This window comes from Halocynthiibacter sp. C4 (assembly GCF_028823805.1).
In the GTDB taxonomy this organism is placed as follows: Bacteria; Pseudomonadota; Alphaproteobacteria; order Rhodobacterales; family Rhodobacteraceae; genus Falsihalocynthiibacter; species Falsihalocynthiibacter halioticoli.
Map to the genome: position 1 here is coordinate 339335 of NZ_JAPEIE010000001.1, position 56477 is coordinate 395811.

Genomic DNA, 56477 nt, shown 5'->3' on the forward strand with positions numbered 1-56477 from the left:
TCAATTTTGCCAATAAAACATACTTCTATGTTTGGTTCAGGCGCAAGGGATAAAGCTGTTGACGAATCCTGACTAAAAAACTAAGAAATGAGGAGCATCAGGAGAATTGATATGAACGCCAGAGTTGAAATTGATCAAAATATTGAAGCCACAAAAGTTGAACTTGATATACCTGCTTACGATGTTCGCAGCCTCACGCGTACACACGGGCAGGCTAACCTCGTTCTTGATGGAGCGGTTTACCATTTGCGGATTACGCGCGCGGGAAAACTGATCCTAACAAAGTAATTTTGCTGGACTTGCGAGTGGCTCTGATTACCGTAGGGTAAATCATAGCAAAGGTTCGCAAATGCTCAGAAATCTAAATCCGATCCTCTCGCCCGATCTGTTGTATATCTTGGCCAGTATGGGCCACGGCGATGAAATTGTGATCGCTGATGCCAACTTTCCAAGTGACTCCAGCACTGATCGGCTTGTGCGACTTGATGGCGTTGCGGCGCCGGATGTCGTCGAGGCTGTCTTGAGCATTATGCCTCTTGATAATTTCGTTGATGATCCAGCGCGCTCCATGCAAATTGTGGGCAAGCCAGATGAGATTCCGCCTGTGGTTCAGGAGTATCAAGAGATCATCAATAAGACAGCAGACTTCCCGGCCCAGATAGAAAGTGTAGAGCGGTTTGCCTTTTATGAGGAAGCCAAGAAAGCTTACGCAATCGTCCAAACGGGCGAGCTTCGGATTTATGGGAATCTAATACTTAAGAAAGGTGTTGTCGCGCCGAGCTAGCGCCAGAAGCTTTGGGCGGCCAGATACGACTAAACACCGCGTTGATCGCGTAAGAGATCAACAGGACCATCAATATCGCGAAGATCGTGTCTGATAGAAAATGCCTGCCCATGATGACGCGAAAGCTTGACGCGACGACCGCAAATGCAATCGCAAAAACACGCGTAGCTTTGGCGAGAATTTCATTTTTGAAGCAGTAAGACAGCGCGAACAGCGAAATCGCAACCGCTGTTGCACCTGATGCCTCGCCAGAAACGAATGAACAGTTGTGGCTGCATTGATCAGTTATCTGAAAAGGCGGCGTGAACTCGGCGCTGCCACCGAAAAACTGCGTTTTCTCTGGACGGGCACGCCCCCAATATTCTTTGAGTATACCATTAACCAAAAGGCCCGGCCCTAATAGAAAGAGCGTTAGGATTTTACCCCAAACGATTGCCGGAATGCCGCCAAACCCACGCTTCCAGATGTTCACAACCAGCATCACGAGCGCGATAATCGGGAGTAAAAGCATAAAGCGCATCATGAGAAAGCGGAGTTGAACAACAAACTCGTTTTGCGCAGCAGGAAATCCGACGCCTTCGACGTAGAATAATCCGGTTGCCCAGAGATCAAGCTTTGGTACCGTCGTAAACACCATCAATGTGAAGAGGAAAGCGAGGACCAGTTTCTGAAGATAGGGCTGCATAAAATGGCTTCCGGATTGGTATTGGGTTTGCCTAGCACGGTAAAGTTATCCCGTCCAAGCGTCTTTGCCGATATGGCCCTCGCAATGCTCGCTGCGTTGCGCAATTTGCCGACAAATTTTTTGATTAAACCGTTGAATGACATCCGCCTGTTACAATTGCCAAGCATGAGCGGGGCAAGCCTTCTGAAAGCTTTTTTCCGAGGCCGTTCATTCTGAACAAATCCATTCTTTACTGAATGGTCTAAAATAGCCTAGGCTCGATTCACAACCGACAAGGAGAGAACAAAATGACAATCACTAAAGGAATCGCTGCGATTACTTTGATTGCAGCATCAACAACGGTAGCAAATGCCGAAACGCTGCGCCTTTTGACTTGGGGCGGATACGCACCAGACGCTGTGGTGGAAAAGTTCACCGCTGAAACTGGCATCGAAGTTGAAGTCACGAAATCCAATAACGAAGAAATGGTCGCAAAGCTCCGCGCAACAGGCGGCGGCGGTTTTGACCTCGCACAACCTTCGCAGGACCGGATCGCCGGTGCTCAGGAAGAATTCGAAATTTATAAGCCAATCGATTTGTCCAAGATTGACACGTCGCTCTTTATTACGTCCATGCTTGAAGCGACTAAATCCAACACAATGCTTGGCGAAGATGTTTATGGCGTGCCGCATGTATGGGGTACATCGGGCCTTGTCGTGAATACCGCAATGGCAGGCGACGTGAAGGATTACACTGATCTGTGTAACGAAGCTTACGCGGGCAAGGTATCTTACCGTCTGAAACGTCCAACACTGATTGGATTTGCGTTCTCCATGGGCCTTGACCCGTTTGCTGCTTATAGCGACGCAGAAGAATACAAGAAAATCATCGACGCCGTCGAAGAGAAGCTGATCTCTTGTAAGGGCAACGTCAAAGCGTATTGGAGCGGTGGCGACGAGTTGATGGGGCTTCTGCGCTCTGGCGAGGTTGTGGCGTCTATGGCTTGGGATACAGGCGGATGGAAGCTGAACTCCGAAGACGAGAACATCACTTTTGTTGCGCCAACATCCGGTGCGCTGGGCTGGATTGATACATTCGCCCTTCCACGCAAGACCAAAGCCGAGGATGCGGCCTACAAGTGGATCAACTTTGTGATGCAGCCGGAAATCGCTGCGATGATTACTGCCGAAGCGGGCAACTTTACAGCTTCTCTCGGTGCGGACGCCTACGCAGACGACGCTCTTAAAGCGCGTTTCCAAGCCAGCTTCCCACCAGAAGCCATCGACAACATCAACTGGTATCCAACAGTGCCGGCTGGTCTTGAAGAAATGGAAGGCGCCGCGCTTGATCGCGTAAAAGCATCTAACTAATCGCAAATAATATTGCGGCGCGCAGGGTAATCCTGCGCGCCGTTTTCTCTTTTCTGGAATATTCGAATGACTGCTGTAAACGACCTTGATTGCATCAACCTCACGAAGCGTTTTGATGAGACTCTTGCTGTGGATGATGTTTCATTCTCGGTGCCGCGAGGGTCGTTCTTTTCGATCCTCGGCCCATCGGGATGCGGCAAAACCACGATCATGCGGATGATCGCCGGCTTCCTTGATCCCACATCCGGTGACATCCAGATCAAAGGCAAATCTGTTTTGGATACCGTGCCGAACAAACGACCTGTAAATATGGTGTTCCAACATCTTGCGTTGTTCCCAATGATGAACATCGCCGACAACATCGGGTATGGATTGCGGCGGCAAGGGTTGGACAAAAAACTGATCGATGCAAAGGTTGCCGATGCGTTGGAACGTGTCGGGCTCCCGGGTATTGGGAATCGCCGTGTGGAGCAGCTTTCTGGTGGGCAGAAGCAACGTGTGGCAATTGCGCGGTGTATGGTGCTGGAGCCGGACGTTCTTTTGCTGGATGAGCCGCTAGGTGCGCTTGATCTCAAGCTGCGGGAGCATATGAAAGTTGAACTCAAGTCGCTTCAGGCCGCGTTTGATACGACATTCGTTTACATCACCCATGACCAGTCCGAAGCCCTTGTAATGAGTGATCAGGTGGCAGTGATGAATGCAGGCCGTTTCGAGCAACTCGACACCGCCGCAAATCTCTATTACGCGCCACAAACGCCGTTCGTTGCTGGGTTTGTTGGGGATAGCAACCGATGGAAGGGTCGGGTCGAGAGCGTGTCCGGCGATCAGGTTAAACTGGTAACGGAAACAGGCGTTTCGATCATCGGCACCGCTAGGGGCACCGTACAAAGCGGCGCCACAGTCGAGGCATTCGTGCGACCAGAGGCAATTCGGGTGGCGCACTCGGTAAATGGCATTGGTGAACACGCAAACAGCTTCGTCGGAAATGTTGAAAACGTGCTGTTCAATGGTGCGAACTCTCGCGTGCTTCTCAGAGTCGAGGGCGGTGGAACGATTGACGTTGCCTTGCCGCAGTCAGGAGAGTTCAACGGGCTTCAGCGGGGCGATGCGCTTGCTATCGGCTGGGGCGCATCCCAATCCTTGTGCTTTGAGGCAAACTGATGGGCGCGCACGGAAAACTCGGGTTTATCCTTCTGGCGAGTCCGCTTGTGCTTTGGCTAAGCTTGCTGATCATCATCCCGCATATTGATCTCTTTATCCTGTCACTTCAGGAAAAAATTGGCGTGCGTCAGTATCAAACCAGCTTCGCCAATTACATGACGTTCTTTAGCGAACCTCTCTATTTGCGCACTTTCCTACGGACGGCATTCATGTCGATCGTTGCAACGGTATTGACGCTATTGATCGCATTCCCGATCAGCTATTACATCGCAAAAATCGCGCGTGGGCGGCTTCAGTCTGTTCTGTTCCTGATGTGTTTGGTGCCGTTCTGGGTTTCGGAACTGGTGCGGACCTTCGGGTGGATGATCTTGCTGCGCGAAACGGGGATATTTTCAAACTTCCTTCAATGGTCGGGGATTGTAAGCGGGCCTGTTGAGTTCCTTTACAATGATGCGGCGATGATGGTCGGATTGATTTATACGTCCATGCTGTTCATGGTTGTTCCGCTTGTGACGACGCTCGAAAGTCTCGACGATTCCATGATAGAAGCGGGCTATGACCTTGGCGGAAACGGCTATAACGTCCTGCGCGAAATCATAATACCTCACGCAATGCCCGGAATTGTTTCCGGCTCTATCGTGGTCTTCATGCTCTCGCTTGGGAATTACCTGACGCCGATTATGCTTGGGGGCAAAGATAGCCTTTGGTTCACTGAAATGATCTATAGCCAGTTTATCGTCCGCTTTAATTGGGAGCTGGGGGCGGCCTTTGGCTTCCTGCTTCTAGGGCTTTCATCTCTGATTGTCTGGGGCGCTCTCAAGCTCTCCGGCCAGACGCTTGAAAAGACGATGGGGTAAACGATGATACCAACAATCAAACAACCCCGCGCATTCTCGCTGATTTACGGCGCCTATGTTGCGCTGTTTTTCGTTTATCTCGCGCTGCCGCTGCTTGTTGTGTCGCTTTTTGCGTTCAATGACAGCTTGTTCCCCTCTTTGCCGTGGAATGGTTTCACTCTCGATTGGTTCTTTTCGCCTGAACAACCGCAGCGCGGAGTTTTCTATGAAAAGTCGATCCTCGAATCTATCGGCACGTCTGCACTCGTTGCGGTGTCGGTTGCTGCGCTCTCCGTCGGCGTTGGAACCTGCAATGCGTTCCTGTTCAACCGTTATGAATTCCAGTTCAAATCGGTGCTCTATGTTCTGATGCTATTGCCGCTGGTTATACCTGGCATCGTTCTGGGTATCTCGATCTTGGTATTCTCCTCGACCGTCGCAAACGGCGTCGAGGATAGCCTGAACTATGATATCGAAGCGCTTCGGCCCGGCTTGGTGCTGGTGATACTCGGGCAGTTCAGTTTCATCACAACGATTGCAACACTGGTGATTGCCGCGCGGCTCAAGAAGTTTGACACGTCTCTCGAAGAGGCCGCGCTAAATCTTGGGGCAACAAGGCTTACAGCGGTGCGGACAATCACGCTGCCCTATCTTCGTCCAGCGATTTTGGGTGCTGTATTGGTCGCGTTTTTGATGAGCTTTGAAAACTTTAACACGACCCTGATGCTTGTCGGTTCTGACGCGCCGCTCACGATCGAGATGTTTGATCGGTTGAAAGAGGGCTCCACTCCGGTGCTCAACGCGGTGTCGCTTTTGCTTATGCTTGGCTCAAGCCTCTTGGCGCTGACTATGATTGCGTTTCAACGAAAATCCTAAGCAGAAGATAGCGCGGGGAGATATAATTCCAGCCGCGCTCCTTCCTCGCCAGGGTTCGCAAGGATAATTGCACCACCCGCGCGCTCGGCGAAACTTCGAACCATGCTTAACCCAAGGCCGCTTCCGTGGCCTTCGGGCTTTGTTGAATAAAATGGATCAAACATACGCGCGGCATCCTTGAGTGACACACCTTTGCCCGTGTCTTCGACAACAATGCGGAGATATTGCCCTGCATTGAGGTGGCCGGGTAAGTTTTCAAGGGTGTCAGGATCGAGGGTAACAATCTGGGTCTCGATTGTAATTTCACCACCACCGACCACAGCGTCCCGCGCATTGCCGACAAGATTAAAGATAACGTCTTCAAGCTCGGAGCGGTTGATCTCGGCGAGTTTTTGGCCTTCTCCGATCTTAGTGTTCAGTTTGATATCGGTTGGCAAAACACGGAACAAAATCGGCGCGAACTCTTGGATAATAACATCGATGTCGTGCGGTTCTGTATCATAGGTGGTTTTGATGGAAATCTGGTGAAGGCGTGTGGAGAGTTGTGACGCTTTGGCGCTTGCGCGTTGCGCGAGATCGACGAGGTTCTTGAGGTCTTTGTTGTCTTCGACATAGGGTTCCATTGATGACAAGCATCCTGAAATCACACCGAGATTGTTGTTAAAATCATGTGAAATTCCTGCCGCCATCAGCCCTGACGCCGCAACCTTTCGACTATGGTAAATCGCTTTCTGAGCGGCGCGGCGTTCCGTAATATCAACGAGAACGCCTTCAACTCCCAGCGTCTGCTCGTTTGGCCCGCGCCAAGGCTGCGCACGCATTACAATCGTTCGGAGCGTGTCGTCATTTCGGCGAAGTGTAATCTCCATTTCCGACTTACCAACGGTGTCCAATACCGACTGGAGAAATTGGCCAATCCCGTCAGGATCAGGAGAAAAGTTTCCGAGTGGTTGTCCGATTATTTGTTGAGGCGGAATGTTAAGAAGTTTCTCGATTGACGGAGAAACCTTAACCAACACGCCGCGTGTATCAACGCGAAAAAAGGGTTCGACAAGTTGGTCGAGTATCGAACGGGTTTCACGCTCGGAATTGGCTACTTTCTCGGATTCAGCAGCCTGTTGTTCTAGCGCTTCAGTGAAGAACTTATTCAATACATGGACAGTGGCAAGCATTGCTGAGGACGAAGCGATGAATATCGCAACGTAGTTCGCCCAGCTTGCCGGCTCCACGATATAGGCCGCAGGATCGCCAAATCGGATCAATCCCGTCTTCACGGTAAAAATTGCGAACCCGATCACGAAACTACTGGTTAAGACAAGAAGAACGAGAGCCGACCAGAAACCGTAGCACACCAACAGCAATGTCGGCGCAATCAACAGAAAATAAAAGCCAGCTGCCGTCATGCCGAAATAGGAAACCCCATAGGCCGATAGCGGAACAAGCAGCATAATCGGAGCAACAGCCCGTACCCAAAGTGGTAGTTTGCTTCGGAAAAACGTTATCCCAAGCATAAGAGCCAATGCGCAAACCGTCAGGAGAGTAGAGGTTCGTAGCCCATCGGTAACCGTAACGTCTCTGTAAATAATGATGGGTGACACAATGACCGTAAGGAATGCCGCGGTCAGAAGCCATCGATTACAAATATCCGACTTCTTCTGGGCGATCCGTTCACGAACCGAGTTTTGAAAATCTGCGGTCATCACAGCCTGCTAAAAAGATAAACTAATGAATTTCTATCTACCCTTTTAGGCGAATTTTCGACGTTAATGAAATAATACCGCTGCCAGAACTGATCGTTATTCTGCCGCGACGCTCGTTTTTGGCTGTGTCGCGGCGAACAAAATCATCGCTGCGGCCATCAGAACGGCCGCGAAAAGAAAAGGTGCGCCGGGAAAATATGGCGATGCACCTTCGTGACTGAAAAAGAAAAATGTCTGCGTCATGACAATCGGTGACATGAGCATACCAAGTGCAGCGAGTGAGGTGGTCAGACCTTGGAGCTCGCCTTGTTGATCGTCTGATGCGGCGCGGCTCATGATCCCCATGATTGCGGGACTTGCGATAATGCCGAGCGAAGAGAGTGGCGTCAGGGCAATTATCATCCACCCGCTTGGCGCTATTGCGAGAAGAAGGAACGACAAAACATTAAGCCCCATGCCTAGCATTGTCGTTTTCGCTTCGCCGAGTTTCCTAAGAATGGGGCGGATCGCTACGCCCTGCATGAACGCCATAGACAGGCCGAAAACCGTCAGAGAAAGGCCGACCATGCGCTCATCCCATGCGAACTTCTCAAGGGTGAAATACGCCCAGATGGAAGGGTAAACGAAGAAGGAAATTTCATAGATCAAAAACACTACCATGAGCCCTTGCAGGCCTGGTAACTTCCCGATTGCCTTGAAGGCACCCAGAGGGTTTGCGCGACGCCATTCGAACGGACGGCGGATTTTGTCTGTAACCGTTTCTGGCAATACAAACAGGCCAAAGAAAAAGTTAGCCCCTGCAAGTGCGGCGGCAACGTAGAACGGCACGCGAGGGCCAAAGGTTGAAAGCAACCCACCCAAAGATGGGCCAAACACAAACCCAAACCCGAATGCTGCGCCAACCATGCCGAAGTTTGCGGCCTTGTCTTCCGGCGCGGATATATCGGCGACATAGGCATTGGCCGTGGAATGCGAGGCCGATGTGATCCCTCCGATTATTCGACCAAGAAACAAGAGCCAGATGCTGCCCGCGACCGCCATAATGAGGTAATCGACAGCGAGGATCGCAAGCGATGTGAGCAACACAACTTTGCGCCCGAACCTGTCAGAAAGGTTCCCTAAAAGCGGGGAGAACAAGAATTGCATAAGGCCAAAAACCGTGGCCAGCACGCCGCCCCAAATCGCAGCATGGGCAAGATCGGCGCCACTTACGTCGCGGATCAACGCGGGCATCATTGGCATGATCAACCCAAAGCCGATCGCGTCGATCACGAGCGTGACCAGAATAAAAAAGATCGGCAATCTGGATTTCACTGTGAGCGTACTTTCTGAAATGCGTTGTTTTTAGTGGCCCGTGCAATCATCGTCGCAGGAGCAGCTACCGTGCCCTATCTTTTTAAGAAAGTCAGTAAGTCGTTCCCCGAAATCCACGGGTTGTTCAATCATGGACAGATGGGCTGCACGTGGCATGATCTGAAAATCCGCACCGTGAATGAGTTCAACAGTATCGCGCATAAGGTCGGGCGGAATGAGCGTGTCGTTGTAGGCCGATAGCCCAAGCGTAGAAAGTCGAAGCCCAGATACTGGTGTGAAGAAATCTGTGCCACTCATTGCATGGCAGCAACCGATGTATCCATCGAGCGAGTTCTGGAGCAATACTGTTCGCCAATGCTCCGCTTCAGGTGGGTTTTGATTGGCGCGGCTAAACCAACGTTTGGCCGCACTCTCTGCTGCTTGCATTCCGTTTTTCTGGAGCGCTTCAAGTTGAGCATCCCACTTGGTTTTAATGCCGATCTTGGCAGCCGTGTTGACAAGAACCAAAGCGCGGATCTGGTCGAGGCGTTTTACAGCAAGGCCCTGAGCAATTTGCCCTCCAAGATGCGCGCCTACAAATACACAATCTTTTATTCCGAGGTGCTCGATAAGCGCTTCGGCCTCGCCGATCAAAGCCCCCATCGTGTAGGGCGGTGGCGGAGTGGAGCTTTTTCCGTGCCCTCGGATGTCATAGCGGATCAGACGATAGGCGCTGAGTTCGGGGCAGGCGGCGAAAACTGCGTCCCAAACCCGCAGATTGGTGCCTAAAGCGTGCGCAAATACTATGGGTTCACCGGTTGGCGAACCGTCCTCTTGCCAATGAACCTCAAGGCCCTGATGATCGAATATCGGCACTGTTTACCCCATTGATGATTGATCAAGGGCGAGCGCACGCTGGAAAACATCTGGGTCTGTGTTTCCACCAGAGGCAACGCAAATAACGGTCTCCGAGTTGATCTTATTCGCGTGGAACAGCGCAGCGGCTAGGGCTACGGCGCCGCCGGGCTCTATGACAATACGAAGCCGCTTGAAGGCCAGCGCCATTGCGTGAAGCGCGTCTTCGTCACTTACTACGATGCCGCTGCCGCAGAGCTTTTGTATGATCGGAAAGGTTAGATCGCCTGCGCACGGCGTCAGTATTGCATCGCATATCGACCCCGACGTTTTTTCGTTCGCCAAAAGTTTGCCGGTGGCTAGCGAGCGTGTCACATCATCAAACCCTTCTGGCTCCACTGGTCGCACTTTGAATTTAGGTTTGCGTGCTTCAAGCGCTGTCGCAACACCGGACATCAAACCGCCACCGCCACAGGGCACCAGAATCTCGGCGTCATTGATGCCAAACTCATCAGCTTGCTCTGCGATCTCAAGTCCAACCGTGCCTTGCCCACCGATCACTTTTGGATTGTTAAAGGGATGGATCAAGGTGTAGCCCTTCTCCTCGAGCATCTTCGCGGCGACTTCGTCGCGATCTCGGGTGGCACGGTCATATGTCACCACATTCGCACCCAGAAAACGCGTGTTTTCGATTTTCACCGTGGGCGCATCAGAGGGCATGAGAACGGTCGCCTTTACGCCGTGAGCCTTTGCTGCCGCCGCTATTCCTTGTGCATGGTTTCCGCTTGATAGGGCTAATACCTCACGCGCTTTTTCCTCGTCCGTGAGAGTGGAAATAGCATTCCATGCTCCGCGGAATTTGAATGAGCCGGTATGTTGCAAGCACTCTGCTTTTACAAAAACGCGACGGCCAGAAATCTCGTCGAGGAATGGGGAACTAAGAAGGGGAGTTTTCCGCGCGTGACCTTGTAGGCGTTTGTAGGCGTCTTCAATCATTGGAGCTCCTTTAGCCAAACTCGGAGCGCGGACAAACTTTCGGGCTCATCCAAAAACGGGACGTGGCCGCGATCTGTTACTTCGGCATATGACATGTCTGGGCGCTTGGCGTACATTTTTTCGGCGGTTTCTTTTGAGAGGATATTCGAATTTTCACCGCGCAATAGAGCAAGAGGAAGCCCTTCAAGCGCATCAAACAACGGCCAAAGGTCTGGCATCGGTGCGTCGCTCGCGGCGAGGAAAGCATCTCTGAGCTTGGGATCGTATCTTAACTCTAATCCGTTCTCTGTTTCGCGATAATGCGCGCGTACCTCGGCGAGCCATCGTGAATAGGGCACGTTATGAAAATCGATGAGGAGTGCAGCGCGCGCTTTTGCAGCGTCTTCATATGATTTCTGAGTTGGCTTGCGTCCGAGATATTGCTCAATCGCGGCAAGCCCACTTGGATCAATCTCCGGACCAATGTCGTTTAGGCAAAGCCCCAGCAATCTGTCTTTTGCGATTGCGGCCATACTCATACCAATCAGTCCCCCGCGGGATGTCCCAAGGACGGCGGCACGGTCGATTTCGAGGTGATCGAGCAGACGAAGGATATCATTGGTTTCGGTTGGAATTGTGTAGGTTTCGGGCGGGGCATAGGCCGATTGGCCACGCCCTCGATAATCTGGGCGGATGATCCGGACGCCAGGCAAATGCGGCACAACATGATCAAAATCGTGGGCGTTGCGCGTTAGGCCCGCGAGCATAAGCAGCGGAAGCCCTTCGCCCTCGTCAAGATAGGCGAGGTCTAGATTATCGAAACTCTTGTAATAATTGGTCATAGGGTAGCAGCTAATTGGGGTATTTTGGACAGGTCTGGCAATACATGCTCGGGCTTGCCGTCTAATCGATCTATCGGCTCTGATGCGCGATTGACCCATGCTGTGTGGAAGCTATATTGCGCAGCGCCTGCGATATCCCATCCGTTTGACGAAACAAACAACACCTCGTTCGGCGGGCAATCAAATCGTTTCCCGACGAGATCATAAACAACATCAAAAGGTTTGAATGTTTGGACCGTTTCAACCGACAGACAGTCATCAAGTAATGCACCAAGTTGCGCTGAATTAACCGCGCCTTGCAGCATGTCGGGCGAACCGTTTGAGAGTATGGCTGTACTGAAATCCTTCGCTTTCAATTCAGCGAGCATTGTTGGGACTTCCGGATAGGAAGAAAGCTCCCAATACAGCTGTAGCAAGCGCTCACGGAGGTGTGGATCGGCTAAGTCATTCGCTTCCAAGGCCCAATCAAGCGCGTCCTTCGTAACTTGCCAAAAATCGCAGTGGGTATTGGTTATCGCCCTGATCCAAGTGTACTGAAGCTGCTTTTGTCTCCAGTTGATTGCGATGTCTTGCCAATGCTCTGCAAAACTCTCGTGACCTTGCTCGGAGGCCGCACTTCGCGCGGCAGCGTTCACATCAAAAAGCGTGCCATAGGCATCGAAAATACAGGTTGAGATGGGCATGTTGGTCTCCGAAGCGCAGTGTCTGAGCGGACTTTGGCACAGCATTGTGATAGGGGGAAGGGGCGGTCTGTGGTATCATTTCTTTTGTTCGTAATTTGTATTTTTGTTAACGGGGAGAACTAAAGTGACTGATATTCATGGCACTGTGCATTGGAGCGAGTTGATGACCCGAGATGTCAAAGGGGCGTTGGCTTACTACGGCGAAGTATGTGGCTGGACCTTCGACGAAATGGAAATGCCCGAAGGTGGGACGTATTACGTTGGTATGGCGCATGGCAAACCTGCCGGTGGGATTATGGATATGACCCCGCTTGAGCATCTAAAAGACGTTCCTGCGCATTGGTTTACCTATATTGCGATCAACGACGTGCAAGATGGCGTCAACACCACAGAGGATAAGGGCGGAGAGATATTGCGTGCACCCTTTGATGTTCCTGGGATTGGAAAAATTGCGATCGTCAAAGATCCCGGAGGCGCAGCATTGGGGATCATGACACCTGCGACTGATGGGTAGCACGACTGTCCAATGACATAAGAAAGGGGCCACGCAGGCCCCTTTGTGTACTTAGCTTTACAGATGCTTCAGAGATTTTCCGGCTGAGGCATGCCAAGAACATGATAGCCGCCGTCCACGCGGATAATCTCGCCTGTGGTGCAAGCTCCTGCATCAGAGGCAAGATAAACAGCTGTTCCGCCAACCGCTTCCAGCGTCGCGTTTGAACGAAGCGGAGCGTTTGCTTCGGTTTGGCGGAACGTTTTGCGTGCACCGCCGATGGCTGCACCAGCGAGTGTTTTCATCGGACCTGGAGATACCGCATTGACGCGGATACCGTCTGGCCCGAGATCATTCGCGAGGTAGCGTACCGTTGCCTCAAGAGCAGCTTTGGCTACACCCATAACGTTATAGAACGGCGTAACGCGGTTAGAGCCTTGATACGTGAGGGTCAGGATCGTACCGCCATCTGTCATCAGCGGAACCGCGCGGCGTGCCACTTCGATAAGTGAGTAGCAGCTGATGTCGAGCGAGTTTTTGAAATTCTCGCGCGACGTATTGACGAAGCGGCCAGTAAGCTCGTTCTTGTCAGAGTAGGCGATTGCGTGAACGACGAAATCGATCTTTCCCCAAACTTCCTCAAGCTTGGCGAATGCTGCATCAAGAGACGCGTCATCCGTTACATCGACGTCGACCAAGAAATCGCTGCCGAGGCTCGCCGCCAGCGGTTCAACCCGCTTTCCAAACGCTTCACCTTGATAGGTAAACGCAAGCTCTGCGCCTTCTGCGGCCATGGCCTTGGCGATGCCCCAAGCGATCGAACGCTCGTTGGCAACCCCCATGACCAACCCGCGCTTCCCCTTCATCAAATCTGCCATGGCAATGCCTTATCCGTGATATTTGCTCATGGCGATGGTGCCGTTCGTGCCACCAAAGCCGAAGCTGTTTGAAATAACAGTATCGAGACCAGCATCTTTCACGAAGGTCTGATTGATCTCACCTTCGTTGATCTCTGGGTCAAGCTCGGTGATGTTCGCTGATGGCGGGATAAAATCGCCGTTGAGCATGATCAGCGAGTAGATCGCCTCGTGCACACCTGCACCGCCGAGGCAGTGGCCTGTGAGCGATTTGGTTGAGGTGATCGGAGGCGTGTTCCCTTCGCCAAAGACATTGCGAACGGCTTTAACTTCCGTCACATCGCCCGCCGGCGTCGAGGTGCCGTGCGCGTTGATGTAACCGACTTTGCGGTCGCCAATGGTCGAGATTGCAAGCTTCATAGAGCGCTCTGCACCTTCGCCCGACGGCGCAACCATATCGTGGCCATCAGATGTTGCGCCGTAACCAGTAACTTCGGCATAGATTTTCGCGCCACGCGCCAAGGCATGCTCTAGCTCTTCGAGAACCAACACACCGCCACCGCCGGAAATTACAAAACCGTCGCGTGTTGCGTCGAACGCGCGGGATGCGGTTTCGGGGGTGTCGTTATATTTGCTGCTCATCGCGCCCATTGCGTCGAACAGACATGACAGCGTCCAGTCAAGCTCTTCACCGCCGCCAGCGAACACAATGTCTTGCTTGCCGAACTGGATTTGCTCCACACCGTTACCGATGCAGTGCAGTGAGGTCGTGCAAGCGGAGGTGATCGAATAGTTCACGCCTTTGATCTTGAACGGAGTCGCAAGGCAGGCAGAGTTGGTCGAACTCATGCAGCGGGTTACCATGAATGGCCCCATCCGCTTTGGCGACCCTTTTTCTTTCACGATGTTATGCGCTTGAAAGAAGTTCATCGTCGACGGGCCGCCGGATCCCATCACCAAGCCTGTGCGCTCGTTTGAAACTTCATGTGGTTCGAGGCCAGAGTCCTTGATGGCCTGTTCCATTGCAATGAAGTTATAGGCCGCGCCCATCCCCATGAATCGCAAATCACGCTTGTCGATGTGTTCTTTGACATCGATTTGAGGCATGCCGTGAATCTGGCTGCGGAATCCGTGCTCTTTGTAATCGGGAGCGGCAACGATGCCTGACTTGCTCTCGATCAGGCTTTTGGTCACTTCTTCGACATTGTTCCCGATAGACGAAACAACGCCCATCCCTGTGATGACGACTCTGCGCATGGGCTGTCCTTCTTTTTCCTCTGTGATTAGTCGGCAGCAGCCAGACCAACCTTCATATTTTCCACAAGATAAATCTCTTCTCCGTCCGCTTCAACGCGGCCATTGGCGACACCCATCTTGAGGCGGCGATCAATCACTTTCGTGAAATCGACGTAGTATTTAATCATTTTTCTCTCAGGTGTAACCATACCTTTGAGTTTTACTTCACCAACACCAAGCGCAAACCCTTGCCCTTGCATGCCGCGCCACCCGAGGTTGAACCCCGTTAGCTGCCACAAACCGTCAAGGCCAAGGCAGCCGGGCATAACCGGATTGCCGGGGAAGTGGCATTCAAAGAACCAGAGGTCAGGATTGATATCAAATTCAGCTACAACATGGCCCTTGCCGAACTCGCCACCGTCAGCGGAAATCTCGGTGATGCGGTCCATCATAAGCATGGGTGGCATTGGCAACTGGGCGTTACCCGGGCCAAACAGTTCACCTTTCGCGCATTTGATCAGCCCGTCTTTGTCGAAGCTGCTAGGAAAATCGGCCATACTGACGGGCCCCCTTATCATCGGTTTCGTTGTTGCCCATCCTCTATCACCCGTGTTGATAGGCTGGCAAGGGTTGGGCAGCGTTCAGACGCCAGTTGCAAATAGGTTTCATTAAAAACTTGTTTGAAAACCTCTACTGCCCCAAGCTATATTCGCAGCAGACAACAGACTGGTACCCAAATGGCACTAAGCGCGAATGAAATTGGATCGAACTGGCTTGCTGGCGCAGGATTGCGGCCAACACGGCAGCGTTTGGCGCTCGCTGAACTTCTTGTCGGTGACGGGCAAGACAAACACGTAACTGCTGAAAGCCTTTACGAAGCAAGCCGCGATGCGGGCGAGAAGGTTTCTCTTGCAACGGTCTACAACACGCTCAAGGCATTCTGTGCCGCGGGTCTGTTGCGCGAAATCATCGTTGATGGTTCCAAGTGCTATTTCGACACCAACATGAGCGATCACCCGCATTTCTATTGGGAAGACGACTCGCGTTTGACTGATGCGCCAAATGACGAGCTTGTGCTTGCCAAGATTCCTAAGGCGCCAAATGGTGCGGAAATTTCCAAGGTCGATGTGGTTATCCGTTTGCGGAGCACCGCTAAGGACTAGATTGGTTTAGAACCACTGCCCTGGTTCCATTAGGCCCAAATCAAGCAATTGTTGGCTTTCCCACGTGAATGGCACCGAGTTGTGCCATTTGAATGTGTCGATATCGAATGTTGAACCGGGGTTGAGCTTGAGTGCCTTGGCCGTCTTAAAACTGCAAACGGCTGCTGTGATGTTATGATGCCATGCACAGGAATAGGTATTGTATTCCTCGTCGTTGAAAGTGTGGTCTTCGTTCAAAAGCAAACCGGGTTTTGCGCGAAAAATCGAAATGCGATCGATTCTGCGGCGCTTCTGCGGGATATGCTCTTCAAACCGCCACCGCAGCCCGCCATAGAAATCCAACTGCCGGTCTTTTGGGTGATCGTGATTTAATGAATCTTTGCGGGCAAGCGCGTAGTAGCCCGATTTATCTAGATGCGCGTCTTCTTTCGAAACGGCGTCGGGATGCTGGGATAGATCTGCCGCGTATAAGTCCACGACATAGGTAAGAACCGAATCCCGCCGCTCTTCGCTATGCCACGCCAGCATCTCGCCTATCGTTCGGCTTTCACAGAAAGGAAAGAACAGGTATTCGGCATTAAAGCAGTAGTAGAGCCATGCGCCATTTGCGGCAGATATCACGGAATTTACAATGTCTGCGGCGGTTTGCGGTGTGGTTATTGCAGCAGAGATTCGGTGAATTTTGCTTTCCAACTCGTCTGAAAGCTCAAGTGCGTCAGGTGCAAAAATAAGCACGTTGCGAAAGCCCAGATTGAGGTGATGTTCGATGGTTGAAGCCACTTCGATCAGGTCTTCAACGAGGATTATTGCAATCGGTCCGTTAGAGAGAGCGGCTTTGTCTGTCTGTAAAAAATCCCGAAAGCTCTTATATCGCATGTGGTCCGCCTGTTTGATTGCGATCAAATTTCCCCAATTCCGCCCGCTTTGCAAGCGTTGCAGGCGCTGCGTGGATTGTGTAGGGAGCGGGCCATGACTTTAACCTACGAGGCGCAAGATGTCTGAAGCCAAGAAACTGTTTATCAAAACCTACGGTTGCCAGATGAACGTTTATGATAGCGAACGCATGGCGGAAACGCTTGGCGGCTCGGGGTATGAAACCGTTGAAACGGCGGATCAAGCCGACATGATCCTGCTTAATACGTGTCACATCCGTGAAAAAGCAGCCGAGAAGATTTACTCCGAGCTTGGCCGCTTTAAGGGATTGAAAGCCGCAAAGCCGGACTTGAAGATCGGAGTTGCGGGATGTGTTGCGCAGGCTGAGGGCGAAGAGATCATGAAACGTCAGCCGATGGTTGACCTTGTTGTTGGGCCGCAGAGTTATCATCGCCTTCCTGAAATGGAAGCGAAGGTTACAGAGGGCAAAAAGGCGCTCGATACGGATTTTCCAGAGGAAGACAAATTCGAGCATATGCCTAACCGCCCCAAAGCCTCGCGCGGGCCAACGGCTTTTCTGACGGTTCAGGAGGGGTGCGACAAGTTCTGTGCCTTCTGTGTTGTGCCATACACCCGCGGTGCCGAAGTCAGCCGCCCGGTTGAGCGTATTCTGACTGAAGCGCGCGATCTTGTTGAACGTGGCGTTAAAGAAATCACGCTACTTGGTCAAAACGTGAATGCTTATCACGGTCTTGGCAAAGATGGCCCAATGACCCTCGATCAGTTGATCTGGGCGCTGAACGATGTGGACGGTCTCGAGCGTATCCGCTTCACAACGAGTCATCCAAATGACATGACTGATGCATTGATCGCAGCGCATGGCGAATGTGAGAAGCTGATGCCATACCTGCATCTTCCGGTTCAGAGCGGCTCGGACTATATCCTCAAACGGATGAACCGCAATCACACCGCCGAAGAGTATATTCACCTGATCGAACGTATCCGCGCAGCGCGGCCTGATATTTTGTTGTCCGGCGATTTCATCGTTGGTTTCCCCGAAGAATCGGATGCCGACTTCGAGGATACAATGTCCTTGGTGCGCGAAGTGAATTACGGACAGGCCTATTCTTTCAAATACTCGTCTCGTCCGGGAACACCGGCCGCAGAGCGGGCTTTGGTCGACGCCGCCGTCGCAGACGAGCGTTTGCAACGGCTTCAGGCGCTGTTGAGCGAGCAGCAATACGCTGTTCAGGATTCGATGGTTGGCCGTGAAGTTTCGGTTTTGTTTGAGCGGGAAGGACGCCTTGAAGGGCAGATGGTCGGTAAATCCGAGTACCTTCACGCCGTTCACGTAACTGCGCCAAATACCGCCCGTGGAGACATTCGCAAGGTGCGGATCGTCAATACTGAGCGCAACTCGCTTGGTGGCGAATTAATTTAGAAAGCAACAGTTTTTGTCAAATCGCTGATTTCTGCGTCATTTTGGGCCGCTCGGAAGCACATTTTGTGACAGAGGCGTGAAACTTGTGACTCTGCTCTTGCGCAGAGCGGCGCATATTGGCACGATCAAAGTAATTCAGCCACAGGAGACCTGTTTGGTAACCAGCACAATCCCCCCTCTGGCACAGGACGAAAGTGTCACAGAAACGCATCTGGAATTTCCCGACAATCGTTTGTTGATTGATTTATGCGGCCCCTACGATAGCCATCTCGCCAAAATTGAAGCTGACCTCGCTGTGCAAATTGTGCGCCGCGGTAATCAGCTTGCGATCATGGGCGAGCCAGATTCGATCGAGAAAGCCGTTGGCGTTCTTGAAGCATTGTATCTTCGGCTTGAAGCGGGTGGTGATGTTGAGACCGGTGCCATCGATGGCGAGATCCGCATGGGTGGGTCAGAGAACGGAACGGGCGTTCGGACAGGCGATCAGTTGGAGCTTTCGGTCGGCGACAAAGTCGAAATCAAGACACGCAAGAAACTGGTAGAGCCGCGCACCGAAGCACAGAAAACATACGTTCAATCGCTTTTCGAGAATGAGCTGGCCTTTGGGATCGGTCCTGCTGGTACGGGTAAAACATACCTTGCGGTAGCGGTCGGCGTGAACATGTTCATTGGTGGACATGTTGATAAAATTATCCTGTCACGGCCCGCGGTTGAAGCAGGTGAAAAGCTTGGATATTTGCCTGGCGACATGAAGGATAAAGTCGATCCTTATATGCAGCCGCTCTATGATGCGCTGAACGATTTCTTGCCAAGCAAGCAGGTTGCCAAGCTGATTGAAGACAAGAAGATCGAGATTGCACCGCTTGCGTTCATGCGTGGGCGGACGTTGTCCAACGCATTTGTGGTTCTTGACGAGGCGCAAAACGCATCGACCATGCAGATGAAGATGTTCCTTACCCGTTTGGGGCAGGGGAGCCGTATGGTAATCACAGGCGACCGCACACAGATCGACCTTCCTCGTGGTGTTCAGTCGGGGCTTCGCGAGGCTGAAAAAATCCTGAGCGGAATCGAGAAGATCAGCTTCAATTATTTCACCGCGCAAGACGTCGTGCGTCATCCGCTCGTTGCCAAGATTATCCATGCATATGACAAGGCCGATGCGCGAAACGGTTGATCTCTTGATCGAGGATCCGCGCTGGCAAACCATCGGGCTCGAGGAGATATCGCAAGCCGCAGTTGACGCGACCCTGCGCCATTTGCGGCTTGATCCAGAAGCGTTCGAACTGAGCCTAATGGGGTGTGATGATGCCCGTATCCGCGCTCTGAATGTCGAGTTTCGCGAAAAGGATAAGGCGACGAATGTGCTGTCCTGGCCAAGCGAGGAACGTGCGAGTGAACAGCGAGGAGGGATGCCGGAACTTCCGCAGACAGGGGGAGGCCCCTTCGCAGAAGAGCTTGGTGACATCGCTATCGCTTATGAAACATGCGTTCGCGAGGCCGAAGAGCTCGGTCGTTCAGCCACCGATCACGTGACCCATTTGATAGTTCATGGGGTGCTGCACCTGTTGGGGTTTGACCACATAGATGACAAAGATGCCGCTTTAATGGAGGGATTAGAGCGCGAGATACTTGAAATCTTGGGGATTTCGGACCCATATAGAATCACTGATTGAGACGCGCCGCCGAAAATGGCGCGTAAATGGAAAGGGCCAATGGGCGACACAAATCAAGTAGCGGAGACCACGGACGGGTCTTCTAGGGCAGCGCACAGCGCGCAACCCGAAGATATACCACCGGAATCGCGCGGCTTTTTCAGCCGCATTGTCGGAGCGCTTAGCCCGACAGAAGACACCCCGAAATCGCCTGAGATTGTAAACGCGCCGGTCACGCCGGCTGTGCCTGTCGGCAATATGCACAATCTGCGCCACCTCAAGCTCGAGGATGTGGCGATCCCGACAGTCGAAATTGTTGCTGTTCCCAAGGATATTGAGAAAGAGGCGCTGGTTCATCTGTTCCGCGAAAGCGGCCTGACGCGTCTTCCTGTGTTTGAAGGAACGCTTGATACGCCGATCGGGCTTATACACCTCAAAGATCTGGCGTTGCGCCACGGATTTAACGGCGATCAGTCTAAAGAGTTCTCAATCGAAAAACTCATCCGCCCACTCATATTTGCGCCGCCGTCCATGCCGATTGGTGTGCTGTTGCAGAAAATGCAAGCGGAGCGGCGTCATATGGCGTTGATCATTGACGAATACGGCGGCGTAGACGGGCTCGTAACCATCGAAGACCTCATTGAACAGGTAATCGGCGAAATCGAAGACGAGCATGACATCGAAGAAGACACGCTCTGGATCAAAGAAAAATCTGGCAGCTATCTTGCGCAGGCCCGAACGCCGCTTGATGAATTCGAGAAAGAGCTAGGTGTTGATCTTCAGGCAATTGCTGAGGATGACGAAGTAGATACCCTTGGCGGTTTGGCCTTCGTTCTCTGCGGCCGCGTGCCGACCCGTGGCGAAGTTGTCGTGCATCCTGCGGGGGTTGAATTCGAGATCGTTGACGCCGATCCACGACGCATCAAACGGATGCGCGTGCGCAAGGTTGATCCAATCAGTGAGTGATGACACGACGCAAGATCAGGCGGTTCGCGTTTCAAGCCGCCGCCTTGCGTTTGTTGCTGTGTTTTCCGGCATTGCGATGGCCACAGGGCAAGCACCGCTTTCTCTGTGGTATGTCGCTGTTCTTGGCCTACTAGCGGTCTTCTGGTTCTCAAAAGATGTTCGCAGCTGGAAACAAGCTGCCGTTTACGGTTGGCTTGTTGGGAGCAGCTATTTTGCGGCCTCTATGTATTGGATCATAGAGCCTTTCTTTGTCGATGCAGCCCGTCATGGTTGGATGGCGCCTTTTGCGCTCGTGTTTTTGGCGGGTGGCCTTGCGCTTCTTTGGGGTGGTGCCTTTGCGCTCGCTTTCCGGCTTCGCCCATCTGCGTGGCATTGGTCTCTTGCGCTTCTTTGGGGCGGAATGGAACTGGTGCGTGGCTACCTGTTCACGGGCTTTCCGTGGGGCATGTTCGGATATATCTGGATTGATACGCCTCTCGCTCAGGTGGCAGCACTTGTTGGCCCGTATGGATTAACTTTGGCGTCTTTTTTGCTGGCTGCAGGGATTGTCAGTTCTGGCGATAGAGGGATGAAGCCGTTGAGGGTTATCTCTGTTTTGGCGGCTATCGGGCTGCTGTGGTTCGGCGTTCAGCATGAAAAGATTGAACCGATTGCAAATGCTGATGCTCCTATCATTCGGTTGGTTCAGACAAACGCGCAGCAGGACCAGAAATGGTTGCCTGATATGATTCCAGTTTTCTGGCAGCGAAACCTGACGCTGACGGCAGATCGCGAATTAGATGGCAAATCGCCCGACGTTATTGTTTGGCCTGAAACAGCGATCCCCTACTTGTTTCATGACGAGAGCACAGTTCCTGAAATTATCTCTGATGCAGCTCAGGGTGCAGTCGTGATTGCAGGAGGTCAACGCCGCAGCCCCGAGGGTTTTCACAATTCAATGATGGTGATCGGACCAGATGGCGCGGTTCAGGATATCTACGACAAACATCACCTCGTTCCGTTCGGAGAATACATCCCCGGAGGAAGTCTGCTCGGCAGGTTCGGCCTCTCTGGACTGGCGCAACAAATCGGAAGCGGCTATGCCCCCGGCGCTGGGCCAGAAATCTTGAGCCTCGGCCGTAGTGGCGCAGTTCTCCCCTTAATCTGCTATGAAGCCGTGTTCCCTCGTGACTTGCGTGTGAATGGCCAGCGAGCGGATTGGATTCTGCACATTACAAATGACGCTTGGTTTGGTGACTTCGCTGGCCCGTTTCAGCATCATGTTCAAGCTCGGTTCAGAGCTATCGAGCAGGGATTGCCCGTCGCGCGTGCTGCGAATACCGGTATCACGGCAATGATCGGCCCGAATGGCGACGTTATCCAATCCATCCCGCTGGGCGTATCCGGTGCGATTGACGTTGCGCTACCCGAGCCACTCAAGCCAACACCATATTCGCGATTTGGCGAAATACCGGTGCTCGTTCTGCTCTTGGCGGGGCTATTAGGCGTTTTTTGGTTCAAAAGGCGCGAAAAATCGCATTGACCACCGCCAACGAGAAGAGTACCGACATCTAGACAAGCGCCACAACGGCTTCCTGACGTGGCGGTTTACTTTCAACGGAGCACTTCATGACACGACAAAATTTCCTGTTTACCTCTGAGTCTGTTTCAGAGGGACACCCAGATAAGGTCTGCGATCGAATTTCTGATGCGATTCTTGATGCGTTTCTTGCACAAGATCCGTTTTCTCGTGTTGCGTGTGAAACCTTTGCAACGACGAACCGCGTTGTTGTGGGTGGTGAAGTGCGCGGACCGTCCTCTGTTATTGATTCTGTAGAGCAAATTGTGCGCGACTGCGTGCGCGACATTGGCTACACACAGAACGGTTTCCACGCCGATACACTTGAAGTGACCAATCTTCTTCACGCCCAGTCTGCCGACATTGCCCAAGGCGTTGATGCCGCAGGAGACAAGGAAGAGGGTGCAGGCGATCAGGGGATCATGTTCGGTTACGCCGTTGATGAAACAGCCGAATTGATGCCTGCTCCGATTTTCTATTCTCACCAGATTTTGCGCAAACTCGCTGCTGCCCGCAAAGCAGAGAGCGGCCCCGCAACTATTCTTGGGCCGGACATGAAGGCGCAGCTTTCTTTGCGATATGAAAAGGGTGTGCCGGTTGAAAGCACCTCGATTGTTCTGTCGTCACAGCATCTGGATGAAAGCCTCACGAGCCAAGACGTGCGGGAAATCGTTGAACCGATTATTCGCGAAACCCTCCCTGATGCGTGGGTCACTGATGAAACAGAATGGCTTGTGAACCCAACTGGAAAGTTCGTGATCGGCGGGCCGGATGGTGATGCAGGGCTAACAGGGCGCAAGATTATCGTCGATACTTATGGCGGTGCGGCTCCTCATGGGGGCGGGGCGTTTTCTGGTAAAGACCCGACCAAAGTTGACCGCTCTGCCGCTTACGCAGCGCGCTACCTTGCCAAAAACGTCGTTGCGGCTGGGCTCGCCAAGCGCTGCACGCTTCAGCTTGCTTATGCTATTGGTGTCGCACGTCCACTATCGATCTATATCGACACACACGGCACCGGTACGGTTGCAGACGCCAAAATCGAGCGCATTGTCTCTGATGCAATGGACCTGACGCCGCGCGGCATTCGCGAGCATCTTGGTCTGAACAAACCCATTTTCCAGCGTACGGCAGCCTATGGTCACTTTGGCCGTGCTCCTGATGCGGATGGCGGGTTTAGCTGGGAACGTACCGATCTGGTCGAGACACTAAAAGCCGCGCTTTAGCGGCCTCGTTGCTTGACCGCGGGCGGAAATTGGCTAGGAACAGCGCCGAGTCATTATTGAGAGCCTGCAATGAGCGATAAAGATAAACCGCAGTCCGAAAACCCAGAGACGCCTGAAAACAAGGCAGATCACGGCGCCCATCCAACCGGTGCGCCGTGGCGGAACTTCTATGGTCGGTTTAAAGGTAAGACCCTGCGCCAATCTCAAGAAGAGTACCTGAACGAGGATCTCGCTGCGCTTTCACCCGGAAAAGTGACTTGGGAAGAAAATCCAGAGCGCGAGAACATTGATCTTGAGGGGTTGTTCGGTGAGCGCGAAGTCTGGCTTGAGATCGGGTTTGGCGGCGGCGAACACATGGTTCATCAGGCGGCACAGAATCCTGATAAGGGTATTATCGGCTGCGAGCCTTATATCAACGGTGTGGCAATGCTCTTGGGCAAAATCCGTGATGCTGGCGTGAAGAATGTTGCCGTGCACCCTGGCGATGTGCGGCATATGTTTGATGTTCTGCCGGAGGCCTCAATTTCGCGTGCCTTCCTTCTCTATCCTGATCCGTGGCCAAAGCGGCGACATCATCGGCGTAGGTTTGTAACCGCCGAGCACCTTGCACCTCTGGCTCGGGTTATGAAGCCCGGTGCGATTTTTCGCGTAGCGACCGATATTCCGGATTATGTGCGTCAGACATTGCAGGAAGTGCCAAAGCAGGGATTTACGCACCTTAATCCCGACCCTGAAAGCTGGCACACGGAATGGGACGACTGGATTTCGACACGTTATGAGCAAAAGGCATTTCGTGAGGGTCGTAAGCCACACTATCTTACCTTTCGGCGGAATTCGGTTGCCTGAAATTCTGCGTCGCCTAACCTGCCTGACTAAAGGAGGAATTCTATGCGGCGTGTGATTGCCTACTGGGCTTTGTTTGTTGCAACGTTTGGCGTTTACGGCCTCATGGTTGCGTGGAGCCTTCCGGCATTGCGGGTTCCTGATGGGAGCTTGCCATTTGATCTGCGTCCCCGAGGGTATGATTATTCACAGGCGCAATCCTATCTGACCGCGCTCACCGATGCTCAGGTCGAATACTATCTGTGGACACAGCAACTTCTTGATCTTGCCTTTCCTGCATTGGTGACGGCGCTTGTGATTTGGACAAGCCTTTGGGCAACAAAGGGGCGTCATTGGACTTTGCGGTGGGTTGCCGGTGTATTTGCCGTTGCTGCAATGGTGTTTGATTATCTCGAGAACATCGCTGTGCGCATGATGCTACAATCTGATCCCGCCGCGCTTGATCCGAAAATCGCAGGGTGGGCAACTATGATGACCGAGTTGAAATCCGCCTTCGGAACTTTGGCGTATTCGGTGCTTCTTGTTCTTCTCATTCGTGTGGCGTGGAACAAGTTTTTTGCTGGTAAGCGGAAAAATGAAGCGTAATACCAAGAGCCTAGCGCCGGTTGCCGCGCATCATGGTTTGAGGTGATTGAATAGCGTTCCACGCACACACATGTGAAAAAGCAACGGAAACGGGCCTAGGCCCATTTTGCAAAACGAGGCAGAAGAAGAATGCAATTTACTGTGGCAATCGATGGTCCGGCAGCAGCGGGAAAAGGTACTGTATCAAAGGCCGTGGCGACACACTTTGGCTTCGCCTATTTGGATACTGGCTTGCTGTACCGTGCCGTCGGCGCTCGTGTTTTGGATGGCGCGGACGCGATTGAAGCGGCACAGTCATTGAACGCCAAAGAGATTGATGGTTCTCAGCTACGGACGGCGGAAGTTGCGGAGGCAGCAAGCAAAGCTGCCGCGATGCCGGAAGTGCGCGCAGCCTTGATCGAATTCCAACGCGGTTTTGCAAAGCGCCAAGGCGGCGCGGTTTTGGACGGGCGCGATATTGGAACTGTGATCTGCCCTGATGCGAGTGTGAAGTTGTTTGTTACCGCAAGTGCAGAAGTGCGAGCAACGCGCCGTTTTCTGGAGTTGTCTGAGAAGGATAGTTCCGTCGATTTCGAACAGGTTCTAGCTGATGTGAAAGCGCGCGATGAACGGGATGCGTCACGCGACGCAGCACCACTCGTTGCCGCGGACGATGCCGTTGTGATTGATACAAGTGAGCTTACGATTAAGGAGGCGGTGTCCGCTGCTGTGTCGGCGATCGAGGCCAAACTCGTTAGCTAAGCGGCTGGCGTGATTTGGGTGCGGTACAAGCAGAATGTTGCCGAAAATAGGCGCTGTTGCTCCTACTGCACCCCCTTGCTCTATCAAGAAAAACTTCCTATATAGCGCCTGTCTACAAGGCGGAATCGCTGGGACACACGATCATGGGCAGGGCTGAGGGTATCCTTCGGCCTGTTTTTGTGTTTGGCCCTCCCATTTCATGGGACGTGTTTTCTAGTCCGTCTAACCCTCCATAAAGGAGGTGACCAACTGAAACCCAAAGACCGGTGGAAACAACCACTCGGCCCGCAAAAACGTATGAAAAGGAAACTGAGACCACATGGCTCAAACAAACTCTATGGACGAATTCGAAGCCCTGCTTGCAGAGAGCTTTGAAATTGACACACCCGACGAAGGGTCTGTCGTTAAAGGCAAAGTCATCGCAATCGAAGCTGGCCAAGCCATCATCGACGTAGGCTACAAAATGGAAGGCCGCGTTGAACTTAAAGAATTCGCGAACCCAGGCGAAGAGCCTGAAATCGCTGTTGGCGACGAAGTTGAGGTTTTCCTCGACCGTGTTGAAAACGCCAAAGGCGAAGCTGTTATCTCGCGCGACAAAGCTCGCCGCGAAGAAGCATGGGATCGCCTCGAAAAAGCTTACGAGCAAGAAGAGCGCGTTGAAGGCGCAATCTTTAGCCGTGTTAAAGGTGGCTTCACAGTTGACCTCGGCGGTGCCGTGGCCTTCTTGCCTGGTTCGCAAGTTGACGTACGTCCCGTACGTGACGCAGGCCCATTGATGGGTCTTAAGCAACCATTCCAGATTCTGAAAATGGACCGTCGTCGTGGCAACATCGTTGTTTCCCGCCGCGCAATCCTCGAAGAATCCCGCGCCGAACAGCGCGCCGAAGTTATCGGCAAGCTGGCTGAGGGCGATGCAGTTGACGGTGTTGTTAAGAACATCACTGAATACGGCGCATTCGTTGATCTCGGCGGTGTTGACGGTCTGCTGCACGTCACAGACATGGCATGGCGCCGCGTGAACCACCCATCCGAGATCCTGAACATCGGCGAAACCGTCAAGGTTCAGGTTATCAAAATCAACAAAGACACCCACCGCATCTCCTTGGGCATGAAACAGCTTCAGGACGATCCTTGGAACCTTGTTGAGGGTAAATACCCACTCGAGTCCGTACATAAAGGCCGCGTAACAAACATCACTGACTACGGTGCGTTTGTTGAGCTTGAGCCAGGTGTTGAAGGCCTCGTTCACGTTTCCGAAATGTCTTGGACAAAGAAAAACGTCCACCCAGGCAAAATCGTGTCTACGTCGCAAGAAGTCGAAGTCATGGTTCTGGAAATCGACAGCGCGAAACGTCGTGTATCCCTTGGTCTCAAGCAGACTATGCGCAACCCTTGGGAAGTCTTTGCTGAAAGCCACCCAGTTGGCACCGAAGTTGAAGGCGAAGTCAAAAACATCACCGAATTCGGTCTGTTCATTGGCCTCGACGGCGACATCGACGGCATGGTTCACCTGTCTGACCTGACATGGGAAGGCCGTGGCGAAGACGTAATCGGCGACTTCCAAAAAGGTGACATGGTGAAAGCCGTTGTAACCGAAGTTGACGTTGAAAAAGAGCGCATCAGCCTGAGCGTTAAAGCTCTGGACGATAGCTTCTCCGGTGCAGTTGAAGGCGTGAAACGCGGCTCCATCATCACTGTTGAAGTGACTGCGATCGAAGACGGTGGCATCGAAGTGGAATATGAAGGCGCGAAATCCTTCATCCGTCGCTCCGACCTGTCGCGTGACCGTGCCGAGCAGCGCCCAGAGCGCTTCGGTGTTGGTGACAAAGTGGACGTACGCGTAACTAACGTTGACGCAAAAACACGTCGTCTTGGTCTCTCGATCAAAGCTCGCGAAATCGCGGAAGAAAAAGAAGCTGTGGAGCAGTATGGCTCCTCCGATTCCGGTGCTTCCCTCGGCGATATTCTCGGCGCAGCGCTCAAGGGCGACGAATAAAGCCAAAACCCAAACCGGGTTATGAAATCATGAAACGGCCTCGCATTTGCGGGGCCGTTTTTCGTTGCCGAATCGTTAACCTCGCGGATGCTGATATGTTGGCGCGCATTGGTTCCCGTCGCGCAAGCCTTGGGGAAATCGGGAAAAATTCCCGCCATTCAGTACAAACTACCGTGATTTTTTGCTGCTAACCCCTTGGAATTTCTTTCTCAGAAATCAAATACCCCCTATACTCGTTGAAACTAAAGTGTTCAGAATACTTAGCGCAAAAACCATTTAATCGGGGGGAACCACGGATGATCCGTTCGGAGTTGATTCAAAAAATTGCCGATGAAAATCCACATCTTTATCAAAGAGATGTTGAGCGCATTGTGAATACCATTTTCGAAGAGATCATCGAGGCCATGTCTCGCGGCGACCGTGTCGAACTTCGTGGATTTGGCGCATTCTCTGTGAAAAAACGAAATGCACGTGCGGGCCGTAACCCGCGCACCGGCGAGAGTGTGGCCGTTGAAGAAAAGCATGTGCCGTTCTTCAAGACTGGCAAGCTTTTAAGAGACAGACTGAACGGAAAGTAACACCCAAATGCGATACTTTCGCTATGCCTTCCTTATCGCCCTCGGACTCATTTTGATTACCGTGGCGTTGGCAAATCGTGCGGTTGTTGAGCTTCGGCTTCTGCCCGCTGACCTTGCAGACTTCTTCGGGCTGAGCTTCATCGTTCACCTCCCACTTTTTGTTATCATTTTCGCAGGTATTGTTGCCGGGCTGTTGATTGGGTTCGTGTGGGAATGGATTCGTGAATATAAGCAACGGGCTGAAGCTGCTCGTGTGAAACGCGAAGTAAGCGAACTCAAAAGCGAAGTGTCTCGGCTTCGTGGAAATGCTGGCGAACATCAGGACGAGGTGCTCGCTCTGCTTGAGGAAAGTGGCGCGACTCGCTAAACCGCGTCTATGTTTCGTATTCACACACCCGACCAAAGCGGCCCCGTTCGCGTAAAAATCTGCGGATTACAAACACCTGAGAGCGTCGCTGCGGCTGCTGACGCCGGAGCGGGATACGTGGGATTTGTTTTTTTTGGGAAATCTCCTCGCAATGTAAATATTGAGCTTGCCCGCGATTTGGCGGTTGATGTGCCGCTTGGCGTGGCCAAGGTTGCACTTACCGTAAACGCAGACGACGCATTTTTGGATCAGCTTTGCGAAACGGTTCCGCTCGATATGCTGCAGCTTCACGGCGGTGAAAGCCCGGAGCGGGTTGCCGAGGTTCGCGCGCGCTACGGTCTTCCGGTCATGAAAGCTGTCGGCGTTGCAACCGAAGCTGATCTTGCAGATATCGAACGTTACAGCACAGTCGCGGATCAAATTTTGATCGACGCCAAGCCAAACCCCAATGCGGATTTACCGGGCGGGAACGGAATTGCCTTTGATTGGCAACTCATCGCAAACCGCCGCTGGGCTTGTCCGTGGATGCTTGCTGGTGGCCTGACGCCTGAAAATGTTGGCCGTGCCATCGAATTGACAGGGGCGCGGCAGGTCGATGTCTCTTCCGGGGTTGAATCTGCGCCGGGAATAAAGGACGAAAGCATGATACAAGATTTCATCAACGCCGCTCGGAAAGAACACAGCCATGAATGATCTATTTAACAGCTTTATGACCGGTCCCGATGAGAACGGGCGTTTTGGCAAGTTTGGCGGGCGATTTGTTTCGGAAACACTGATGCCCTTGATCCTCAGCCTTGAGGAAGAGTACGAGCGCGCGAAAACAGATGAGACATTCTGGGCGCAGATGGATGATCTCTGGAAGCATTACGTTGGCCGCCCCAGCCCGCTCTATTTTGCGGAGCGGATGACGGAGGACCTTGGTGGCGCCAAGATTTACCTCAAGCGTGATGAGTTGAATCACACCGGCGCGCATAAAATCAACAATGTGTTGGGTCAAATTCTGCTCGCCAAGCGTATGGGTAAGACTCGAATTATTGCGGAAACCGGTGCGGGGCAGCACGGAGTTGCCACAGCAACAGTATGTGCGCGGTTTGGATTGAAATGCGTCGTTTATATGGGCGCGCACGACGTGGAACGTCAGGCACCGAACGTGTTCCGCATGAAGCTTTTGGGAGCCGAGGTTGTTCCGGTGACGTCCGGGCGCGGAACGCTTAAGGACGCTATGAACGATGCGCTGCGCGACTGGGTGACCAACGTGGCCGATACTTTCTATTGCATCGGCACGGCAGCAGGTCCGCACCCCTATCCGGCAATGGTGCGTGATTTCCAGTCGATTATCGGCAAGGAAACGCGCGAACAGTTGCAAGAGCATGAAGGCGAAGGCCGCTTGCCTGACACGCTGATTGCAGCGATCGGTGGCGGATCAAATGCGATTGGCCTGTTCTACCCGTTCCTTGACGAGCCAAGCGTCAACATCATCGGTGTTGAAGCGGGCGGCAAGGGCGTGAACGACAAGATGGAGCATTGCGCGAGCCTTACCGGTGGTCGCCCAGGTGTGCTCCATGGCAATCGGACCTATCTGCTTCAGGATGACGACGGCCAGATTCTCGAAGGGTTTTCGATTTCGGCGGGTCTGGATTATCCGGGCATCGGGCCAGAGCACAGCTGGCTGCATGATACGGGCCGTGCGAAATATGTCTCGATCACTGACAAAGAGGCGCTTGAGGCGTTCCAATATTGCTGTCAGCAAGAAGGGATCATCCCCGCGCTTGAACCAAGCCACGCGCTTGCGCACGTCATGAAAATTGCGCCGACACTGCCAAAGGACCACATCATCGTGATGAACATGTGTGGCCGCGGCGACAAGGATATCTTTACCGTCGCTCGCGCGCTCGGCTTTGATATGGGCGACGAAGAATAACGCCTAGCGTCGAAATTTATCGGCGAGTTTCTGAAGGCTGGAACGGGTATCCTGCGCCTCTGGGGCGGGGGGCGTTTCGGCCTTTTTCTGTTTCGAGGCTTCCTTTTTGACCGTCGTCGAAGAGCGCGGTGGCGCAACCCGAAGCGCGACTGCATTCAGGAATTTTCCGTTATCGCCCTCGGCGAGATGCGGAACGCCATCAGCGATGCCGCGCAGAAGATCGTCTAGCCATTCCTGATCTGCCTTGGCGAAATCATGCAAAACATATCCCGCAACGCGATCCTTGTGGCCTGGATGGCCAATCCCCATGCGCACGCGATCATAGGCCTCTCCGATGTGCTGGTGGATTGAGCGAAGCCCGTTGTGCCCCGCATGTCCGCCACCACTTTTTACGCGAATCTTTCGAGGAGCGAGGTCTAGCTCATCGTGGAAAACAACAACGTCGGCCGGTGTGAGCTTGTAAAATCTCATGGCTTCGCCGACGGATTGACCCGACAGGTTCATGAAGGTTTCCGGCTTGAGTAGGATGACCTTCTCAGAGCCAAGCCGTCCTTCGGCAACCGCGCCTTGAAACTTGCCCTTCCATGGGCTGAAGCTGTGGCTATGAGCAATCTCGTCTAGCGCCATAAAGCCGATATTGTGGCGGTTGTGGGCGTATTTCCCGCCGGGATTTCCGAGGCCAACAAAGAGTTTCATGCTTCAATTCCTTCGTGGTCGATGGGTTCTCCGCCGCGCATGCCTTTGAACGGGTCTTGCGGGTATTTCACCTCGGCAAGGTAAAGGCCATGGGGCGGACAGACGGGGCCACAGGCGGCGCGGTCTTTTGCTTCGAGGGCGGCGGCAACGTCTTCGGGTTGCCAGCTTCCAGCACCAACGCGCTCGAGCGTGCCAACAAAGCTGCGCACTTGATTATGCAGAAACGCGCGCGCGCGCACATGAAAGCGGTATTCGGTGGCATCTTGTAATTCAATTCGCTCAACGCGGAGCTCATCAAGCGTGCGAAGCGGCGAAGGGGCCTGGCAAATAGTTGAGCGGAAGGTTGTAAAATCATGCCGGCCGAGAAGGAAGTTTGCGCCCTCTTGCATAGCGTCGGCGTCAAGCTCGTGGCGCACATGCCAGACCGTGCCTTTGTCGAATGTCATCGGGGCGCGACGCGAAATCAGCCGGAAGAGATAGCGCCGCTCAATCGCCGAGAACCGCGCGTGAAACTCCTCATCCACCTCGGCTGCATTCACAATCGCAACGGGGTTCGGTTTGAGATGATAGTTCAGCGCTTCGGCTAAACGGAACGGCTCCCATGTCGCGGCCATATCTACATGAGCAACCTGACCTGTCGCATGAACGCCAGTATCAGTGCGCCCTGCGGCGGCAATTCCGGTGACGGATCGGTCAAGTTTTTGCAGTGCTTCCTCAATCGCCTGCTGAACAGACGGATGCTCTTTTTGACGCTGCCATCCAGAAAATGGCGCACCATTGTATTCGATTTTGAGAGCATAACGAGGCATACTTCGCGATACATTCTTCGCGCGTCCTTGGCAACTGCCCTAGGAAAATTGCAGCGGAGTGCATAGATTGAGAGAACCAGATTGTGAGGCGAATTCTTGGGCTTGGCAGATATTGCAGATGGCGTAACCCGACAGGTTGAAAGCCTTGGGGCCAGCGTAAACGAAACCCTTTTCGAGCCAACCGTGCGCCTTGGCGTGACGGGTCTTAGCCGTGCGGGTAAAAGCGTTTTCATCACATCGCTGGTGGCCAACCTGCTTAAACGCGGACGGATGCCGCAGCTTACGGCACTAACCGATGGCACGCTGCGCTCGGTTTATCTACAGCCGCAACCCGACGACACTATTGCGCGCTTCCCCTATGAAACACATCTTGCCAAGTTGACCGGCCCAGACCCAGTTTGGCCCGAAAATACCCGAAGCGTGAGTGAGCTTCGATTGTCGTTTCGTGTTAAATCCAAGGGGCTCATAGCGGGGCTAACTGGTGAGCGGACCGTTCATCTGGATATTGTTGATTACCCGGGGGAATGGCTTCTGGATCTTGCGTTGATGGACAAGAGCTATGCGGAATGGTCAGAGAATGCGTTGGCACGGATTCAGGCTCAAGAGGGTGGTGCCGACCTCACGAAGAAGCTCTCGGAGGCTGATGGCTCTGCCCCATTCGAAGAACCGCGCGCACAGGAACTGGCCGCGCTATACACCGAATTTTCTCGCGCGGCGCATCTGAACGGATTGAGCAGCGGCGCACCGGGGCGCGTGATCCTTCCTGGTGAACTGGAGGGCTCTCCAGTGCTGACATTTGTTCCGCTACCTATGGCCGAGCGCTTTTCACGTGGTTCTTTCGGACGCGAGATGGAACGGCGCTATGAGGCGTATAAATCGCAAGTCGTGAAGCCGTTTTTCCGCGACCATTTTGCTCGGATTGATCGGCAAATCGTGTTGGTTGATGTGCTTAAAGCGCTGCATCGTGGCCCTGCCGCTGTCGAGGATTTGCGCAATACGATGGGTGATATTCTTGCGGGCTTTAGGCCGGGCAAGTCGCGCTGGTTAACCAGTCTGCTAGGCGGGAAACGGGTGGAACGGATGCTCTTTGCCGCGACCAAGGCTGATCATCTCCATCATACACAGCATCCACAATTGGCCGCGATTACGTCAGCTTTGCTGGAGCAGGCCAAATCGCGCGCGGATTTCTCTGGAGCGCAAACGCGGGCCATGGCCATCGCCGCTTTGCGCACAACAACCGAAGCAACGATAACCCACGAAGGCCGTGCGCTTGACTGTGTTCGCGGCAGGGTCGAGGGGCGCGATAAGCAGGTCGCTTTCTATGCGGGCCAATTGCCCAAAGATCCCTCTCAAGTTCTAACGGCGCTTCAAAATGGTGCTGACGAATGGAAAGGGTTTTCGGTTGAAAGCCAGCGATTTTTGCCTGCAGCCCTGAACCTGAAACCTGATGAAGGCCCGCCGCATATCCGGTTGGATCAGGCCGTTGATTTTCTGATTGGGGATAAGCTGCGATGAGTAAAGATAAACCGATCCTTATCGAGATTTCAGACCCCGAAGAATCGCCTGCTGAAGCACCCGCTGTGCCTGAACTTGGCGAGTCCTCAGCTTTGCAATCAACTGCGCGATATATGGCAAAGCCTACATCGCGACTGGCCAAATGGTTTTGGGGCAGCTTGTTGGCGTTTTTGGGGTTTGGCCTTTCGATTGCGGCATGGAATTTTGTAACCGGACTGATCGAACAGAATGTAGTGCTCGGGTATGTTGCTGCCGGACTTCTGGGCATCTTCCTGATTGTGTTGCTCATCGTGGCGCTCAAGGAAATTGCTGGATTTGTGCGTTTAGGGCGGATCGATTCACTACAGAAAGAAGCAGCGCATGCCTATGCCGCTGCTGATTTGACGCCTGCACAAGATGTCGTCTCGCGGCTTGAACGGCTTTACGCCAACCGCCCAGAAACCGAGTGGGGGCAGGCGCGTTTAAATGACCGGAAAGACGAGCAACTGGATGCCGATGCTTTGCTGGCGTTGGCCGAAAACGAAATACTCGCTCCACTTGATGATATGGCGCGCCTAGAAATTGAAGCAACCGCGCGTCAAGTTGCGACTGTTACAGCGTTTGTTCCGATTGCGCTCGCCGATGTGTTCGCTGCACTGAGTTTGAATCTTAGAATGATCCGCCGCATTGCCGAAATATACGGTGGACGCGCTGGCTTTCTTGGAAGTTGGCGGTTGACCAAAGTTGTTATGGCGCACCTTGTCGCAACAGGCGCTGTGGCGGTTGGTGACGATATGATTGGTTCGATCGCGGGTGGCGGGGTAATGAGCAAAATCTCACGTCGCTTTGGCGAAGGCGTGATCAATGGAGCGTTGACGGCGCGCGTTGGGGTTGCGGCAATGGAGACATGTCGACCGTTACCATTCGTTGCCAAAAAGCGCCCTGGCGTGACAAAACTGGTGCAGCGCGCGCTTACGGGGCTGTTTAGCTAGGAAAATACGGGCGGTTGATCTCTGGGCTGCCGGACCGAAGCAATCCCCATCCGTAAACCGCGGCCAATGCGATGCGCCAAAGCAGAGAATGAGCGTGCAGTTTCGGGGCGCAGCTCTTCTGCGAGCACCTCATCAAAGAGGTCAAGCCAGAGCGCGAAATGTTCGGGCGTGATCGCGGGAACCTGCATGTGCACCTGCATCGGATTGCCGGAATATTCGCGTTCAAAAAGGATAGCGTTGCGCCAGAATGCGGCAATCTTCGCCTCATGTGGCCGCCATACCTGTGCCGTTTTGCCAAGCCGCTCAATAAAGATCGGACCAAGTACATCATGCGCACGGATGCGTTTGTAAAACTGCGCCACCACGCGGTCGATCTCTTGGGGTGTAATGTCAAAACGTGCGAGCGGATGGGACATGATATTACCTTTCCACTCTTCAATATTCCGTTCACTCATCGTGTGAAACACGCCCAATTGACGCAGAGGCCTAGGAAACAGCGCGAAATTTCAACAGAGAAGCCCCCGAGCGCACGGGTTTCGCTAGACCATAGGGAAAGGCGGCTCTATAACGCGCCTATGATGATACATCACTCGATCATTATTCGAATTATTTGCCCGGCGCTCTAAAGCAGGAGACGCCGGGAAAAGGCGTAAGCCATGCGCGCCGCCCTTCGCCGAAAATGAATACCGTTTAAGGACCACATCCATGTGCGCCGACACGACCGAAACACCCGACTATAAATCCACTCTGAACCTGCCGAAAACCGATTTTCCGATGCGGGCAGGGCTTCCTAAGCGCGAACCCGGCTGGCTTGACCGCTGGGCAAAGATCGGCGTTTATGACCGCCTTCGCGAAGAGGCCGCCGCTAAGAAAGGCACTGATGCCGAGCGCAAGGTATTCACGCTGCATGACGGCCCGCCCTATGCGAACGGGCACCTCCATATCGGTCACGCGCTGAACAAAACGATCAAAGACATCATCGTCCGCAGCCATCAGATGATGGGATTTGATGCCCGCTACATTCCGGGGTGGGATTGCCACGGCCTTCCGATTGAATGGAAGATCGAAGAGAAATATCGCCAAAAGGGTAAAAACAAAGACGACGTGCCAATCAACGACTTCCGCGCGGAGTGCCGTAAGTTTGCCCAAGGTTGGGTCGACGTGCAGCGCGAGGAATTCAAGCGCATTGGCGTAACGGGCAACTGGGAAAATCCGTACCTGACGATGGATTTCCACGCCGAGCGTGTGATCGCCGAGGACTTCATGAAGTTCTTGATGAACGGCACGCTGTACCAAGGTTCCAAGCCTGTGATGTGGTCGCCAGTTGAAAAAACCGCGCTGGCCGAAGCGGAGATCGAATACCACGATCACAAGAGCCACACGATCTGGGTGCCGTTTAAGGTTGTTTCTGGTTCTGAAGCGCTGAAGGGCGCGCGGGTTGTCATCTGGACAACGACTCCGTGGACCATCCCGTCGAACAAGGCCGTCGCTTACAACAATGGCATTTCCTACGGCCTTTACCGCGTTGAGGCGACTGAAGAAGAAAGCTGGACTGCACCAGGTGATCTCTACGTTCTAGCGGATACACTCGCCGAAGATACGCTCGGCAAATCCCGTGTAACGGAGTTTACGCGCGTTTCTGATGTTGCCGCATCCGATCTCGAAGGTGCAGTTTGCGCGCACCCCTTCGCGGGTCTCGACGATGCTGACGGTTTCTGGGATTACGAAGTGCCGCTCATCGATGGCGATCACGTAACCGATGACGCCGGTACCGGTTTCGTGCACACCGCGCCAAGCCATGGTGCCGACGACTACGAGGCCTTTGTAAAGCGCAACTGGCTAGACCGGATGACTCACAACGTGGGCGAAGAATCCGAATTCTTGCCTCATGTTCCGTTCTTTGCCGGGCTTCAGGTCTTTGACCGTAAGGGCAAAGAGGGCAAAGCCAACAACGCTGTGATTGCCAAACTGGTTGAGGCCGGAGGCATCATCGCGCGTGGCCGTGTAACGCACAGCTACCCGCATTCTTGGCGGTCCAAAGCGCCGATCATCTTCCGCAACACGCCACAGTGGTTTGCCGCGATTGACCGCGAAGTTGGTGATGGCAAAGACACCTTTGGCAAGACCATCCGCGAGCGCGCGCTGACCGAAATCGACAACGTAAAGTGGACGCCGCAATCGGGCCGCAACCGCCTTTATTCGATGATGGAAAGCCGTCCGGATTGGGTCTTGTCGCGCCAGCGTGCGTGGGGCGTTCCGCTAACATGCTTTACCAAAGTTGGCGCATTGCCGACCGATGCGGACTTCCTTCTGCGCAACGAAGAGGTCAACGCGCGGATCGTTGAAGCGATTGAGGCTGAGGGTGCGGATGCATGGTATGCCGAGGGCGCAAAGGAGCGCTTCCTCAGCGGGATCGTGGACCCTGCGGACTATGAGCAGGTTTTCGATATTCTTGACGTGTGGTTTGACTCTGGCTCGACCCATAGTTTTGTTCTGCGCGACCGTGAAGACGGCTCGGACGACGGTATCGCCGATGTCTACATGGAAGGCACCGACCAGCACCGCGGCTGGTTCCATAGCTCGCTTCTACAAAGCTGTGGCACCAATGGCCGCGCGCCCTATCGCAATGTGGTAACCCATGGCATGACGCTCGATGAGAAGGGCATGAAGATGTCCAAGTCCATCGGCAACACCATCGTGCCAGAGAAGGTTATCCAGCAATACGGCGCTGATATCTTGCGTCTTTGGGTTGCCCAAACGGATTACACATCTGACCAGCGGATTGGCCCTGAAATCCTCAAAGGCGTGGCAGATAGCTACCGCCGTTTGCGGAATACAATGCGGTTTATGCTTGGCTCGCTCGCAGAGTTCAGTGAAGCGGACCGTGTTGCACCCGAGGATATGCCAGAGCTTGAGCGCTTGGTTCTGCATCGTTTGGCAGAGCTGGATCACACTGTGCGCAAAGGCTATGCCGCCTTTGATTTCCAAGGTGTGTTCCAATCGGTGTTCAACTTTGCGACTTTGGACCTGTCAGCGTTCTATTTCGATATTCGCAAAGATGCGCTCTACTGTGACGGTAATACGCTCCAACGCCGTGCGGCGCGCACAGTGCTTGATATCCTTTACCATCGGATAACAACGTGGCTGGCCCCGATCCTGATTTTCACAATGGAAGAAGTTTGGCTTGAGCGATACGGCGATGACGATAGCTCCGTTCACCTGACAGATTTCCCAGATACGCCAGCGGATTGGCTTAACGAGCCGCTGGCCGCGAAATGGGAAGGCGTGCGCAAGGCGCGTCGTGTCGTGACGGCTGCGCTTGAAATCCAGCGTCAGGAAAAGGTTATCGGTGCGAGCCTTGAAGCAGGGCCGGTTGTGCATGTGCGCGACGAAGCGGTTCTGGCTGCGCTCAAATCCCTGCCGTTCGATGACATCTGCATCACATCTTCGGTTCAGCTTTCGGGCGATCCGATCCCCGCAGAAGCGTTCCGCCTGCCGGAAATCGAAGGTATTGGCGTTGTATTTGAGCCCGCAGAGGGCGAGAAATGTCAGCGGTGCTGGAAGGTTTTGCCAGAGGTTGGGCAGCATAAACACGAAGGCGTTTGTGGCCGTTGTGATGAGGCGCTCAGCGAATAGGCTATCTGCAAGAGGTTTAATTGGGGCGGTGCGGTCTTCGCGCCGCCCTTTTTATTTGGCGCGGACGGGTATGATTTGCTGCGCGATGCCTGCAAACAGCAGGTACAGGGTCGTAAGTCCAAGCCCCCAATGCGCCCAGCTCTGGGAGTCGAAATCGACCCACGCGGCCCAGCCCGCAAAAAAGGTCCAAGCAAGTGCGATGGGCAGCGAGAGAGTGCGCCAACGTTCTGTGCGAACAGGATGAATGAACTTGAGCGGCGCAAACATCGCAAGAGCAAGAAGGACGACCCCAACCAGCATAATCCAGAAATTCGGCTGAAGTGCGAAGTATACGATAACAACCATATTCCAGCATCCGGGGAAGCCTAGGAAGGAGTTATCCTTTGTTTTCATGCGTGTATCGGCAAAATAAAGCGCGCTGGCGAAGGTGATCACGATGATGGCAATCCATCCAGTCCAACCAGGTAATAGGCCTGACTTGAATAGCGCATAGGCCGGAATGAACACATACGTCAGATAGTCGATTATCAGGTCGAGCAACACACCATCGATTTGTGGCGCATTGGATTTTACATCAAAGTGACGCGCGAGCGGTCCGTCGATACCGTCGACGAAGAACGCCACGACAAGCCACAGGAACATAACGCTCCATGCCTGCTCTACCGCCGAGAGAAGCGCGAGCATCGCAAAAACTGCACCGGTCGCGGTAAAGAGATGGACGAAATAAGCTTTGTGTTCTTTGGTCATACGCTTTGATGGCTGAATTAGTGCTTCAGTGCAATCAGCTTAGGCGCGGGGATGAGTTTTTTCATAGACCTGCATGAGCCGAGCGGTATCGACGGCGGTATAGTTCTGGGTTGTGGACAGAGAAGCATGCCCAAGCAGCTCTTGAATGCTGCGTAGATCGCCACCCGCCGAAAGAAGATGCGTGGCAAAGGAATGGCGCAGCGCATGGGGCGTTACACTAGAGGGTAGGCCGAGTTGCATGCGGGTTTTCGCCATCGTGTCTTGAACCGTACGGGCCTTGAGCGGTCCGCCGCGGACAGCATAGAAAAGCGGTGTTTTTGCAGAGAGCTCGTAGGGACAGGCTTTGGCGTAATTCGCAATCGCATGTTGTGTTGTAGGTAACACAGGCACGATACGTTCTTTGTTGCCCTTGCCGATAATGCGTAAGGTTGCGGGCATGTCGGCCATATCGCCTGTTAGCGCCAAAGCTTCCGATATCCTTAGTCCGCAGCCGTAAAGTAACGTAACCAAGGCAACGTCACGCAGGCCAACCCATTGCTTGGTTGATTGTAACTCTACGCATTCGATGATTGCGCGCGCTGCCGGAATGTCGACGGGGCGCGGAAGTTTTTTGTGAAATTTTGGTGCACGTGTCGAAAGAACTGGAGTCGCATCAAAACCTTCTCGTTCTGAAAACCAATTATAGAAGCTTTTGACCGCAGAGAGTTCGCGTGCAAGCGACTTAGGCGAAATACCGCGACTGCGTTCATGCGCAAGCCACGCACGCATATCTTGCAAGGTCAGGCGCTTGAGCGCAGATGTCCCAAGGCTGCCGTCAAATCGCGAGGCCATGAACGAGAGGAACGCCAATAGATCGGTTTGGTAGGCGGTAATCGTATTGTCAGCAACGGCTTGTAGTGCGCGCTTGTTTGCGAGCCAGTCGTCCAGCAGTGCGCTGGCGGCTGGGGGAATTGCGCTCACGACAACCAGCGGCGCATGATCCGTTCAAATACGCCGCCAAAGAAACCAAGCAAATCCGTTCCTTGGTCCGCCTTGAACATATGCGGGTCTTCTGCTCCCAAGAGTAGCAAGCCAGGAAGGCGATTTTGACCAAGGTCGAGCTTAAGTGCCGCTTCGGATCGAATATAACCGGCGGCTTCGCCATAGATGTGGTCATTGTTCGGATGGATTTGACGAAGAGTAACAGGGCGCACAGGCACATTCCTGCCTTGGCTCAAGTAGCCGTCAACGAAACCGGGGTCCGCGACTGTCAGAACTGCGCCAAGGCGTTTCACAAGCGGGTCATCACCGTTTTCGGTGCTTTCCAGAACAAGGCGCACGCTGTCAACACGCAGGATTTGTGCAACTTCGCCGCCAAGTTCTTTCAGGAAGCTCTCGAAATCTGTAGGGTCCAACATACGCAGAATAGCACGATGGACCTGATTGGTTCCTGCGAGGTTTTCATAGGCGGCAGCAATGACGGATCGGTGCGTGTCTTCAAGGCGATCAAGCCGAGTTTCAAGCCGCTCCATTGCGATCCCGCGCAGATCAACAATATTGTCTCCGAGTGAGCGTTCGTTTGCGGCAACAAGGGCGCGCATAAGATCTTGATCCTCTAGAATAACATCAGGATCAGAGATGATTTTCTCGCGAAGTTCTTCTTGAAATTTTACGCTGCTCAACGTGCCTGCCTCGTCATCTTTATTGCCCAAACCGCGGATTTTTCCGTCTGAATTGGCGCGAAAACTACTCTCAACTTGCAGTTTTCTAACATGCAGGTGCGTTCAATGCACTCAAAAATCTCCATGTGCAGGGGCGAGTACTCAAATGCCAGTTGCAAAAAAGCCCGCCGGAGAAAGATCACCGACGGGCTTTGAAATCAGATTTGCAATCGGATCAGAGGATTTTCTGACCTGTTTTTGCCCAGTCTGCCATGAATGCATCAAGGCCAGATTTGGTAAGCGGGTGATCAGCCATTTTTTTGATCACGCCTGGAGGTGCAGTACAGACGTCAGCACCGATCAGCGCACAATCTTTCATGTGGTTGACGGAACGGATCGAGGCAGCCAGAATTTCGGTCTCGAAAGCGTAATTGTCATAGATGGTGCGAATGTCGGCAATCAGGTCCAGACCGTCAACATTGATGTCGTCCAAGCGGCCGATGAATGGCGAAATGAATGTCGCGCCGGCTTTGGCCGCGAGAAGCGCTTGGTTTGCAGAGAAACACAGAGTTACGTTGACTTTGGTGCCTGCGTCGCTAAGCGTCTTACACGTCTTCAAACCCGCCCATGTCAGAGGGACTTTGACACAGATGTTTTCAGCGATCTCTGCCAGTTTACGACCCTCGGCGATCATTTCGTCAGCTTCGAGTGCAACAACTTCGGCGGAAACAGGACCTTCGACGAGGTCGCAGATTTCTTTTGTGACTTCGATAATGTCGCGGCCGGATTTCATGATCAGGGACGGGTTGGTTGTTACGCCGTCCACCATGCCGAGGTCATTGAGTTCGGCAATCGCGGCAACATCCGCAGTATCAACAAAGAATTTCATGAGAGTGTTCCTAGTTTGGTTGGGCTCTATCCGGCGCCTGTTTACCTCAAGTTATGCCCCGTCGAAACCCCAAAAGGCAGAGTGTTGATATGACAGGGCAATTGAGCTTTGGCGGATCGCCGGAGTCAGGGATGAGTGCGGAAGGTCTAGATAATGACCATGATTTTCCAGAAGGCGCGCTTGTTTCTGTGCTCACCACACAGCCGATTGATCGATTCCTTGATTACAAAGCGCCAGAAGGTGGCTGCTCTATCGGGAGTTTTGTCGAGGTTCCTTTGGGGCCGCGTAAAACCTTGGGCGTTGTCTGGGACAAGGGCGATGGAAAGTTCGATCCTTCAAAGATCCGCAAGATAAGCCGCGTCCTTGATGTTGCGCCCATGGGGCAGGATATGCGGGATTTCCTGTCACGCGCCGCCGAATATACGATCACACCATTAACTCAGATGCTTCGACTGGCAACGCGTGCACCGGGCTTATCTGATCCGCCATCCATGCAGAAAATTTATCGGTTGGGCGACGGTGTACCAGACCGGATGACCCCCGCGCGGACGCGTGTGATCGAAACCTTGCAAGAATACGGCGGGCTTGGCTTCACGCTTGGCGAAGTTGCCAACTTGGCTGGTGTCTCCACATCCGTTGTAAAAGGTCTTGTTAAGTTCGGAACCGTTCTTGAGTTGGATACGCCGCGAGATGGACCTTTCCCAACATTGCAAGCAGGGTTTGGCGCGGTTGATCTGACTGAGGATCAATACAGCGCCGCCGAGGAATTGCGTAAAAGCGTTGCGACGGAGGACTATGAGTCCTTCTTGCTTAAAGGGGTTACGGGGTCTGGCAAAACAGAAGTCTACATGGAAGCCATCGCCGAGTGTTTGCGCAAAGGTCGGCAGGCATTGGTTCTATTGCCGGAGATTGCACTTACGGCAGAGTTTCTGTCGCGCGTTGAAAAGAGGTTCGGCGCGCGCCCTGCAGAATGGCATTCCGGCGTAACAATGACCGAACGCCGCCGTGTGTGGCGCATGGTCGGAGAGGGTAACGCGCAACTTGTTGTTGGGGCCCGCTCGGCGCTTTACTTGCCGTTTCGAGACTTGGGTTTGATTGTCGTCGATGAGGAGCACGACACCTCTTATAAGCAAGACGATGGCGTTCTCTATTCGGCGCGAGATATGAGCGTCTTGCGCGCGACCTATTGTGGGGCAACCGTTATTCTTGCCTCTGCAACGCCAAGTTTGGAAACTTGGGCCAATGCAGAGGCAGGAAAATACCGGCGCCTTGATCTTGAAAGCCGGTTCGGGGAGGCGCAGCTGCCTGATCTGAAAGCCATTGATATGCGGTCCGAGCAGCTACCCTCTGCGCGGTGGATATCGCCGACACTTACCGCAGCGGTTAAGGCAAGAGTCGACGCAGGCGAACAGGCCTTGTTGTTTATCAACCGACGTGGATATGCCCCGACGACGCTTTGCCGTGCGTGCGGCGTTCAGATCGGTTGTGAGCAATGTGATGCCCGCATGGTCGAACATCGTTTTCTTAAGCGGCTTGTTTGCCACCAATGCGGCGAGACCAAACCGATGCCAACGGCCTGCCCGAGCTGTGAAGTCGAAGGCAAACTCGCGCCCATCGGCCCCGGCGTCGAACGCCTTGCCGAGGAGGTCGCCGAGTTGTTTCCCGATGCACGCGTGGCGGTTTTGTCGAGTGATTTGTTCGGCTCGGCGCGCGCGTTGAAAGAGCAGATCACATCCATTGCCGAAGGCGGTGCAGATATCATCATCGGAACGCAGCTTGTGGCAAAAGGGCATAACTTTCCGAACCTTACGCTCGTGGGAGTCATCGATGCGGATCTCGGTTTGCAGGGCAGCGATCTCCGTGCCGCAGAACGGAGCTTTCAATTGATGCGGCAGGTTTCTGGCCGTGCGGGCAGGTCGGAGAAAAAAGGCGTTGCTCTGTTGCAGACCTATCAGCCCGAACATCCCGTTATTCGCGCAATCCTATCTGGCGATGAAGAAGCGTTTTGGCAGGCCGAAGCGCATGAACGTCAAGCCGCTGGCGTGCCGCCTTATGGGCGAATGGCCGGGATCGTGCTTTCCTCGCCCGATGTTCAGGCTGTATTTGATCTAGGGGCGGACATGGCACGGCGTGATGCGCCGCTACGAAAGATTGGCGCGCAAGTCTTCGGGCCGGCCCCCGCACCAATCGCACGCATTCGCGGACGGCATCGGGTTCGGCTGTTGGTTAAAGCAGAGAAGTCTGTGCCTCTTCAGCGTGCCCTGTCTGAATGGGCGGTGCAGTTCAAGATTCCAGCCAACTTGCGACTCTCCATCGATATTGATCCGCAGAATTTTTACTAATCTGCCTTTTGTCAGTCGGCGTTTAAGCGTAAAGCGCCCGTATGACAAAGTTTCCCCTCAAAGACATCGACCAGCTTCCAGTTTGGCGTCGGCCTGTTGCGCTCTTGGTTCTTGCGTCCATTGCGGTGCCGATTGCGTTCTCAACGTGGCTCGCACTGTTGAACAACTTTGTGATTGAGGTTGCTGGATTTGACGGGGCAGATATCGGGCTTCTGCATACTATTCGTGAAATTCCCGGATTTTTGGCAATTGGGGTTGCTGCAGTTCTGCTGATTATGCGCGAGCAAGTTTTGGCGATGGTCTCGCTGTTGCTCCTTATTGTGGCCACCGCGGTTACGGGGTTTTTCCCATCGCTTGGCGGCATCCTTTTGGTGACGTTCATCAGTTCGGTTGGATTTCACTATTTTGAAACGGTCAATCATTCGCTTCAGTTGCAGTGGCTGCCTAAAGACAAGGCGCCGCAAATTCTTGGTTGGCTGGCGGCTGTTGGTTCGGTCGCTACGCTTGTTGCCTACGTCGCAATTGTAATGACGTGGGAGCGTTTTGGCCTGCAATACACCGAGGTTTTCCTGATCTCCGGCGGTGTGGCGGCGGTTATCGCGCTGTATTGTGTCTTTGCGTTTCCGCAGTTTGAATCCGATGTCGTGCAACGCAAAAGCATTGTATTGCGCCGACGGTACTGGCTTTATTACGCGCTCGAGTTTCTCGCCGGAGCGCGCCGCCAAATCTTTGTGGTCTTTGCCGGATTCATGATGGTCGAGAAATACGGATTTGCGGTTCATGAAATAACCGCGCTTTATCTTGTGAACTTGATTGCCAATATCGTACTGGCGCCGTTGGCGGGGAAAGCAATCGCACACTTTGGCGAACGGACAGCGCTCGTGTTTGAATACGCGGGGCTTGCGCTAGTGTTCTTTGCTTATGCTGGGCTGTATGTATACGGCTGGGGCGTTTGGTTGGCGATGGCGCTCTATATTGTGGACCACATGCTCTTTGCGCTGCGAATGGCTTTGAAAACCTATTTCCAAAAAATTGCGAACCCTGCCGATATTGCGACTTCTGCAGCGGTTACGTTCACGATCAATCACATCGCAGCGGTATTCCTTCCTGTACTTCTTGGGCTGCTATGGATCGTTGATCCGGCGATGGTATTTGGCACGGCTTCGGTTATTGCCTGCGGCTCGCTTGCGTTGTCGTTTCTATTGCCTCGTCATCCCGCTCCAGGGCGCGAAACGCGGTTTTCGAGCGGCGCGGTTCCTGCAGAGTAGAAATCAGCAAGAAGGCAGCATATATTCAATCCACACTCATGGGAGAAAATATGTTTCATTCCGCAAAAGATACGATGATCACCAAAGAACAGGCTCTGCCGGGGCGTGATACACACATTCCAACAGCAGACGTTCATTTCCTGAGTAACCGTCCGCTGGACCTGAGCGTGCCAGAGGGTATGGAGGTTGCAATTTTCGGGATGGGCTGTTTCTGGGGCGTTGAGCGGTTATTCTATCAACTCGACGGTGTGTATCTCACCATGGTTGGGTATCTTGGCGGCTTCACTCCAAATCCGACATACGAAGAGGTTTGCACAGGCAAAACAGGCCACAATGAAGTTGTGCGTGTTGTGTTTGATCCGGCGAAAATTTCGTATGACACGTTGCTACAGCATTTCTGGGAGGGGCATGACCCAACACAGGGTATGCGCCAAGGAAACGACCGTGGTACACAATACCGATCTGGCATTTACACGTTTTCCGACGCCCAGACAGAAGCCGCAGAGGCAAGCCGCGCGCTTTACGCACACCGATTGCGGCGGGCGGGCTATGGTGCGGTAACAACGGAAATAGAACCGGCTGGGCCATTCTATTTCGCCGAAGACTACCATCAGCAGTATCTCGCGAAAAACCCGACAGGCTATTGCGGCATCGGCGGAACAGGCGTGACCTGTCCAATCGGCTTGGCGGTTTAGGATCGCTTGACCTCTTCAAGGGCGGCGCGTAGTGAAATCCGAGCACATAGCCGCTCGCGCAATCTGAACAAGAGGTACAAATGCCTACATTCACAGCACTGACAACGTTGCAAGGCAAGGCCGAGGCCAACAAGCTCGGCGAAGCCATGGAAAACATGACCGTTGAACCAACGGGTGTTGGTGTTTTCGAAGTTGAGGACGGCTCTGGTCTTTGGGAAGTTGGCGGTTATTTCCTTGAGGCGCCGGACGAGGGAGAATTGGCACTACTGTCCGCCATGGCGGGGGCGAAACCATTCGTAGTATCCGAAGTGCCGGATGTAGACTGGGTTGCCCACGTAAAGCGCGAGCTTGCGCCAGTTCCTGCTGGGCGGTTTTATGTATACGGCAGCCACGATGCGGATACCGTTCCTGACGACGCGGTGCCATTGTTGATTGATGCGGCTATGGCATTTGGAACAGGTCATCACGGAACAACGCTCGGATGCCTTCAGGCACTTGATCGTTTGGCAACCGAAGGGTTTGTCGGCAAGAACGTGGCGGATATTGGATGTGGCACGGCGGTTCTTGCTATGGCCGCTGCGCGGATCTGGCCAGGTGTCGTTTTGGCGAGTGACATCGATGAGGTTGCGGTTGAAGTTGCTGAAAACAACGTGAAAGCCAATAACCTAGAAGGGCGCGTTGAGTGTGTGGAAGCTGCGGGCTTCGAGCATCCAACCCTAAAGGCGAAAGCGCCGTTTGATCTTGTTTTTGCGAATATCCTTAAGGGGCCTTTGGTTGGTCTTTGTCCTGATATGGCGGCCAACATTGCGCCAGAAGGATACGCGATTCTGTCTGGAATCTTGAACGAGCAGGCCGATGAGGTCATTGAAGTTTATACACAAAATGGCTTCAATCTTATCGAAAAGCAGCGGATTGTTGACTGGACGACGCTACTTATTCAGCGAAAAGCCTCGTAAAAGCCTTGAAAGACACGCCATAGCCACATCCGCCACATTCTCGCCACATTTTGTTAAGAAAATTCATATTCTTAAGTATAGTATTGAGTTGGTGGGTTTAACGGACGGAGCGCACTATGGCTGATGCCAATATGCAAAGTTTTGAACAACGTGTCGGGCGCATTAACAAGCGTCGCACAAAGATGGCGCGCGGCGTTGTCGAAAATGTCGTGAACAAAGATGGTCTCATTGAGACTAAGGTTCGCCGCCACGGTCCTCGTTTTCCATGGCGTGGGTTGTTCCTATCGTGCTTGGTTTTCTTCGCGCTGAAGGGGCTCCTGTTGGCGCACCTCGGTCAGGGCACCTATGATAGCCGTGTCGAGAAGCTAAAAGCTGGAACTGTGTTTGAGCAGGTTGGCGGCTGGGCTATGCACGCGGATCCCATCACACAATACGCTGCGGACACCATCCGGAGTTACATCCGCTAAGCGCTATTTCAAGCAACAAGATAGAAGGCCGCATCGATTGGTGTGGCCTATTGTCGTGTGCGCACACGCGTGATGTCACGCAAAAGAAAACCCGCGTAGGCCGATGCGCACGCGGGCTCCTTTGATCTCAATGAAGTCGGGGCTAGAACTTAGCGATGTCGGCACGACAAAGGCCGATGTCATTCAGTTCATGATCGCTCAGTTTGTTGAGCGTTGCGCGTGTTACGCGTGCGTCATTCCAAGCTGCGAGCGATGCAAGTACAGAAGCAACATAGTTAAGTGTGCGGCCTGCAAAAGAGGCGCCGTTGGCGAATGAGCGGGTATCAACAGTAGTTACAGCCATGCGAGGCCTCCTTCTTTGTCTTGGTATTTAGTTTATCTGATGAGCGGCAGGTAAGCCGCAAAACCGAGTCTCGCAAGAGGGTGTTCGCGCATACCCATCATGCGATTCTTGCATGCCTTCCTCGGTTCTATTCGCTGGGTGCAACATGCCTGCTGATTCAGTTAAGGATTGGCAAATGTTCGCGTTTCGTGCTACTTTCGCGCACAACAATTGGTGCAAAGCCAAAAAGTCAGAGCAGGTAGGCATTCTATGAGGGTAGTTGGGATTGATCCGGGGCTAAGAAACCTTGGTTGGGGCGTCATTGACGTTCAGGGCGTTCGGATCACACATGTCGCCAACGGCATCTGTACGTCGGATGGAAAAGCAGACCTCGCCTCACGGCTTTTGTCGCTTCACACGCAACTTTCCTCTGTTTTCGCAACATATGCACCCGATAGTGCGGCGGTTGAGCAGACCTTTGTAAACAAGGACGGTGCGGGCACGCTTAAGCTCGGACAGGCGCGGGGCGTTGCGATGCTCGTTCCGGCGCAGGCGGGGTTGGATGTGGGCGAATATTCTCCGAACAAGGTCAAGAAAACGGTCGTGGGCGTTGGCCATGCCGACAAAGGGCAAGTTGCGCATATGGTTAAAATGCAGCTCCCGGGTGTTGTGCTTGCTGGGCCAGATGCCGCAGACGCTTTGGCGATTGCGATCTGCCATGCCCATCATGCACAGTCCGCAGGGCATTTGGCAAAGGCCGTGAAACAAGCAGAAAAGCGAGTGGCGATGTGATTGGCAAAATTTCCGGTCGGCTGGAATATCGAAGCACAGACCACGTCATGATCGATGTGCGGGGTGTTGGGTATCTCGTTTATGTAACGGAACGGACAATGGCCGCCCTGCCGCAGATCGGCGAGCAAGTGGCGCTCTATACCGAGTTATTGGTGCGAGAGGATAATCTTCAACTCTTTGGCTTCACCAGTTTGATCGAGAAAGAGTGGCACAGGTTGCTTGTATCGGTTCAAGGGGTCGGGGCTAAAGCGTCGATGGCGATCTTAGGAACCATTGGCGCAGAAGGTGTCGGTCGCGCAATTTCTCTCGGAGACTGGAATGCAGTCAAGGCCGCGAAGGGTGTTGGTCCGAAAACAGCGCAGCGTATTGTTCTGGAACTCAAAGAGAAGGCACCCAATGTCATGGCGCTTGGCGGTACTTTAGCAGATGCCGAAGGGATAACGCCGGCAGCGCCTTCGAGTGAGGATGTTGTTGAGGTTGTTGAGCCTGCGCCCAAGAAGAAGTCGGCTCCGTCTTCGGCGGCGGCACAATCGGAAGCGCTTTCCGCACTAACCAACCTTGGTTACAATCCGAGCGAAGCCGCAAGCGCTGTGGCGCAGGCCGCTAGTGATACGCCCGAAGCGCAAACGACTGATCTAATTCGCGCCGCGTTGCGGCTTCTGGCACCGAAAGGTTAGCCCGTGTATCCACCCGATAGTCCGCAGCCAGACCCGACCATTCGCCCTGAAGCCCGCCCCGAGGACGCAGACCGCGCTCTTCGGCCACAGGTGCTCGAAGAATTCATTGGCCAAGCCGAGGCGCGTGCAAACCTGCGGATTTTCATTGAAAGCGCAAAACAGCGTGAAGAGGCGATGGACCACGTTTTGTTTCACGGACCTCCTGGCCTTGGTAAAACCACGTTGGCGCAAATCATGGCTCGAGAGTTGGGCGTAAATTTTCGCATGACAAGTGGCCCTGTGCTCGCAAAAGCGGGTGATCTCGCAGCAATCCTGACAAACTTAGAGGCGCGGGATGTGCTGTTTATCGACGAGATTCACCGCCTGAACCCTGCAGTTGAAGAAGTTCTGTATCCTGCGCTTGAGGATTTCGAGCTTGATCTCGTCATCGGCGAAGGCCCTGCGGCAAGGACGGTTCGGATCGAGCTCCAACCCTTCACGCTTGTTGGGGCAACAACGCGGATGGGGCTTTTGACGACGCCATTACGCGACCGGTTTGGTATCCCTACGCGGTTGCAATTCTATTCAATCGATGAACTCAACGAAATTGTCACCCGTGGTGCGCGGCTTTTAAATGTTCCGTCTGAGCCCGATGGCGCCATGGAAATTGCCAAGCGAGCTCGCGGCACACCTCGAATTGCTGGGCGCCTGCTTCGCCGTGTTGTGGATTTTGCATTGGTCGAAGGTAGTGGCGTTATCACGCAGCAGCTTGCAGATCATGCGCTGACGCGGCTTGGTGTTGATCACCTCGGGCTCGACGGTGCGGATCGCCGATACTTGCGTTTGGTGGCCGAGAATTATGGTGGCGGGCCGGTGGGCATCGAAACCATGTCGGCCGCGCTGTCGGAAAGCCGCGATAGCCTAGAGGAAGTGATCGAGCCCTATTTGCTTCAGCAAGGGTTAATTCAACGGACACCGCGCGGCCGGATGTTGGCACAAAAGGCATGGACACATCTTGGCATTGCACCGCCCAAGTCGCCCGATCAACCTCAGCTGTTTGGCAAGTAGGCGGGTTGCATGAAGGGCTCAAAATTTTTATGTCCCCCTGCAATGACATGGATAAAGGGTGACGCATGACCTCTATAACGCCAGAAGAGATCGAAAGCCTGTTTGAGCGCGGTGGTGCTTACGGATTTTCCCGCTGGGGGAGGCCTATTGCGCCCGTTGTGTTTGGTGTTGAGGAAGAAACTATCTCTGTGGTGAAGGGTGCGCTCGAAGCGCTGTGTTCCTTGGCGCGGCACGAGTTGGCCGAAACTGATCCCGAGTTGGGCAGCAACCTAATGGTGTTCTTTATCCGCGAATGGAGTGACCTGAAGGGCGTTCCAGATATTGATCGCTTGATCCCCGAAATGGATCCTCTCCTTGCGCGTTTGGACGAAGCTAAAGCAAACCAGTACCGCTTTTTCCGCTTTGACGAGCAGGGTGCGATTAAGGCTGGTTTCGTGTTCCTAAGAATGGATGACACGCTTGCCGACATCCCCGCCGACGTCCTTGTCTTGGGGCAGATGGTCCAGATTATGCTGCTGTGGGGCGAGAAGGCCTTTGCCGAGCGTTCGCCGTTGGCCATTCACCCAGAAACGAAAGCAACCGTTTTGCGCCCTGAAATCGCACAGGTCATTCAGGCCGCTTATGATCCTGTATTGCCCGCTACGGCTCAGGATTCCAGTCATGCTTTGCGCCTGTTTGCTCGGATCTCTGCGGTTGGTTAAATTGCGTTTGCGAGGCCTTCACGGCAAACTACGCATCATTGGAAAAAGTTCGAGGTAAATCGTGCCCCATATCTTCCCGCTTCGGGTGTATTACGAAGACACCGATCTGGCAGGCATCGTTTACTATGCCAATTACCTCAAGTTTATCGAGCGGGCGCGTACGGAATACGTTCGGGAGTTGGGCGTCGATCAAGGGGCGCTCAAGCGCGACACTGGCCTTGTTTTTGCGGTTCGCCGGGTGGAGGCTGATTACTTTCAGCCAGCAATTTTCGACGATGTGTTAACAGTGGAAACCTCTGTTGAAGCGGCAACGGGTGCACGTTTTGTTATGCTGCAGCAGGTGAAGCGCGGCGAGACAGTTTTGTTCTCTGCGCATGTGACTTTGGTGGCGCTTAACCTGAAAACGGGAAATCCAGCCCGAATACCGGCGGATATTCGCCAGTTACTGCTTTGTGATTAAACATTTTGTCGCTTTCAGGAGCTTTGCGTAGCAATCCTCGTGTGAATGCGATAGAATCCGCGTTAATCAGAGCCGGAACACCGGCCTTTAGTAACGAGCAGGCATATGGAAACAGAAACCCTTGCAGTGGCGCAGGAGATTGATTTCTCCTTCTTGGCGCTTTTTTTGCGCGCAACTTTCACGGTTAAAATCGTGATGATCATGCTGATCGTCGCATCGTTTTGGTCGTGGGCGATTATTATTCAAAAGACGCTGAACTATCGACGGGCCCGTAGTGAATCGAGCGAATTCGATCACGCGTTCTGGTCTGGCGAGCCTCTGGATGGGCTTTTCGATCAAATTGCGGGCGATCCACAGGGCGCATCGCAGAAGATATTCTCCGCAGGCATGTTGGAATGGCGGCGCAGTCATCGACACGATGGCGGATTGATTGCAGGCGCACAGGCGCGGATTGATCGCTCCATGGATGTGGCGCTCGCGAAAGAGAGTGAGTCACTCACGCAAGGCTTGCCTTTCCTCGCGACTGTTGGCGCGACCGCACCGTTTGTTGGTTTGTTCGGTACGGTTTGGGGCATCAAACACGCCTTCGAAGAGATCGCCATTCAGCAAAGTACAAACCTCGCCGTTGTTGCACCCGGTATTGCCGAGGCTCTGTTGGCGACGGCTCTTGGCCTTCTGGCGGCTATTCCGGCGGTTATCTTCTATAACAAACTGTCCGCGGACAGTGACCGTTTGATCGCGGGGCACGAAGCTTTTGCCGACGAGTTCTCTACCATCCTGAGCCGTCAGTTGGATAGCTGATATGGGCGCGGGTGTAATGCAAGGTGGAGGAGGGGGTGGCCGACGAGGCCGCCGTCGCCAGAGCGGCAAGAACAAACCTATGTCGGAAATTAACGTCACGCCCTTTGTGGACGTGATGCTTGTTTTGCTAATTATCTTCATGGTCGCAGCGCCGCTCATGACGGTTGGAGTTCCGGTAGAATTGCCGAAAACCGCGGCCAAAGCATTGCCGAGCGAGCAAGAGGAGCCGCTGACACTTTCGCTAACGGCGGATGGACGGCTTGTTCTGATGAGCACAGATATTGCCGCCGAAGAGTTGATCCCCAAACTGCGCGCGATTGCTGCGGAGCGGGCGGACAACAAAGTGTTTTTACGTGCCGATGGGGCAATCCCCTATGAGCAAGTTGTGCAGATCATGGGCGCGCTTAACGCGGGCGGTTTCAATGATATTGGCCTCGTTACCGACACCGGCGGTCCCACGCTCAGCGGCAGCGACGGGTAGCGGTCTACAGTGCGCACCGGTTACTATATCTCGGGATTTGGCCACGCGCTCTTGATCCTGTGGGTTCTGTTCGGGGGCCTGTTTCTTCGTGCGCGCGAACCGGTTTCAGTCGAAACGACACAAGTCTCGCTGATCTCGCCCGAAGAGTTCGCACAAATCGCTACGCCATCGGTTGCACCTGATGTGGATACCGAAGTTGAACCGCCTGCACAGCCAGAGCCGGACGTGCCTGGGGAGCCTGAAACCGTGCAGCCGGAAGAAACCGCGCCCGAAGTTCCAGAGCAGCCGGAACAGATCATTGCCGAGCCAACCGAAGCGCCGGAGATAACCGAAGTGGCTCCAAATCCGGTTGTGCCGGATGAACCACAGATTGTGCCGCTAGCACCAGTTGCGCCAGAGGCCGTTGAGCGCCCTGCAGACCGTGTTGCGCCAGAACCAGTGATCAATGATACCCCAGAGCAACCAATTGATGTTGTTACCCAAGAGGCCGCAGAAACCGCAGAGGATACGCCGCCTGATCCTGTAGAGGAGCCAGTTGAGGAAACAACAGTACAGGAAGAAGCCTCAAACAAGATCGTTGCTGAAGCGATCGAGCCGCCGAAATCTTCGCCGCGGCCACCTTCGCGCCCTGAACGCCCTCAACCCGTCGTCGAGCAGCCTGAAGAGCCAGAAGAACCGGACCAACCAGAGCAGCAAGATGATATTCTTGCGGCGCTGAACGAGGCAAACGAAACTCCCGCACCAAGCGAAACCCCGCAGCCAGCCAGCGGACCGCCACTCACTTTTGGCGAGAAGGAGTCGCTGCGCGTTGCCGTGTCTCAATGCTGGAACGTTGGTGCGCTCTCGGGCGAGGCCTTGCGGACAACAGTGGTTGCGTCTCTCTCGGTTGGCCGCGATGGTGTACCTGACGCCACTTCGGTTAGAATGATCGATTATAGTGGCGGTTCAAAAGACGCCGCCGATAGAGCGTTTGCAGCCGCGCGCCGAGCCATTATCATGTGTGGCAGCAAGGGTTTTAACCTTCCTGCTGAAAAATACGATCATTGGAAAGAAATAGAGATAACCTTTGATCCAGTTAAAATGAGGAATAGATAGCTATGTTCCGATTGATTGCCCTCGTTCTTGCTCTCATCGTTGCAGGTGTCGGCCACAAGGCAACGGCCGAACCTTTGCGCATTACCGTGACTGATGGTGTGATCGAGCCGATGCCGGTCGCCGTGCCCGACTTCGTGGCCGAAACCGCAGGATCAAGCGAGATGGCTTCGCAGATCAGCCGCGTTGTCGTTGCGGATCTCGTCGGTACAGACCTGTTCCGCGAAATCCCGAAAAATGCATACATCTCGAATATCACAAGCTTCACCAGCCCGATTCAATACGCTGATTGGCGCGCGATCAACACGCAGGCGCTGATTACCGGCGCGGTGAGTGTTTCGGGTGATCGGTTGACGGTTAAGTTCCGGCTTTTTGATGTGGTGTCCGGTGCGCCAATGGGGGAAGGGCTCCAGTTTGGCGGTACCACGCAAAGCTGGCGGCGCATGGCGCACAAGGTCGCGGATGCGGTTTACAGCCGGATCACAGGCGAGGGAGGCTACTTTGATAGCCGCGTTGTCTATGTTGCGGAAACTGGCCCCAAGAACGCCCGCAAAAAGCGGCTTGCGGTCATGGATTACGATGGCGCGAATGTTCAGTATCTAACAGGCGATGAGTCTCTTGTTCTTGCGCCGCGATTCTCGCCAACAGGGGACCGCGTTCTTTATACGTCCTATGAAACAGGGTTTCCTCGGATTTACCTGCTCGATGTGGCAACCGTTGGCCGCCGTATTCTTGAGCAACAAGAAGGTACCATGAGCTTTGCTCCGCGCTTTTCTCCTGATGGGAACACGGTGGTTTACTCGCTGTCTCGGGGCGGGAATACCGATATCTACACGCTCAACCTTTCTACGGGCGCGTCGAGCCGCTTAACCCAGACACCGTCAATCGAAACCGCGCCAAGCTATTCGCCCGACGGTAGCAAAATCGTATTTGAAAGCGATCGAAGCGGTGGTCAGCAACTTTACATCATGTCGGCAAATGGCGGCGAAGCGCGTCGGATCAGCTCTGGCTCCGGCCGGTACGGTACGCCGGTCTGGTCCCCTCGCGGAGATTTGATCGCCTTTACCAAGCAACACAATGGCCGTTTCCACATTGGCGTAATGCGCACAGATGGAAGCGAAGAGCGGCTTCTAACCACATCGCGCCTTGACGAAGGGCCAACATGGTCCCCCAATGGGCGCGTGATTATGTTTACGCGTGAGACGCTTGGTTCTGGCAGCACGTCATCCCTCTATTCGGTGGACGTGACGGGTCGAAGCCTCAAACGGGTTCAAACGCAGGGTGCAGCAAGTGATCCCGCGTGGTCGCCGCTGTTGAAGTAATAGCTATTGAAAGCGCACGCGTACGAGCAAGATGTTGCGCAAAAACGAACAAAGGTGGGAAGTGATATGAAACAGTTTACAAAGGTTGCGTTGGTGGTTGCGGCGCTTGGTCTGGCGGCTTGTTCCAACAAAACTGGTGGATTTGGTGGTGGTGCCGGTTCTGGAAGCGGCGGATTGAACGGCGATGTGAACGATCCAACTTCCGTCGCCTATTTCAACACCACCATCGGCGATCGCGTTCTGTTCGAAGTTGATCAAAGCACGCTGACTGAAGAAGGCAAAGCTACCCTCGCAGGGCAGGCTGTATGGCTCATGAACAACGGCGAGTATACTGCCATTATTGAAGGCCACGCAGACGAACAAGGCACACGCGAGTATAACCTCGCGCTGGGCGAGCGCCGCGCGAATGCCGCCTATCAGTTCCTTGTATCGCAAGGTGTGGCGAGCAACCGGTTGCAAACAGTGAGCTTTGGCAAAGAACGTCCACTTGAGATTTGTTCCGAGGAAAGCTGTTATCGTAAGAACCGTCGCGCGGTGACGGTTGTTGCAGCAGGGGCAGGCGTGTGATTTCGTTCCTAAGACAAACTACGGTCGCAGCAGCACTGGTCTGCGCATCTTGGGCTGCTGTGCCAGTGCAAGCGCAGGATCAGACGCTGGCGGACCTCAGGCAAGAGCTTTCGGTCGTTTATGTAGAGATCCAGAAGCTCAAACGCGAACTGTCTACGACGGGTTTGTCTGGCGGCACAGATCAGGCAGGTACATTGCTTGAACGGATCGAAACCATCGAGGCCCAACTACAGAGCGTGACTGCACGGTCCGAAGAGATTGAGCTTCGACTAAACCGCGTTGTCAAAGACGGCACTACGCGCATTGGCGATCTTGAGTTTCGGATTTGCGAGCTTGAACCAAATTGCGATATTTCGACAATTGAGTTTGGCAGCACACTTGGCGGTGAAGTTCCGGAAGTTGCGCCTGCGCAGCCATCGACCGAACAAGGTGGTCAGCTTGCCGTAGGCGAAGAGGCAGATTTCGCCGCAGCAAAAGCAGAGCTGGACGCGCAAAACTATCTGCAAGCGGTTGAGAAATTCGAAAACTTTTTGCGGGACTATCAAGGGAGCCGTCTGACAAGTGAGGCGCAGTTCCTAAGTGGTCTTGCTTATGAAGGTGCAGGCGATGTGCAGCCCGCTGCGCGCGCATTTTTGGAAAGCTTCTCTGGAGCGCCTGATGGGCCGCTCGCGCCGCGCGCTTTGTTTAAGCTCGGCTCTTCTCTCGGCACGCTCGGTCAACAGAACGAAGCCTGCCTGACGCTTGGAGAGGTCGAGGCCCGTTTCCCGACTGCTCCTGAAGTTGCAGAGGCAAACGCCCGACGTCAGGAGCTTGGTTGCTTGTGACGCCCACAAGTTGGACACACGAACATCAAGAGGCGCTCGCTACCAAGCTGGCGCCTTTTGCCATTGATGGGCTTGGACTTGCGGTTTCTGGAGGCTCGGATTCACTTGCAATGCTCTATCTGATCGCCGATTGGGCTTCAGAAGCTGGTGTGACGGTTAAAGTAGCGACAGTTGATCACGGGCTGCGCGCTGAGGCGAAAGATGAAGCAAAGCTCGTTGCAGAACATT

The 56477-nt window shown here is 53.7% G+C and carries 61 protein-coding genes and 1 riboswitch (1 of these 62 cut by a window edge); of the genes, 42 read left to right on the forward strand and 19 right to left on the reverse strand.

The window, feature by feature from the left end:
* Positions 1–111 precede the first annotated feature (111 nt).
* On the forward strand, positions 112–288 hold the full coding sequence (gene hemP / locus OU789_RS01685) for a hemin uptake protein HemP (protein WP_263954219.1): 177 nt from the start codon (positions 112–114) through the stop codon (positions 286–288).
* Positions 289–349: 61 nt separating this feature from the next.
* Positions 350–784 (forward strand): RbsD/FucU family protein, encoded by a 435-nt coding sequence (locus OU789_RS01690; RefSeq protein WP_274652726.1) that lies wholly within the window; start codon positions 350–352, stop codon positions 782–784.
* Here OU789_RS01690 and OU789_RS01695 read toward each other — a convergent pair.
* The gene (locus tag OU789_RS01695) at positions 756–1469 is read right to left on the reverse strand and encodes a phosphatase PAP2 family protein (RefSeq protein WP_274652728.1); all 714 of its coding nucleotides are present in this window, start codon (positions 1467–1469) and stop codon (positions 756–758) included. The two genes, OU789_RS01690 and OU789_RS01695, sit on opposite strands and share 29 nt — an antisense overlap.
* A 287-nt stretch (positions 1470–1756) precedes the next feature.
* On the opposite strand from OU789_RS01695, the gene OU789_RS01700 reads away from it, so the two are divergent.
* The 4 genes from OU789_RS01700 to OU789_RS01715 all read left to right on the forward strand — a co-directional run bounded on the left by OU789_RS01700 (position 1757) and on the right by OU789_RS01715 (position 5691).
* A complete protein-coding gene (locus tag OU789_RS01700; RefSeq protein WP_274652730.1) occupies positions 1757–2818 on the forward strand; it encodes an extracellular solute-binding protein in 1062 nt (353 codons plus the stop codon).
* Between the two features lie 66 nt (positions 2819–2884).
* Complete coding sequence (locus tag OU789_RS01705; RefSeq protein WP_274652732.1) at positions 2885–3979, forward strand: ABC transporter ATP-binding protein; 1095 nt, start codon at positions 2885–2887, stop codon at positions 3977–3979.
* Positions 3979–4836, forward strand: coding sequence for an ABC transporter permease (locus tag OU789_RS01710; RefSeq protein ID WP_274652734.1), 858 nt, complete (start codon positions 3979–3981; stop codon positions 4834–4836). Before OU789_RS01705 ends, OU789_RS01710 begins: the two co-directional genes overlap by 1 nt.
* 3 nt (positions 4837–4839) lie before the next feature.
* Positions 4840–5691: an ABC transporter permease gene (locus OU789_RS01715; protein WP_274652736.1), complete on the forward strand. Its 852-nt coding sequence runs from the start codon at positions 4840–4842 to the stop codon at positions 5689–5691.
* On the opposite strand, the gene OU789_RS01720 is transcribed toward OU789_RS01715, so the two are convergent.
* The 6 genes from OU789_RS01720 to OU789_RS01745 form a co-directional block, all read right to left on the reverse strand.
* Positions 5688–7391, reverse strand: a complete 1704-nt coding sequence (locus tag OU789_RS01720) for a two-component system sensor histidine kinase NtrB (RefSeq protein WP_274652738.1) — start codon at positions 7389–7391, stop codon at positions 5688–5690. The genes OU789_RS01715 and OU789_RS01720 overlap by 4 nt on opposite strands.
* A 96-nt stretch (positions 7392–7487) precedes the next feature.
* Positions 7488–8693, reverse strand: coding sequence for a TCR/Tet family MFS transporter (locus tag OU789_RS01725; protein WP_274652740.1), 1206 nt, complete (start codon positions 8691–8693; stop codon positions 7488–7490).
* A 42-nt stretch (positions 8694–8735) separates the two neighbouring features.
* Entirely contained in the window at positions 8736–9560 is an 825-nt protein-coding gene (locus tag OU789_RS01730) for an alpha/beta fold hydrolase (protein WP_274652742.1), read from the reverse strand.
* Between the two features lie 3 nt (positions 9561–9563).
* Positions 9564–10535: a threonine ammonia-lyase gene (locus OU789_RS01735; protein WP_274652743.1), complete on the reverse strand. Its 972-nt coding sequence runs from the start codon at positions 10533–10535 to the stop codon at positions 9564–9566.
* On the reverse strand, positions 10532–11356 hold the full coding sequence (locus OU789_RS01740; RefSeq protein ID WP_274652745.1) for an alpha/beta fold hydrolase: 825 nt from the start codon (positions 11354–11356) through the stop codon (positions 10532–10534). The genes OU789_RS01735 and OU789_RS01740 overlap by 4 nt, the downstream gene beginning before the upstream one ends.
* Positions 11353–12039 (reverse strand): haloacid dehalogenase type II, encoded by a 687-nt coding sequence (locus OU789_RS01745; protein ID WP_274652747.1) that lies wholly within the window; start codon positions 12037–12039, stop codon positions 11353–11355. Before OU789_RS01745 ends, OU789_RS01740 begins: the two co-directional genes overlap by 4 nt.
* Before the next feature lie 124 nt (positions 12040–12163).
* Between OU789_RS01745 and OU789_RS01750 the strand changes: the two genes are divergently transcribed.
* Positions 12164–12553, forward strand: a complete 390-nt coding sequence (locus OU789_RS01750) for a VOC family protein (protein ID WP_263954204.1) — start codon at positions 12164–12166, stop codon at positions 12551–12553.
* Between the two features lie 68 nt (positions 12554–12621).
* Here the strand turns inward: OU789_RS01750 and OU789_RS01755 are convergent, their stop codons facing one another.
* From OU789_RS01755 to fabA, 3 genes are read right to left on the reverse strand one after another with little or no spacing between them, the layout of a single operon-like run.
* On the reverse strand, positions 12622–13410 hold the full coding sequence (locus OU789_RS01755; protein ID WP_274652749.1) for an enoyl-ACP reductase FabI: 789 nt from the start codon (positions 13408–13410) through the stop codon (positions 12622–12624).
* Positions 13411–13419: 9 nt separating this feature from the next.
* On the reverse strand, positions 13420–14646 hold the full coding sequence (gene fabB, locus OU789_RS01760; protein WP_263954198.1) for a beta-ketoacyl-ACP synthase I: 1227 nt from the start codon (positions 14644–14646) through the stop codon (positions 13420–13422).
* A 26-nt stretch (positions 14647–14672) separates the two neighbouring features.
* Complete coding sequence (gene fabA / locus OU789_RS01765; protein ID WP_263954197.1) at positions 14673–15182, reverse strand: bifunctional 3-hydroxydecanoyl-ACP dehydratase/trans-2-decenoyl-ACP isomerase; 510 nt, start codon at positions 15180–15182, stop codon at positions 14673–14675.
* Between the two features lie 180 nt (positions 15183–15362).
* Between fabA and irrA the strand changes: the two genes are divergently transcribed.
* On the forward strand, positions 15363–15788 hold the full coding sequence (gene irrA / locus OU789_RS01770; protein ID WP_274652752.1) for an iron response transcriptional regulator IrrA: 426 nt from the start codon (positions 15363–15365) through the stop codon (positions 15786–15788).
* Between the two features lie 6 nt (positions 15789–15794).
* Here irrA and OU789_RS01775 read toward each other — a convergent pair whose 3' ends face one another.
* Positions 15795–16664, reverse strand: coding sequence for a glycosyltransferase family 2 protein (locus OU789_RS01775; RefSeq protein ID WP_274652754.1), 870 nt, complete (start codon positions 16662–16664; stop codon positions 15795–15797).
* Between the two features lie 118 nt (positions 16665–16782).
* Here OU789_RS01775 and miaB point away from each other — a divergent pair, with 118 nt between their 5' ends.
* From miaB to trpB, 14 genes are all read left to right on the forward strand, one after another.
* Entirely contained in the window at positions 16783–18102 is a 1320-nt protein-coding gene (miaB, locus tag OU789_RS01780; RefSeq protein ID WP_274652756.1) for a tRNA (N6-isopentenyl adenosine(37)-C2)-methylthiotransferase MiaB, read from the forward strand.
* A 154-nt stretch (positions 18103–18256) separates the two neighbouring features.
* A complete protein-coding gene (locus OU789_RS01785) occupies positions 18257–19276 on the forward strand; it encodes a PhoH family protein (RefSeq protein ID WP_274654491.1) in 1020 nt (339 codons plus the stop codon).
* Positions 19260–19775, forward strand: coding sequence for an rRNA maturation RNase YbeY (ybeY, locus tag OU789_RS01790; protein ID WP_274652758.1), 516 nt, complete (start codon positions 19260–19262; stop codon positions 19773–19775). The genes OU789_RS01785 and ybeY overlap by 17 nt, the downstream gene beginning before the upstream one ends.
* Before the next feature lie 39 nt (positions 19776–19814).
* Positions 19815–20720, forward strand: a complete 906-nt coding sequence (locus tag OU789_RS01795) for a transporter associated domain-containing protein (protein ID WP_263954190.1) — start codon at positions 19815–19817, stop codon at positions 20718–20720.
* Entirely contained in the window at positions 20713–22242 is a 1530-nt protein-coding gene (gene lnt / locus OU789_RS01800) for an apolipoprotein N-acyltransferase (RefSeq protein WP_274652761.1), read from the forward strand. The genes OU789_RS01795 and lnt overlap by 8 nt, the downstream gene beginning before the upstream one ends.
* A gap of 33 nt (positions 22243–22275) precedes the next feature.
* Positions 22276–22324, forward strand: a riboswitch (SAM-SAH riboswitch).
* A 4-nt stretch (positions 22325–22328) separates the two neighbouring features.
* Entirely contained in the window at positions 22329–23501 is a 1173-nt protein-coding gene (gene metK / locus OU789_RS01805; protein WP_263954188.1) for a methionine adenosyltransferase, read from the forward strand.
* Between the two features lie 69 nt (positions 23502–23570).
* Positions 23571–24347: a tRNA (guanosine(46)-N7)-methyltransferase TrmB gene (gene trmB / locus OU789_RS01810; protein WP_274652763.1), complete on the forward strand. Its 777-nt coding sequence runs from the start codon at positions 23571–23573 to the stop codon at positions 24345–24347.
* 42 nt (positions 24348–24389) lie between these two features.
* Entirely contained in the window at positions 24390–24929 is a 540-nt protein-coding gene (locus OU789_RS01815; protein ID WP_274652765.1) for a hypothetical protein, read from the forward strand.
* Positions 24930–25058: 129 nt separating this feature from the next.
* Positions 25059–25670, forward strand: coding sequence for a (d)CMP kinase (gene cmk / locus OU789_RS01820; RefSeq protein WP_274652767.1), 612 nt, complete (start codon positions 25059–25061; stop codon positions 25668–25670).
* Between the two features lie 319 nt (positions 25671–25989).
* Entirely contained in the window at positions 25990–27666 is a 1677-nt protein-coding gene (rpsA, locus tag OU789_RS01825) for a 30S ribosomal protein S1 (RefSeq protein WP_263954182.1), read from the forward strand.
* A gap of 296 nt (positions 27667–27962) precedes the next feature.
* Complete coding sequence (gene ihfB, locus OU789_RS01830; RefSeq protein WP_263954181.1) at positions 27963–28244, forward strand: integration host factor subunit beta; 282 nt, start codon at positions 27963–27965, stop codon at positions 28242–28244.
* A 7-nt stretch (positions 28245–28251) separates the two neighbouring features.
* Positions 28252–28611, forward strand: coding sequence for a LapA family protein (locus tag OU789_RS01835; protein WP_263954180.1), 360 nt, complete (start codon positions 28252–28254; stop codon positions 28609–28611).
* Positions 28612–28620: 9 nt separating this feature from the next.
* A complete protein-coding gene (locus tag OU789_RS01840) occupies positions 28621–29304 on the forward strand; it encodes a phosphoribosylanthranilate isomerase (protein WP_274652770.1) in 684 nt (227 codons plus the stop codon).
* Positions 29297–30532 (forward strand): tryptophan synthase subunit beta, encoded by a 1236-nt coding sequence (gene trpB, locus OU789_RS01845; protein ID WP_263954178.1) that lies wholly within the window; start codon positions 29297–29299, stop codon positions 30530–30532. The genes OU789_RS01840 and trpB overlap by 8 nt, the downstream gene beginning before the upstream one ends.
* Before the next feature lie 3 nt (positions 30533–30535).
* On the opposite strand, the gene pth is transcribed toward trpB, so the two are convergent.
* Together pth and truA are read right to left on the reverse strand one after the other, a co-directional pair.
* On the reverse strand, positions 30536–31228 hold the full coding sequence (gene pth, locus OU789_RS01850; protein ID WP_274652773.1) for an aminoacyl-tRNA hydrolase: 693 nt from the start codon (positions 31226–31228) through the stop codon (positions 30536–30538).
* Complete coding sequence (truA, locus tag OU789_RS01855) at positions 31225–32037, reverse strand: tRNA pseudouridine(38-40) synthase TruA (protein WP_274652775.1); 813 nt, start codon at positions 32035–32037, stop codon at positions 31225–31227. Before truA ends, pth begins: the two co-directional genes overlap by 4 nt.
* A 96-nt stretch (positions 32038–32133) precedes the next feature.
* On the opposite strand from truA, the gene OU789_RS01860 reads away from it, so the two are divergent.
* Together OU789_RS01860 and OU789_RS01865 are read left to right on the forward strand one after the other, a co-directional pair.
* Positions 32134–33552 carry a YcjX family protein gene (locus OU789_RS01860; protein ID WP_274652777.1) on the forward strand — a complete coding sequence of 473 codons (1419 nt, stop codon included), beginning with the start codon at positions 32134–32136 and terminating at the stop codon, positions 33550–33552.
* Positions 33549–34523 carry a YcjF family protein gene (locus tag OU789_RS01865; protein ID WP_274652779.1) on the forward strand — a complete coding sequence of 325 codons (975 nt, stop codon included), beginning with the start codon at positions 33549–33551 and terminating at the stop codon, positions 34521–34523. Before OU789_RS01860 ends, OU789_RS01865 begins: the two co-directional genes overlap by 4 nt.
* On the opposite strand, the gene OU789_RS01870 is transcribed toward OU789_RS01865, so the two are convergent.
* Complete coding sequence (locus tag OU789_RS01870) at positions 34520–34939, reverse strand: group III truncated hemoglobin (protein ID WP_274652781.1); 420 nt, start codon at positions 34937–34939, stop codon at positions 34520–34522. The two genes, OU789_RS01865 and OU789_RS01870, sit on opposite strands and share 4 nt — an antisense overlap.
* A 289-nt stretch (positions 34940–35228) precedes the next feature.
* On the opposite strand from OU789_RS01870, the gene ileS reads away from it, so the two are divergent.
* The gene (gene ileS, locus OU789_RS01875; RefSeq protein ID WP_274652783.1) at positions 35229–38159 is read left to right on the forward strand and encodes an isoleucine--tRNA ligase; all 2931 of its coding nucleotides are present in this window, start codon (positions 35229–35231) and stop codon (positions 38157–38159) included.
* Between the two features lie 51 nt (positions 38160–38210).
* Here the strand turns inward: ileS and OU789_RS01880 are convergent, their stop codons facing one another.
* From OU789_RS01880 to fsa, 4 genes are all read right to left on the reverse strand, one after another.
* On the reverse strand, positions 38211–38906 hold the full coding sequence (locus tag OU789_RS01880) for a CDP-alcohol phosphatidyltransferase family protein (protein WP_274652785.1): 696 nt from the start codon (positions 38904–38906) through the stop codon (positions 38211–38213).
* A gap of 39 nt (positions 38907–38945) precedes the next feature.
* Positions 38946–39866 (reverse strand): tyrosine recombinase XerC, encoded by a 921-nt coding sequence (locus OU789_RS01885; protein WP_274652787.1) that lies wholly within the window; start codon positions 39864–39866, stop codon positions 38946–38948.
* Positions 39863–40567: a DUF484 family protein gene (locus tag OU789_RS01890; RefSeq protein WP_263954165.1), complete on the reverse strand. Its 705-nt coding sequence runs from the start codon at positions 40565–40567 to the stop codon at positions 39863–39865. Before OU789_RS01890 ends, OU789_RS01885 begins: the two co-directional genes overlap by 4 nt.
* Before the next feature lie 214 nt (positions 40568–40781).
* Entirely contained in the window at positions 40782–41435 is a 654-nt protein-coding gene (gene fsa / locus OU789_RS01895; protein ID WP_263954163.1) for a fructose-6-phosphate aldolase, read from the reverse strand.
* Between the two features lie 131 nt (positions 41436–41566).
* On the opposite strand from fsa, the gene OU789_RS01900 reads away from it, so the two are divergent.
* The 5 genes from OU789_RS01900 (at position 41567) to OU789_RS01920 (ending at position 47163) form a co-directional block, all read left to right on the forward strand.
* A complete protein-coding gene (locus OU789_RS01900; RefSeq protein ID WP_274654493.1) occupies positions 41567–43777 on the forward strand; it encodes a primosomal protein N' in 2211 nt (736 codons plus the stop codon).
* 41 nt (positions 43778–43818) lie between these two features.
* Entirely contained in the window at positions 43819–45045 is a 1227-nt protein-coding gene (locus OU789_RS01905; protein WP_274652790.1) for an MFS transporter, read from the forward strand.
* 50 nt (positions 45046–45095) lie between these two features.
* Complete coding sequence (gene msrA / locus OU789_RS01910) at positions 45096–45740, forward strand: peptide-methionine (S)-S-oxide reductase MsrA (RefSeq protein ID WP_274652792.1); 645 nt, start codon at positions 45096–45098, stop codon at positions 45738–45740.
* Between the two features lie 80 nt (positions 45741–45820).
* Positions 45821–46696 (forward strand): 50S ribosomal protein L11 methyltransferase, encoded by an 876-nt coding sequence (locus OU789_RS01915; protein WP_274652793.1) that lies wholly within the window; start codon positions 45821–45823, stop codon positions 46694–46696.
* Positions 46697–46812: 116 nt separating this feature from the next.
* A complete protein-coding gene (locus OU789_RS01920; protein WP_274652795.1) occupies positions 46813–47163 on the forward strand; it encodes a hypothetical protein in 351 nt (116 codons plus the stop codon).
* 142 nt (positions 47164–47305) lie between these two features.
* On the opposite strand, the gene OU789_RS01925 is transcribed toward OU789_RS01920, so the two are convergent.
* Positions 47306–47506, reverse strand: coding sequence for a DUF1127 domain-containing protein (locus OU789_RS01925; protein ID WP_274652797.1), 201 nt, complete (start codon positions 47504–47506; stop codon positions 47306–47308).
* A gap of 249 nt (positions 47507–47755) precedes the next feature.
* On the opposite strand from OU789_RS01925, the gene ruvC reads away from it, so the two are divergent.
* The 12 genes from ruvC to tilS all read left to right on the forward strand — a co-directional run.
* Positions 47756–48277 carry a crossover junction endodeoxyribonuclease RuvC gene (ruvC, locus tag OU789_RS01930; RefSeq protein ID WP_263954153.1) on the forward strand — a complete coding sequence of 174 codons (522 nt, stop codon included), beginning with the start codon at positions 47756–47758 and terminating at the stop codon, positions 48275–48277.
* A complete protein-coding gene (gene ruvA / locus OU789_RS01935; protein ID WP_274652800.1) occupies positions 48274–48954 on the forward strand; it encodes a Holliday junction branch migration protein RuvA in 681 nt (226 codons plus the stop codon). The genes ruvC and ruvA overlap by 4 nt, the downstream gene beginning before the upstream one ends.
* A gap of 3 nt (positions 48955–48957) precedes the next feature.
* Positions 48958–50001, forward strand: a complete 1044-nt coding sequence (gene ruvB, locus OU789_RS01940; protein ID WP_274652802.1) for a Holliday junction branch migration DNA helicase RuvB — start codon at positions 48958–48960, stop codon at positions 49999–50001.
* A gap of 65 nt (positions 50002–50066) precedes the next feature.
* A complete protein-coding gene (locus OU789_RS01945) occupies positions 50067–50702 on the forward strand; it encodes a hypothetical protein (protein WP_274652804.1) in 636 nt (211 codons plus the stop codon).
* A gap of 61 nt (positions 50703–50763) precedes the next feature.
* Positions 50764–51162, forward strand: a complete 399-nt coding sequence (gene ybgC / locus OU789_RS01950) for a tol-pal system-associated acyl-CoA thioesterase (protein ID WP_274652806.1) — start codon at positions 50764–50766, stop codon at positions 51160–51162.
* A 105-nt stretch (positions 51163–51267) separates the two neighbouring features.
* Positions 51268–51963: a protein TolQ gene (tolQ, locus tag OU789_RS01955; protein WP_263954146.1), complete on the forward strand. Its 696-nt coding sequence runs from the start codon at positions 51268–51270 to the stop codon at positions 51961–51963.
* Position 51964: 1 nt separating this feature from the next.
* On the forward strand, positions 51965–52444 hold the full coding sequence (gene tolR / locus OU789_RS01960) for a protein TolR (RefSeq protein WP_274652809.1): 480 nt from the start codon (positions 51965–51967) through the stop codon (positions 52442–52444).
* A gap of 9 nt (positions 52445–52453) precedes the next feature.
* Positions 52454–53539, forward strand: coding sequence for an energy transducer TonB (locus OU789_RS01965; protein ID WP_274652811.1), 1086 nt, complete (start codon positions 52454–52456; stop codon positions 53537–53539).
* A 2-nt stretch (positions 53540–53541) separates the two neighbouring features.
* Entirely contained in the window at positions 53542–54858 is a 1317-nt protein-coding gene (tolB, locus tag OU789_RS01970; protein ID WP_394358502.1) for a Tol-Pal system beta propeller repeat protein TolB, read from the forward strand.
* Between the two features lie 66 nt (positions 54859–54924).
* Positions 54925–55425: a peptidoglycan-associated lipoprotein Pal gene (gene pal / locus OU789_RS01975; protein WP_274652813.1), complete on the forward strand. Its 501-nt coding sequence runs from the start codon at positions 54925–54927 to the stop codon at positions 55423–55425.
* Positions 55422–56249: a tol-pal system protein YbgF gene (ybgF, locus tag OU789_RS01980; protein ID WP_274652815.1), complete on the forward strand. Its 828-nt coding sequence runs from the start codon at positions 55422–55424 to the stop codon at positions 56247–56249. Before pal ends, ybgF begins: the two co-directional genes overlap by 4 nt.
* Positions 56246–56477, forward strand: partial view of a tRNA lysidine(34) synthetase TilS gene (gene tilS, locus OU789_RS01985; RefSeq protein WP_274652817.1) — the 5' portion only. 1028 nt of this gene lie beyond the right edge of the window; the window shows 232 of its 1260 coding nt (coding positions 1–232); it begins with the start codon at positions 56246–56248; the stop codon falls past the right edge of the window. Before ybgF ends, tilS begins: the two co-directional genes overlap by 4 nt.

Excerpts from the sequence above, each read along its gene's own strand:
- hemP (WP_263954219.1), top strand. The coding sequence starts at position 112 with ATGAACGCCAGAGTTGAAATTGATCAAAATATTGAAGCCACAAAAGTT.
- OU789_RS01690 (WP_274652726.1), top strand. The coding sequence starts at position 350 with ATGCTCAGAAATCTAAATCCGATCCTCTCGCCCGATCTGTTGTATATC.
- OU789_RS01695 (WP_274652728.1), bottom strand. The coding sequence starts at position 1,469 with ATGCAGCCCTATCTTCAGAAACTGGTCCTCGCTTTCCTCTTCACATTG.
- OU789_RS01700 (WP_274652730.1), top strand. The coding sequence starts at position 1,757 with ATGACAATCACTAAAGGAATCGCTGCGATTACTTTGATTGCAGCATCA.
- OU789_RS01705 (WP_274652732.1), top strand. The coding sequence starts at position 2,885 with ATGACTGCTGTAAACGACCTTGATTGCATCAACCTCACGAAGCGTTTT.
- OU789_RS01710 (WP_274652734.1), top strand. The coding sequence starts at position 3,979 with ATGGGCGCGCACGGAAAACTCGGGTTTATCCTTCTGGCGAGTCCGCTT.
- OU789_RS01715 (WP_274652736.1), top strand. The coding sequence starts at position 4,840 with ATGATACCAACAATCAAACAACCCCGCGCATTCTCGCTGATTTACGGC.
- OU789_RS01720 (WP_274652738.1), bottom strand. The coding sequence starts at position 7,391 with ATGACCGCAGATTTTCAAAACTCGGTTCGTGAACGGATCGCCCAGAAG.
- OU789_RS01735 (WP_274652743.1), bottom strand. The coding sequence starts at position 10,535 with ATGATTGAAGACGCCTACAAACGCCTACAAGGTCACGCGCGGAAAACT.
- OU789_RS01740 (WP_274652745.1), bottom strand. The coding sequence starts at position 11,356 with ATGACCAATTATTACAAGAGTTTCGATAATCTAGACCTCGCCTATCTT.
- OU789_RS01745 (WP_274652747.1), bottom strand. The coding sequence starts at position 12,039 with ATGCCCATCTCAACCTGTATTTTCGATGCCTATGGCACGCTTTTTGAT.
- OU789_RS01755 (WP_274652749.1), bottom strand. The coding sequence starts at position 13,410 with ATGGCAGATTTGATGAAGGGGAAGCGCGGGTTGGTCATGGGGGTTGCC.
- fabB (WP_263954198.1), bottom strand. The coding sequence starts at position 14,646 with ATGCGCAGAGTCGTCATCACAGGGATGGGCGTTGTTTCGTCTATCGGG.
- fabA (WP_263954197.1), bottom strand. The coding sequence starts at position 15,182 with ATGGCCGATTTTCCTAGCAGCTTCGACAAAGACGGGCTGATCAAATGC.
- irrA (WP_274652752.1), top strand. The coding sequence starts at position 15,363 with ATGGCACTAAGCGCGAATGAAATTGGATCGAACTGGCTTGCTGGCGCA.
- OU789_RS01775 (WP_274652754.1), bottom strand. The coding sequence starts at position 16,664 with ATGCGATATAAGAGCTTTCGGGATTTTTTACAGACAGACAAAGCCGCT.
- miaB (WP_274652756.1), top strand. The coding sequence starts at position 16,783 with ATGTCTGAAGCCAAGAAACTGTTTATCAAAACCTACGGTTGCCAGATG.
- ybeY (WP_274652758.1), top strand. The coding sequence starts at position 19,260 with ATGCGCGAAACGGTTGATCTCTTGATCGAGGATCCGCGCTGGCAAACC.
- OU789_RS01795 (WP_263954190.1), top strand. The coding sequence starts at position 19,815 with ATGGGCGACACAAATCAAGTAGCGGAGACCACGGACGGGTCTTCTAGG.
- metK (WP_263954188.1), top strand. The coding sequence starts at position 22,329 with ATGACACGACAAAATTTCCTGTTTACCTCTGAGTCTGTTTCAGAGGGA.
- trmB (WP_274652763.1), top strand. The coding sequence starts at position 23,571 with ATGAGCGATAAAGATAAACCGCAGTCCGAAAACCCAGAGACGCCTGAA.
- OU789_RS01815 (WP_274652765.1), top strand. The coding sequence starts at position 24,390 with ATGCGGCGTGTGATTGCCTACTGGGCTTTGTTTGTTGCAACGTTTGGC.
- cmk (WP_274652767.1), top strand. The coding sequence starts at position 25,059 with ATGCAATTTACTGTGGCAATCGATGGTCCGGCAGCAGCGGGAAAAGGT.
- rpsA (WP_263954182.1), top strand. The coding sequence starts at position 25,990 with ATGGCTCAAACAAACTCTATGGACGAATTCGAAGCCCTGCTTGCAGAG.
- ihfB (WP_263954181.1), top strand. The coding sequence starts at position 27,963 with ATGATCCGTTCGGAGTTGATTCAAAAAATTGCCGATGAAAATCCACAT.
- OU789_RS01835 (WP_263954180.1), top strand. The coding sequence starts at position 28,252 with ATGCGATACTTTCGCTATGCCTTCCTTATCGCCCTCGGACTCATTTTG.
- OU789_RS01840 (WP_274652770.1), top strand. The coding sequence starts at position 28,621 with ATGTTTCGTATTCACACACCCGACCAAAGCGGCCCCGTTCGCGTAAAA.
- trpB (WP_263954178.1), top strand. The coding sequence starts at position 29,297 with ATGAATGATCTATTTAACAGCTTTATGACCGGTCCCGATGAGAACGGG.
- pth (WP_274652773.1), bottom strand. The coding sequence starts at position 31,228 with ATGAAACTCTTTGTTGGCCTCGGAAATCCCGGCGGGAAATACGCCCAC.
- truA (WP_274652775.1), bottom strand. The coding sequence starts at position 32,037 with ATGCCTCGTTATGCTCTCAAAATCGAATACAATGGTGCGCCATTTTCT.
- OU789_RS01865 (WP_274652779.1), top strand. The coding sequence starts at position 33,549 with ATGAGTAAAGATAAACCGATCCTTATCGAGATTTCAGACCCCGAAGAA.
- OU789_RS01870 (WP_274652781.1), bottom strand. The coding sequence starts at position 34,939 with ATGTCCCATCCGCTCGCACGTTTTGACATTACACCCCAAGAGATCGAC.
- ileS (WP_274652783.1), top strand. The coding sequence starts at position 35,229 with ATGTGCGCCGACACGACCGAAACACCCGACTATAAATCCACTCTGAAC.
- OU789_RS01880 (WP_274652785.1), bottom strand. The coding sequence starts at position 38,906 with ATGACCAAAGAACACAAAGCTTATTTCGTCCATCTCTTTACCGCGACC.
- fsa (WP_263954163.1), bottom strand. The coding sequence starts at position 41,435 with ATGAAATTCTTTGTTGATACTGCGGATGTTGCCGCGATTGCCGAACTC.
- OU789_RS01900 (WP_274654493.1), top strand. The coding sequence starts at position 41,567 with ATGAGTGCGGAAGGTCTAGATAATGACCATGATTTTCCAGAAGGCGCG.
- OU789_RS01905 (WP_274652790.1), top strand. The coding sequence starts at position 43,819 with ATGACAAAGTTTCCCCTCAAAGACATCGACCAGCTTCCAGTTTGGCGT.
- msrA (WP_274652792.1), top strand. The coding sequence starts at position 45,096 with ATGTTTCATTCCGCAAAAGATACGATGATCACCAAAGAACAGGCTCTG.
- OU789_RS01915 (WP_274652793.1), top strand. The coding sequence starts at position 45,821 with ATGCCTACATTCACAGCACTGACAACGTTGCAAGGCAAGGCCGAGGCC.
- OU789_RS01920 (WP_274652795.1), top strand. The coding sequence starts at position 46,813 with ATGGCTGATGCCAATATGCAAAGTTTTGAACAACGTGTCGGGCGCATT.
- OU789_RS01925 (WP_274652797.1), bottom strand. The coding sequence starts at position 47,506 with ATGGCTGTAACTACTGTTGATACCCGCTCATTCGCCAACGGCGCCTCT.
- ruvC (WP_263954153.1), top strand. The coding sequence starts at position 47,756 with ATGAGGGTAGTTGGGATTGATCCGGGGCTAAGAAACCTTGGTTGGGGC.
- OU789_RS01945 (WP_274652804.1), top strand. The coding sequence starts at position 50,067 with ATGACCTCTATAACGCCAGAAGAGATCGAAAGCCTGTTTGAGCGCGGT.
- tolQ (WP_263954146.1), top strand. The coding sequence starts at position 51,268 with ATGGAAACAGAAACCCTTGCAGTGGCGCAGGAGATTGATTTCTCCTTC.
- tolR (WP_274652809.1), top strand. The coding sequence starts at position 51,965 with ATGGGCGCGGGTGTAATGCAAGGTGGAGGAGGGGGTGGCCGACGAGGC.
- tolB (WP_394358502.1), top strand. The coding sequence starts at position 53,542 with ATGTTCCGATTGATTGCCCTCGTTCTTGCTCTCATCGTTGCAGGTGTC.
- pal (WP_274652813.1), top strand. The coding sequence starts at position 54,925 with ATGAAACAGTTTACAAAGGTTGCGTTGGTGGTTGCGGCGCTTGGTCTG.